At 34.6% G+C, this 57,671-nt stretch carries 47 protein-coding genes (1 of these 47 running past the window's edge); 14 read left to right on the top strand and 33 right to left on the bottom strand.

All coding sequences use genetic code 11. The features are described 5' to 3' along the window. From IPI31_00005 to IPI31_00155, 31 genes are all read right to left on the bottom strand, one after another. On the bottom strand, nucleotides 1–801 hold an 801-nt coding region (locus IPI31_00005; GenBank protein MBK7566185.1), incomplete at its 3' end, for a hypothetical protein. Between the two features lies 1 nt (nucleotide 802). After that, nucleotides 803–1,948: a hypothetical protein gene (locus IPI31_00010; protein ID MBK7566186.1), complete on the bottom strand. Its 1,146-nt coding sequence runs from the start codon at nucleotides 1,946–1,948 to the stop codon at nucleotides 803–805. Continuing rightward, nucleotides 1,949–3,667 carry an AAA family ATPase gene (locus IPI31_00015; GenBank protein MBK7566187.1) on the bottom strand — a complete coding sequence of 573 codons (1,719 nt, stop codon included), beginning with the start codon at nucleotides 3,665–3,667 and terminating at the stop codon, nucleotides 1,949–1,951. Further along, nucleotides 3,654–8,249 (bottom strand): hypothetical protein, encoded by a 4,596-nt coding sequence (locus tag IPI31_00020; protein MBK7566188.1) that lies wholly within the window; start codon nucleotides 8,247–8,249, stop codon nucleotides 3,654–3,656. The genes IPI31_00015 and IPI31_00020 overlap by 14 nt, the downstream gene beginning before the upstream one ends. Before the next feature lie 365 nt (nucleotides 8,250–8,614). Further along, complete coding sequence (locus tag IPI31_00025) at nucleotides 8,615–9,046, bottom strand: hypothetical protein (protein ID MBK7566189.1); 432 nt, start codon at nucleotides 9,044–9,046, stop codon at nucleotides 8,615–8,617. Nucleotides 9,047–9,248: 202 nt separating this feature from the next. Then, the gene (locus IPI31_00030; GenBank protein MBK7566190.1) at nucleotides 9,249–9,461 is read right to left on the bottom strand and encodes a DUF262 domain-containing protein; all 213 of its coding nucleotides are present in this window, start codon (nucleotides 9,459–9,461) and stop codon (nucleotides 9,249–9,251) included. Nucleotides 9,462–9,471: 10 nt separating this feature from the next. Then, entirely contained in the window at nucleotides 9,472–9,807 is a 336-nt protein-coding gene (locus IPI31_00035) for a hypothetical protein (GenBank protein MBK7566191.1), read from the bottom strand. After that, nucleotides 9,804–10,163 carry a hypothetical protein gene (locus tag IPI31_00040; protein ID MBK7566192.1) on the bottom strand — a complete coding sequence of 120 codons (360 nt, stop codon included), beginning with the start codon at nucleotides 10,161–10,163 and terminating at the stop codon, nucleotides 9,804–9,806. The genes IPI31_00035 and IPI31_00040 overlap by 4 nt, the downstream gene beginning before the upstream one ends. Before the next feature lie 62 nt (nucleotides 10,164–10,225). After that, the gene (gene brxL, locus IPI31_00045) at nucleotides 10,226–12,307 is read right to left on the bottom strand and encodes a BREX system Lon protease-like protein BrxL (protein MBK7566193.1); all 2,082 of its coding nucleotides are present in this window, start codon (nucleotides 12,305–12,307) and stop codon (nucleotides 10,226–10,228) included. Next, on the bottom strand, nucleotides 12,304–14,775 hold the full coding sequence (locus IPI31_00050) for a PglZ domain-containing protein (GenBank protein MBK7566194.1): 2,472 nt from the start codon (nucleotides 14,773–14,775) through the stop codon (nucleotides 12,304–12,306). The genes brxL and IPI31_00050 overlap by 4 nt, the downstream gene beginning before the upstream one ends. After that, nucleotides 14,775–18,710, bottom strand: a complete 3,936-nt coding sequence (pglX, locus tag IPI31_00055; protein ID MBK7566195.1) for a BREX-1 system adenine-specific DNA-methyltransferase PglX — start codon at nucleotides 18,708–18,710, stop codon at nucleotides 14,775–14,777. The genes IPI31_00050 and pglX overlap by 1 nt, the downstream gene beginning before the upstream one ends. 23 nt (nucleotides 18,711–18,733) lie before the next feature. Continuing rightward, nucleotides 18,734–22,315: a BREX system P-loop protein BrxC gene (gene brxC, locus IPI31_00060; protein ID MBK7566196.1), complete on the bottom strand. Its 3,582-nt coding sequence runs from the start codon at nucleotides 22,313–22,315 to the stop codon at nucleotides 18,734–18,736. 3 nt (nucleotides 22,316–22,318) lie between these two features. Further along, nucleotides 22,319–22,888 (bottom strand): DUF1788 domain-containing protein, encoded by a 570-nt coding sequence (locus tag IPI31_00065; protein ID MBK7566197.1) that lies wholly within the window; start codon nucleotides 22,886–22,888, stop codon nucleotides 22,319–22,321. Then, on the bottom strand, nucleotides 22,875–23,651 hold the full coding sequence (locus IPI31_00070) for a DUF1819 family protein (GenBank protein MBK7566198.1): 777 nt from the start codon (nucleotides 23,649–23,651) through the stop codon (nucleotides 22,875–22,877). The genes IPI31_00065 and IPI31_00070 overlap by 14 nt, the downstream gene beginning before the upstream one ends. Further along, nucleotides 23,651–24,130 (bottom strand): BrxE family protein, encoded by a 480-nt coding sequence (locus IPI31_00075; protein MBK7566199.1) that lies wholly within the window; start codon nucleotides 24,128–24,130, stop codon nucleotides 23,651–23,653. Before IPI31_00075 ends, IPI31_00070 begins: the two co-directional genes overlap by 1 nt. Nucleotides 24,131–24,139: 9 nt before the next feature. Beyond that, on the bottom strand, nucleotides 24,140–24,433 hold the full coding sequence (locus IPI31_00080) for a helix-turn-helix transcriptional regulator (GenBank protein ID MBK7566200.1): 294 nt from the start codon (nucleotides 24,431–24,433) through the stop codon (nucleotides 24,140–24,142). Between the two features lie 315 nt (nucleotides 24,434–24,748). Further along, entirely contained in the window at nucleotides 24,749–25,597 is an 849-nt protein-coding gene (locus IPI31_00085) for a hypothetical protein (GenBank protein MBK7566201.1), read from the bottom strand. Between the two features lie 12 nt (nucleotides 25,598–25,609). Next, nucleotides 25,610–26,656, bottom strand: a complete 1,047-nt coding sequence (locus tag IPI31_00090; protein ID MBK7566202.1) for a hypothetical protein — start codon at nucleotides 26,654–26,656, stop codon at nucleotides 25,610–25,612. 40 nt (nucleotides 26,657–26,696) lie between these two features. Continuing rightward, entirely contained in the window at nucleotides 26,697–27,671 is a 975-nt protein-coding gene (locus tag IPI31_00095; GenBank protein MBK7566203.1) for a hypothetical protein, read from the bottom strand. Between the two features lie 164 nt (nucleotides 27,672–27,835). Then, on the bottom strand, nucleotides 27,836–30,016 hold the full coding sequence (locus tag IPI31_00100; GenBank protein MBK7566204.1) for a response regulator: 2,181 nt from the start codon (nucleotides 30,014–30,016) through the stop codon (nucleotides 27,836–27,838). Beyond that, nucleotides 30,016–31,158 carry a response regulator gene (locus IPI31_00105; protein ID MBK7566205.1) on the bottom strand — a complete coding sequence of 381 codons (1,143 nt, stop codon included), beginning with the start codon at nucleotides 31,156–31,158 and terminating at the stop codon, nucleotides 30,016–30,018. The genes IPI31_00100 and IPI31_00105 overlap by 1 nt, the downstream gene beginning before the upstream one ends. Before the next feature lie 92 nt (nucleotides 31,159–31,250). Beyond that, nucleotides 31,251–31,646 (bottom strand): hypothetical protein, encoded by a 396-nt coding sequence (locus IPI31_00110; GenBank protein ID MBK7566206.1) that lies wholly within the window; start codon nucleotides 31,644–31,646, stop codon nucleotides 31,251–31,253. A gap of 6 nt (nucleotides 31,647–31,652) precedes the next feature. After that, nucleotides 31,653–32,204, bottom strand: a complete 552-nt coding sequence (locus IPI31_00115; protein MBK7566207.1) for a hypothetical protein — start codon at nucleotides 32,202–32,204, stop codon at nucleotides 31,653–31,655. A 1-nt stretch (nucleotide 32,205) separates the two neighbouring features. Continuing rightward, nucleotides 32,206–34,809 carry a hypothetical protein gene (locus tag IPI31_00120; GenBank protein ID MBK7566208.1) on the bottom strand — a complete coding sequence of 868 codons (2,604 nt, stop codon included), beginning with the start codon at nucleotides 34,807–34,809 and terminating at the stop codon, nucleotides 32,206–32,208. Between the two features lie 74 nt (nucleotides 34,810–34,883). Further along, on the bottom strand, nucleotides 34,884–35,813 hold the full coding sequence (locus IPI31_00125; GenBank protein ID MBK7566209.1) for a hypothetical protein: 930 nt from the start codon (nucleotides 35,811–35,813) through the stop codon (nucleotides 34,884–34,886). Then, entirely contained in the window at nucleotides 35,801–36,760 is a 960-nt protein-coding gene (locus IPI31_00130) for a ketoacyl-ACP synthase III (protein ID MBK7566210.1), read from the bottom strand. Before IPI31_00130 ends, IPI31_00125 begins: the two co-directional genes overlap by 13 nt. 2 nt (nucleotides 36,761–36,762) lie before the next feature. Then, the gene (locus tag IPI31_00135) at nucleotides 36,763–38,019 is read right to left on the bottom strand and encodes an MFS transporter (GenBank protein MBK7566211.1); all 1,257 of its coding nucleotides are present in this window, start codon (nucleotides 38,017–38,019) and stop codon (nucleotides 36,763–36,765) included. 153 nt (nucleotides 38,020–38,172) lie between these two features. Then, entirely contained in the window at nucleotides 38,173–38,556 is a 384-nt protein-coding gene (locus IPI31_00140; GenBank protein ID MBK7566212.1) for a branched-chain amino acid ABC transporter permease, read from the bottom strand. Nucleotides 38,557–38,638: 82 nt separating this feature from the next. After that, the gene (locus IPI31_00145) at nucleotides 38,639–39,670 is read right to left on the bottom strand and encodes a bifunctional oligoribonuclease/PAP phosphatase NrnA (GenBank protein MBK7566213.1); all 1,032 of its coding nucleotides are present in this window, start codon (nucleotides 39,668–39,670) and stop codon (nucleotides 38,639–38,641) included. Continuing rightward, nucleotides 39,667–40,533: a branched-chain amino acid ABC transporter permease gene (locus IPI31_00150; protein ID MBK7566214.1), complete on the bottom strand. Its 867-nt coding sequence runs from the start codon at nucleotides 40,531–40,533 to the stop codon at nucleotides 39,667–39,669. The genes IPI31_00145 and IPI31_00150 overlap by 4 nt, the downstream gene beginning before the upstream one ends. Nucleotides 40,534–41,309: 776 nt before the next feature. Further along, nucleotides 41,310–41,948 (bottom strand): hypothetical protein, encoded by a 639-nt coding sequence (locus IPI31_00155; GenBank protein MBK7566215.1) that lies wholly within the window; start codon nucleotides 41,946–41,948, stop codon nucleotides 41,310–41,312. Between the two features lie 1,128 nt (nucleotides 41,949–43,076). On the opposite strand from IPI31_00155, the gene IPI31_00160 reads away from it, so the two are divergent. The 8 genes from IPI31_00160 to IPI31_00195 all read left to right on the top strand — a co-directional run bounded on the left by IPI31_00160 (nucleotide 43,077) and on the right by IPI31_00195 (nucleotide 47,637). Next, nucleotides 43,077–43,256: a hypothetical protein gene (locus tag IPI31_00160; protein ID MBK7566216.1), complete on the top strand. Its 180-nt coding sequence runs from the start codon at nucleotides 43,077–43,079 to the stop codon at nucleotides 43,254–43,256. 12 nt (nucleotides 43,257–43,268) lie between these two features. Then, nucleotides 43,269–43,844, top strand: coding sequence for a hypothetical protein (locus tag IPI31_00165; GenBank protein ID MBK7566217.1), 576 nt, complete (start codon nucleotides 43,269–43,271; stop codon nucleotides 43,842–43,844). Between the two features lie 243 nt (nucleotides 43,845–44,087). Then, nucleotides 44,088–44,243, top strand: a complete 156-nt coding sequence (locus tag IPI31_00170) for a hypothetical protein (GenBank protein MBK7566218.1) — start codon at nucleotides 44,088–44,090, stop codon at nucleotides 44,241–44,243. After that, nucleotides 44,244–45,608: an IS1182 family transposase gene (locus IPI31_00175; GenBank protein MBK7566219.1), complete on the top strand. Its 1,365-nt coding sequence runs from the start codon at nucleotides 44,244–44,246 to the stop codon at nucleotides 45,606–45,608. A gap of 127 nt (nucleotides 45,609–45,735) precedes the next feature. Beyond that, nucleotides 45,736–46,092, top strand: a complete 357-nt coding sequence (locus IPI31_00180; protein MBK7566220.1) for a hypothetical protein — start codon at nucleotides 45,736–45,738, stop codon at nucleotides 46,090–46,092. Continuing rightward, on the top strand, nucleotides 46,089–46,508 hold the full coding sequence (locus IPI31_00185; GenBank protein ID MBK7566221.1) for a PIN domain-containing protein: 420 nt from the start codon (nucleotides 46,089–46,091) through the stop codon (nucleotides 46,506–46,508). The genes IPI31_00180 and IPI31_00185 overlap by 4 nt, the downstream gene beginning before the upstream one ends. A gap of 4 nt (nucleotides 46,509–46,512) precedes the next feature. Continuing rightward, complete coding sequence (locus IPI31_00190; protein MBK7566222.1) at nucleotides 46,513–46,725, top strand: hypothetical protein; 213 nt, start codon at nucleotides 46,513–46,515, stop codon at nucleotides 46,723–46,725. A gap of 57 nt (nucleotides 46,726–46,782) precedes the next feature. Next, entirely contained in the window at nucleotides 46,783–47,637 is an 855-nt protein-coding gene (locus tag IPI31_00195; protein ID MBK7566223.1) for a hypothetical protein, read from the top strand. 326 nt (nucleotides 47,638–47,963) lie between these two features. On the opposite strand, the gene IPI31_00200 is transcribed toward IPI31_00195, so the two are convergent. Both IPI31_00200 and IPI31_00205 read right to left on the bottom strand, forming a co-directional pair. Beyond that, entirely contained in the window at nucleotides 47,964–49,829 is a 1,866-nt protein-coding gene (locus tag IPI31_00200) for a DUF2075 domain-containing protein (protein ID MBK7566224.1), read from the bottom strand. Beyond that, nucleotides 49,826–50,155, bottom strand: a complete 330-nt coding sequence (locus IPI31_00205; protein ID MBK7566225.1) for a nucleotide pyrophosphohydrolase — start codon at nucleotides 50,153–50,155, stop codon at nucleotides 49,826–49,828. Before IPI31_00205 ends, IPI31_00200 begins: the two co-directional genes overlap by 4 nt. A 967-nt stretch (nucleotides 50,156–51,122) precedes the next feature. Between IPI31_00205 and IPI31_00210 the strand changes: the two genes are divergently transcribed. The 6 genes from IPI31_00210 to IPI31_00235 form a co-directional block, all read left to right on the top strand. Then, complete coding sequence (locus IPI31_00210) at nucleotides 51,123–52,178, top strand: glycosyltransferase (protein MBK7566226.1); 1,056 nt, start codon at nucleotides 51,123–51,125, stop codon at nucleotides 52,176–52,178. Beyond that, on the top strand, nucleotides 52,172–52,852 hold the full coding sequence (locus IPI31_00215; protein MBK7566227.1) for a polysaccharide deacetylase family protein: 681 nt from the start codon (nucleotides 52,172–52,174) through the stop codon (nucleotides 52,850–52,852). Before IPI31_00210 ends, IPI31_00215 begins: the two co-directional genes overlap by 7 nt. Next, nucleotides 52,849–54,333: a B12-binding domain-containing radical SAM protein gene (locus IPI31_00220; protein MBK7566228.1), complete on the top strand. Its 1,485-nt coding sequence runs from the start codon at nucleotides 52,849–52,851 to the stop codon at nucleotides 54,331–54,333. The genes IPI31_00215 and IPI31_00220 overlap by 4 nt, the downstream gene beginning before the upstream one ends. Then, on the top strand, nucleotides 54,326–55,135 hold the full coding sequence (locus IPI31_00225; protein MBK7566229.1) for a hypothetical protein: 810 nt from the start codon (nucleotides 54,326–54,328) through the stop codon (nucleotides 55,133–55,135). The genes IPI31_00220 and IPI31_00225 overlap by 8 nt, the downstream gene beginning before the upstream one ends. Nucleotides 55,136–55,274: 139 nt before the next feature. Then, entirely contained in the window at nucleotides 55,275–56,933 is a 1,659-nt protein-coding gene (locus tag IPI31_00230) for an NUDIX domain-containing protein (protein MBK7566230.1), read from the top strand. A 7-nt stretch (nucleotides 56,934–56,940) separates the two neighbouring features. Then, nucleotides 56,941–57,671, top strand: the 5' portion of a protein-coding gene (locus IPI31_00235; GenBank protein MBK7566231.1) for a glycosyltransferase family 2 protein. The gene runs 289 nt beyond the window's last position; the window shows 731 of its 1,020 coding nt (coding positions 1–731); it begins with the start codon at nucleotides 56,941–56,943; its stop codon lies off the right edge, out of view.

The raw sequence follows: 57,671 nt of genomic DNA on the forward strand, positions 1-57,671 counted from the left end.
CAGTAAAATCTCATTGGAACGAAGGGTTGGTATCAGGCATTTTATTCTCTTTACACCTTTGGATTGAAGCTGCTCAATTAATTTTGTATCGTTGCTGAAATAAGGGGAAATTATTTCAACCTCTGAGATATTATCACCTGAGAATATACTTTGCTGTTCCAAAAAATCGATGAAAGGAGAAGTAAGACTATTGTAATAAGCTAAATCAAAATCAACATACCTTAAAAACTCATGAATTATTTCTTCTGCTGGCAGAAGATTTTGTAAGCCTACTATTTTTCCAATTTCAGAAATATAATCCTGAAGGCCGTTTGTTGATGATCTATTCGGATGATTTTTAGTTGGTTTTAATTCTAATACAGAAAAACATTCAAAATTATCGCACCAACCTGTTGGAGTTAAATTACCGGAACCAGTAATAAAAAGAAGTGTTCGATTTCTGTTTTCATCTTCAACCAGAATGAAAATATGTTTAGGATGAAAATTGCAGATTGCACCGATAGCAGATGGAACTTTCAAGCAATAGATGTCGTACCCTAATGTGGGAGCCTGTGTATTGTCCTTGGCATAATAATCACAGAATACTGCCACCGGTGGAATCAGGTTTTCTTTAGCACAGTACCGCCATAAAATTTTGTTGTAAATAGCTTCATCCCTGAAATCTTTACCGGGGACAAATAAGGGCATCACGAAATTCTCAAAAAATAAAGGGTCGAAATTAAAAGTATGAAAAACAGCAGCAATTACTTTTCTATTCTTGATAGCTTCTTTGATATGATCCCTCAGAATTATTCTTTCCATCTTAATTGAGCTGTTTGTGTAAAGAGATAAAAGTGGAAAAGAAATAATTGAAATCGTTTTGTGTTTCAGGGTCGTATTCTTCTCTGAAAAAAGCACCCTCAAAATGGTTTACTTCCAAGCCTTTCTCTGTGAACTGCATCCAAGCAGCAGAATTACGCCTTGCGGCAACTTCCTCATTCCGCTTAACCAGACCTAATACCAATTCATAGTTACTGAGAGTTAAAAGTGTGGCAAGTGACCTTGTAGTTTCATCAAAACCTTTGGATTCAAATGTTGACCTCCAATTTTTGATATAAGGATCAGTTTCTATTTCTTCATTCTTCCAGTAGGATTTAGTTTGTAGGTATCTAAATATTCTGTTCAAGGGGCAGATAACTTTTTCTGTATTTGCAATGTAGCCCAGTATAGCTTTAAAGTTTGAGTTACTGCTTGCATCGGTTAATGCCTGAATGAGTTCGTAAAAACTAAGGTCTCTGAAATCAGGGTTATTATCAATCTGATTCAATAATTCTTTGCCGCAAGTATCATCCAAAAGTTTTTCTATAAATAGCTTCTTCTCGGTACCTGACGGCTTTTGCAAAAAATCTGACCATTCATCCATTTTATCAGATTCAATATATGCAGGTTGAGCATCTCTTTTTTTACTCAGTAAAGTGGCCTGGCGAAGAAATGCATCATTATTTAAAACTTTAGGAATATAGACATTTGAATATTCTGGCATTTCTGTAAGCCTCATTTCTGAAAATGGGCTGTTGTATTTACCCCATATACCGTATGCTTTTTGATTTGATAATAGCTGGTCAGCTATTGCTGATGAAATTCTCACAGATGCCGGGTTGCCGGACATCAACTTTCTTACTTTATCTACTCCGTTAAATCCTTCTTTTTGATAGCTTTTATAACGAGTGTACGCCATCATCTGCTCAAAACGCAAAAAGAAAGGTTCAAACTGTTTGTCTTCAATTTTTAATTCCTTTTTTAACGCATAGGCCAAACACAAAATTTGAAAATCTTTAATACTACCTGATACTGTTGAAAGATATGGTATGAGCTTTCTGCCAGCCGCTTGCCAAACCACCTGAAATCCCAATGGATCACGGGAACCTTTTATCGAATAGTTAGGGTCTTGTTCTGTGATGAAATACATTCAACTAATATTTAGGATAAGTTTAAAATAGTTTGACACCTCTTCCGAAATCGTTGTAAAGTGAAGTATGTCTTTGTCTGCGATAAGCAATGTGCAAAGCCTGGCTCTGGAAGTAGCTACGTTAAACCTGTTTATTTGTAATGCAAACGGTATGCTTTCAGTTGGTATGAAGAAAATACAGAAGTCTGTTGTTAAGCCTTGTATTCTGTCTATCGTTTCTACCAATACATCTTCTGTATTTGAGCATTTGGAAAAAATCTCTTTTTGTAGAAAACGAATTGTATCCCGGTTAAATGCCAATACAGCGATTTCAGCTTTAGCATTATATTGCTTTAACTCATTAACCAATTCAACAATAAATTTAGAGCACTCGCCTGAAGGTATTCGACCATCTGGTAATTCAAACATCTTTAATGAAGTACCCCCATTAGTTTGGAATGTATTTTTTAGCAATGGAAACTGACTGAAGTTCAATGGGAGCTGGGCATCTGATTTGCTCTTTAACATCCCAGAATAAAAAGAGTTAGTTGCATCAACACTGTTTTGTGTTAGCCGGTATGAATCGGTAAGTATGTATTGCTTTGTATTTGGCAAATAGTAACTTATCGCTTTTAGGCCGCAAACCATCCAGTGGTAATTGTTGATGTCCTCAGGTGCATATTCTTTATGAAAAATAGGTTCAAGCTGTTTTATGTCGCCTATGATTATACATTTCTTACCCAGCTTTCTCGCTAATGCAATCGTAGATAAAAACGCCTGACTTGCTTCTTCGATAATAATGTAATCAAAATGATCATCAACCATTGCCTTTGAAGCAATCTGAGACATGATGTAGTAGGTAGACAATAACATTTGAGGCTTCTGTTGACTAATGCTTTTAAAAGCCTTTATACCTCTTATTTTCTTGTTCTTTGATTCATCGGCAGTCAGAGCTGATTTAAATATTTTACCTTCTGCTAATCCTGTTTTCAGATGCTCTTTTTCTGCCAATTCAACTAAAGCCCTGTTGGTTAGAGCAGTTACTAATATCCTGTAATCTGTTTTTAAAAAGGCACTACAAAGTTGTGACATCAGATACGTTTTACCTGTGCCGGGTGGACCTTGTATGATGATTATTTCATTTTGAATTAAATCGGTTTGAATGTTTGTTACAATATCTTCATTGACAACTAATGGTATAGGTTTCCATTTTGCTTCATTAATATCTAAGGACAATATCTCATTTGAATTTGCAGGTGTTTCCTTTAAGAAATTTAGAAGATTCAATAGATAATTTAGTGGTGGGTCGGTGGGTGCTAAAAATACCAATGCATCCTTCTGATATTTTTCGACATCTTCAACCTTTACACCGGACAAGCCAACAATGGAGTGATCCTTTTCATAAGTGAAGAAAACCGTTTTTGATTCAAATTGTGCATTAACTTTTGTTCTTAAATCTTTGTAGGTTAAACCGCCCCAATTTCTCACCGCATCGTTCTGCATCTCGGAAACGAAACACTGAAAGTGCTCGTTTTTTCTTGGAGGTAAACATATCTTATGATCAAACTTAACAATCAGATTACCCCTCGCTTCATCAAAACCCTGGTAACGGCATAAATACAGTTGACCATCAACAAACATTTTAGCAGCTTGTTTCCTAAGTAGCTTTTCAAACTCATTTGTTTGATAGGTTAATTCATCCTGAATAAGATTTTGGTGTTTATTACTATTGATAATCATCTTCAGGGTTTAGTAGTTTAAATATGTCATTTGATTTCTTCCTGGAATTATCTCTATCAATCACCAGCAGGTGTTTATTTGCATCTCGATTATGTTCGCAGAAATCAAATAAATCTTCCATCGTTTTTTCATATTGATAAGCAAGCAAATGACTTGTGTTCAGACTCAATATTTCTTCAGCCGTTTGGTATATTTTTATTGGTGTCTTTGTGCCAAAATCCAATGCCATTTTAAACCCTTCATCTCGCATTCGTAAGATTTCATTCGTATGTATATACGCAAATGAACCTCTTGCACTATGTACAAAATACTTTTCGTTTTCGTTTATTAACTGGTTAAAGTCCTTGTCTGCTGTATCAAATTGAATTATTGTCGCCTTAGCTAACTTCAACTTCGCAATTAAATTGTATAATTTCTGCTTTTCCTTTGGGTGGCTTTTAGAAAGTTCCAAAATGTTTTTCAATTCCGGAATGTGTTCAGCCCATTCAGTATTCTCTAACTCGGAGCTAATAAAGTTTTCAACTTCTTTTATGAAATCATATTCAGTTTCATCCTTATCCTTTTTTTGGCCAGCATCCTGATTATTCTCTTTTGCCGAATTGTCTTCTTCCTCGGAGTCACCAAATTGAGCTGATGAATTAGCTTGGCTTGACTTGCTTGGGCGAATCGATTCTTTTAAAGAAATAACTTTTTCCTGAATTGCGGCGTAAATGGGTAAGGACTTAACCATTTCTAAACTGAGGCCGACCGATTCAAGATACTCGTTTACTTGATAATCAGAAAGCTCCAAGAGTAATTGGATTTCCTGTTCCAATCCATTACACTTTAAGAAAGATGTTAAATAATGTGATATATTAAATCGTTCAAGTGGATTTTGCCAGCTATTTGTAAAATAAAACCCTTCGTCTGATAAATAATATTTTACACTTGAACCTTTAATTTCAATATCTCCATAATTTAAAATCAAAAGAATCTCTTTACAAATGTAGAACTTGAAATTTTCAACACTTTTATATGCTTTGCTGAGATAATCTTCTTCGACCTTAATCTTCATTCTTGATCGAAGTATTAATGACAGTGCTGGTAGAAACTCTAATATTTTGATTGATAGTTTTACATCTTCTTTTTCCTCTTTTACTTTATAATCACATTTGTCAACTATCGGAACCCGAAATAATGAAAATAACTTTTCTACTTTATCATCTAAATTTACGTTTTTAGGAATTAATATGGATGGTATTTTATCATTATATTCATTAAAACCTTCAATTCTCAACCAAATTACTTCCGAGTTTTTTCTCGAAACAAAATCATTACATAAGAATTTACTTTTTTTCGCCCAATCTTTGATTTCCTTTTCTTCCTGAATTGTCAATTCATTTAGACCATTAATAATTTCGTTATACAACAAGCCTACTCTCCTAATATTGTCTCTTTTAAAAAATCCTTTCTCATTCGTGTCATTGTTAATTGAAGAGAGTATGTTTAGCATATCTGCTAATGTCAATTTTGATTTCAAACCAATTAATTGTATCCACTCTTTAGAAAGAACTTTAGGAACCTGGATAATCGGAATGTATTCACCACCCAATTCTATTATCTTATCCGAATTGGCAAAAACATCAGAAGCCAAAAGACAATTTTTCTTATTCGTAGGAATACATTGTTTTGACTTGAGATGCCAAAATATAAATGAAGGGATGCAAACTCTATTACTTTCAAAGTGCCCCCAACGCATTAAGTCAATTGATTTAAGAACTGTTGAATTTAATTTATAAACCCTTGCTTCACGCTTGGGTCCATGACTATTATACATTGTCAAATTGGGCTCAATTGAAAGGCTATATTTTGAAATCAATCTCTCCCAAAATATTGAGGAAAATTTAAATTGAGTTGTTTTGGTTAGGAAAGAGAAATAGGTAATATAAGCAGGATAGTTCTGAGGAAGGTTAGTATTTACCAAGTGTGGATATGTGTGCCCCTCTTTCCCATATTCAACGGCAGCAGTAAAAAACGGACCACCAAATTCATCATCCGTATTTTGTATTTTATAATTGGTTAGTATATTTATATCATCTGCGACATCAATTGCGACAAATAGGGTTTTCCACTCATAGGCATTATACCTACCAACATACTCTGCCGAAACAGTAGTAAGGCCATTGATATTTGATGAAAAATCAATAACCGGGTTATAGGCAGCAGGTAGAAAACAATCCTTTGCTTTAGACCAGCCATTATTTGATTTCAGTGGTAAATCTCTCAGCCCATTATAATGTACTACCTCGATTTCCTTTGCAGCATGTAATTTTAAAATAAACTCGGTAACATCCTGGTAGTTTTCGTCATTAATACAGGAATCAATTTTGCCTATAATTTCTTTTTCCAAGTAAGCTATTTCAGAAGGCTCCTTAACACCAAATAATTTTAACCAATCGATTATATCTGAATCATCTGAAATGGAATTATAAAGCTCTTGGTCTATTAGTGTATTTTCTGATCCAAACTCAGTTACAAATGCTGTTACAGGGAAACAAACCAAAGGTATTTTTTCAAGGGTATTTTCATTTGAAAAAATAAAAGTATTATTCCTGATAATGTAATTCCACTCACCACTAAAGTCGTTTGTATCGAGCTGCTTTAAATATTTTAGTAAACTATAATTACAATCAATTTGATGGTTGGAAAGAAAAGGTTCTGATTGAAGAAATATTTTTAAATCAGATTGAGAGAAAGTCTTTGCCCCAAAATGTTTCAACTTATCAGAACCGGTAAATACTTGCAAAATATTCTGTTCGGTAATTCTAAGCAAACCGGAATTAGAATTAATAAACTGGGTAATAAATTGTATTGGAATAATTTTCTCAGTTAATATTTCTACTTCGTCAATTATGATATCTGAAATCTTAACAAGCTGATTCTTGTTATTAAGAATGAAAGCCACTTTTTCAAACCCAATCTTCAAGCCTTCATTAAACCATTTTTTTAGTGGGTCTGTTTCCTGCAAATAGTCACTTAATAGAATTTTTAGGTAGTCCTTTTTGAAATCAACTGATGCTGCAAATTCCGCACAACATTTGATTAATTCCCAACCAATAACTTTAAAAAGCCATTTGTTCCATATTCGGTCTTTATGCAATTTTTCTCTACCCGCATCCACCAAGAAATTACTATTAACAAGAAACGGGAATCCAAATTCGCTTACAGATGTTGGAAGGTATGTGAAAATGCAGCTTTCGTTGCTGGGCAATAGAATAATGGACTTTAGATCGGTCTCTAATTTAAAAGCAAAGGATAATTCGGCACGAATCATTTCCTGCAACTTTTTTGGTGACTTAATATCCTCCTGTAATTCCTTCTTTATATCCGGAGGAATATTGTAACTACCTGTCCTTAAATACCAGTTGGAAATATTATTATCATTTTTATAAAGTGAAAGTATGCCAGGAATATCATCATCAGATTCCTTTTTGATGCATAATTTTTGAGAACCATAAACTAAAGTAACCTTGTATATTTTGCGTAGGAATAAGAGGAATCGTGCATCCGAAAAAAGTTCATTAATGTCACTAGCCAATTCGCTTTCATCTCGAATTTTAATTGCTGTTTTTACAGTAAATTCCTCAGAGTTCAATATCAGATCAACATCAGCGGTGTTTGTAGAATTTGACAATATTGGAATTAGCTGCCACGGGGATTTAAACTTTGTTTGATTAGCTTTTTCCCAGTTTTTCTGAATACCCCATATTGGGTTCCATCCATTTTGTAGTATGTAATTCCTATCAAATCTAAATAAAAGGTCATTTGTTTTTACATATACCAATCCATCCTGCTGGCCAAAAACTGATTTAAAACCAATACCTTTATATCCTGTTTTATCTTCGTCATCTCTCTTTGCTCCTCTTCCAATGCCACATAAACCCCTCAAATCTCTTTCATCAAATGGTTTACCATTGTGAGACAAAACAACGAAACCAGATTTTACTTCAATCATCAATTCTGATTGATCTACAACTGCCGCATCATCTGCATTTTGAATTAACTCATAGATAAATCTTTTATTTTCTGAGTAAATATCAATAGCCAAAGCCTCAACTGCCTCGGCAATGTCAATTACATTATACGGATTATTTTGCTTGAGCTTTTCACTATAAATATCATTAATGACAGAATCTAAACTCGAAATATCTTTTGATTCTGCACTACTATTTAAAGGTTGATGTTTTTCTAAACTATTTATACCATCAAGTCCAATAACGCAATCTCTTTGAGTTACTAACAAGAAAGGATTCAATTGTATTCTCTTGTCTAACGCTGCAAACTGAATTTTAAATTTGTATCTCCCTCCAGGTTTTAGCATTTTAAGAGGATTAGCCCATATCAAAATGCGTAAAGGAAATTTATCATCAGGATACTTCAACGGTTTACCATCAATTGTTGTGCAATTAGAAAAAAAACCTTGTGTCCCGTTTTTTGATTGAGAATATTTCCCTATTAATTCATCCTTATCTACATCAACTCCCCAGTAATCCTTTAGGATTGCTTTATACTCGTGATTTGGTTTCGGTAATTTTAATTGCATGTCGATGTAATTGAATTTTATTTTTCATTTAAAAACCAAAATTTATTTATCCTATTTGCTACAAAATTCATCCTGCCATTGTGAATCGATTGTGTAATCTGATTAAATTTATTTTTAAGTGCTTGTAATATATTTTTACTTTCAATTAATGCATTACTCGAAGGCTCCCTTTCCTCTCCCAAAACTGACTTTATGTCTGTTTATTCTTAACTTACCTAACATGGACAAATATAGGAAAATTAAGACAAGCTGTATAGTGTGAATATTTTGGTCATATTTATCCGTATCTACATGATATCTGCCGCGTATATAATGTCTTTAAATTTGCTTTCAAATCAGTCCGACTAATTTATTTCATTTTTTTATCAGTTTTTAAGGTGTCTTGATTTAATTCTTGATGAAGCAAAGTTGTCAGGCAAATTCATTAATTTGGCTAACTGTATTATTTTTATTTGGTAGTCATTATATATTTTTATCATTTCAGGAAGTGCCTCCTTAATTTTGGAATTCCCTACTGAATAATTTTTCATACTAACTATTGTGCGCCCTACGAAATCAATTTCCTCAAGGTATTGATTTAATAATTCTTGATTAGAGTTGAAGCTAAGTGGTATATCTGTTCTTTTTAATAGAAAATCATAAAAAGCATTCCAATCACCCCTAATCCTTTGCTTAGTCTGAACAAAATCTTCACCTTTGATTTGATATTCAGCTATAAATATTTTCATGGCTCTTCCGGAAATATCAAGTCCAAATTTTTCTCTGATAACTGCTTTTATATTATATTCGCTTGCCATAATTATTGTTGGGTTTATTCCTCAATATGAATTTTAGTTATTTTATCGTCATCATATATTAAAATAGTCAGGACGTCTAATAGATTTATGAAGTAATTGTTTGTGTGATTTTCAGCAGATACTGTCAATTAATCAATTCAGACCAAACACTTTTTCATAAATCTTTTGTTATTGGCAGTTATTCTTTTACATTTATACAATATTAAGTTGGGTTTGAGGTATTTATTCTAATGTGCAATAGGAGCATCCCAAATAAATGTCCATCATCCTCTTTTAGCATATCAATATCCTCAAATAATGCTGCTATTTGATTGTGTTCCCAAGCATATCTGCGTTGATAGCTCGGAATAAGAAATTGTTCAGACTGAATGCTCAACAGCTGAAAAAGATTAAGGTCCTTAGAGTTAATTTGCATTTTACTTATATTAAAATTTATGAAATTGTACAATTTTAATTTTAAAATCTTTCCCCATGTTAATTTTATAATTGTTTTCTTTCAAAAGAATATTTGCAGTATTTGAGGCTTTCAGAACTTGAACTAAATCTCTCGCTACAGCTGTCCCCTCAATATTGTTTATTACTCTACCATTTGCAAATTCCAGCTTGAATGCATATCCTGCCTTTATCCGTTCACCTATCGCTTCAAACTCATATTTAGAAAGTTGATATTCACATGGTGTATCTAAAGCTTTTCTCATCATTGTAAGAATTACCGGTTTGTATTTTTGCCAAAGAGGAATATAAATATTTTTTTCTTTCATTTTCCAGCATTTTTCTTTTCGATTTTTTCAGACATCCTATTTAATAAGATCCACCATTCTTTATCATTTCGGAAAGTGCGGATTGCCCCTGCTCTAACTAAAATTCTCCTCAACTCATCCGGATCATTATCCCATCCACCTAAATGTTTTTTCAATGTATCAAATGACCGATCCGTATACCCTTTGTGTTTTAAAAAATGTTTTGCCGTTCGTTCAGCCATTGTATCTCTTTTATAGACGGAAAGCTTATGACGTAGTGCTAAATATGATATTACACCTGTGATTGCTGCGGGAATCAACGCAATTAACAGAACCTGCAGAAAAGTTAAACTTTCTTGATAATCAAATTGACACATATTAAATAATTTTTAATTGTTCCTGAATTCTGTATTTTAATTAAGTTTACTAAATCAAATATTTATTTCACTCTATAAAAATCAAAACTCGTTTCCAAACATGGCCTCAAATCCAAATCATTTGTTCCAACTTGGAAAAAATTCCCGCCTAATGATTGAAAATAATCCAATCCTCTACCCATTTTAATATTCCAGCCATGATTCATTTTAAGTTCTCTGTCATGTAGCACATCGCTGAACTCAGTTCTAAACTCAATTTCGTAATCAAAAAGACTATTGGCAATTTGGTCAAATACTAAAATGTTTTCCTTTTTTTGTTCTTCATCATCGGCGCTGGTAATTAATGTGAGCTTCTTACAACTACCAATTTTAACAATGATTTCGCAAAGGCGAAGAAAATTATTAATTTGATGCTTTTGTCTGATATATGCATCCTCTAAAACTATTTCAGTTGCCCCAACTAAATAATCATAGAATAATGATTCATATCCGTAACCTGTATCACCATAAAGCACTTTTATTCTTTTCTCCTCTAATGATTTATTTTGATTCAACAATATACTTGTATTCACAATTTCATCTTGGGCATTCTCCTCACTAGTTGAAGACTTGGTTGCCTCTGTTTTACGTGGGTTTTGTGTTGCTTTAGCATTCTTACTTTCCGGACAATAGACAATCACTTCTGTACCGTCAGTTTTAAAATATGAAAGATCAATTAATGCAAATTCATCATCGGGTTTGGTTTTATTCATTTGCTCTTTTACTCTTCTTCTGCCTTCAATAGCAAATTCAACAAGTTGATTAAATTCTTCCTCTGATGGATCCCCTGCCGGGTGGATTAATTTGATATACGCAGTAACCGTTTTTCTAATTGCTGATTCATCTCTACCTTGCACATTAGGTCCCAACTTTAGCCTTCTCCCAACTATGTCAACATAGTCTTTATTGTGCTTAAACATATAATGAAAAGCCTCGGCCATATAATCGGTTATTAACCCGAAACTTTGAGTGAAAAATTTATTATCCATTTTGGGGATTTCCCAACCCGGCAAGTAAAAATAGAAACGATCCTGTATCGCCAAATCAAATGCTTTGGGTAGGGTAACAAACAAGTTGTGTTCATAGGAATTTACAAGTTGATCAATTGATTGGTCGATATTTCCAACAAAAGAAAAACTTGCATTGGCAATTACTTCTTTACCCCTCGAAAACCTTCCGTTAGCCATATAATCCTTCATGATTTGGATTGTATCGCTATCTTTTATTTTCATATTTCCCACTTCATCAAATGCTATGTTATCCCAAAAGCCTACAGCACCAACTTGTTCTTTTCTATTATTATACAACAAGGTTGCAGTGCTTGCTTGGCCTCCACTTAATAAAGTAGAATATGGTGAAAATTCGGAATAGAAATATGATTTCCCAGTACCCCTGGGACCAAGTTCAATAAAATTAAAATTGTTCTGAACGATTGGGATAAGTCTCGAAAGAAAATGCATTTTCAACCTAAAGCCAGATGGAAATTTAGCTTTGATTTCGGGTGGTGGATTATCCATTATTTCAGGATTTAAACCAACACTTTTGAGAATCACATCAATCCATTCATCCCTTGTAAATTGTTTTCTTCCTTCAAAATAGATAGTCTCGTTAAATCGAGCCAATTGAATTGGTCTTAAATCCTCCACATAAAAGGCGTAATCATCTTCTTCTATTTCATTATGTGCAAGTGTAATTTCCGCCCACATTCCACCTTCTAATAATTTCCCATTTTCCCTATAAAATTTCTCACTAATAGCAATTCTTTTTGAACCGAAATTCTCCATTTCAGCCCAGTGGCGTCGTTCCTTTTCATGGTATTTAACGTGAATTTTATCTATGAACTTATGGCGGCCCAACTGCTGTACTTTTGATTGTGCACTGTTTGATTCATCAGGTCGAACATAGTTGGATTCAATTACCTCCAACACTGCTTTCTTTCCTGATTCAATTTCATTTGGATCATCCGTTGCACAATATTTAGAAAGCAAAAACTCAAGCACAAATGACGGCACATTGGCTGCTTTCTTTATATGATGAACCAGATCTTTTCTGACAACTTTGCCAGCAAAGACTTCGTTTAATTTTTTATCTAAATTATCACTCATGATATATAGTCTGTTTGTAAAGTAATAGATGCGTATGTTTTATTGGTAACAGGATCAGAAAGCCTCACCTCGAAACTGCCTTCAAAATCGGTATTCATCTCCAATGGTATTTTGTAAGCTTGACCGGGGACAATCTCCAATAAATTGGAAACCTCATTTACATACTCACTGAAACCTGATTTGCCAACTATCTCGTCATTAGCAAGAGCTTCCATTCTAATAGCAATAGGTTCAAACCCTAACTCACCTTGAATAAAACAAGAGATTTCCATAAATGGTGTTCTGGTGGTTATATTACCCGTTGTTTTTCCTTTGTAGGAAACATTCACCTGTACCGTCTTGTCTTTTTTTGTTTTATGTGCCGTCAATACCATCACCGGAACTATACTCTCTTGCAAAGAAATACCTTCATGGAAATACGTGGTGTTTTTTTCAAAAACTGCATAATTCTTCAGAAACACAAAGTTTTTGGCATCTGATTTTACTCCGATTTCTGCAGGAATAAACCCAATTGCATAATCCGGAGTTGCTCCTGAACCTGCCAAAGACCTTGATTTTGACATCAACCAATCACCAGCGGGTTTACTTACATTATCACCAGACTGAAAGATTGGGTGAAGTACAAAACCATGATCGGTAGCTATGACTATCTTTTCATAACCCTTTTGCTTAAGCAAGTTTAAGCCTTTAATCAGGTTCTGCGATGCCTGTTGCATTGCTAATAAGGCATTACTGGCCATATTTTCACCGGCATTGTCAATCTCGTTGGTGGTGACAATCAGTAGGTCCGTATCTGGGATTGTTGAAGAAACTAATTTATCGAGTGTAATGATATCACAGAGATCGCCCAATTTTTCTTTTAAATAATCTCTTCTTTGTGTGAGGGACAACAAAGCCTTATCCCCTATAAAAGCTTCCAAGCTTCCCTTATGTTCTTTTAAGGTCAATTCTTTTTCTGCTTCTGGTAATAAAGCCGCCATCCCAAACTTGGTAACTGTGGGTAAGAAAGCACAGGATGTTGTCACCTGAACGATGAAATACTTTTCAATATTCTCTTCCAGTTCTTTCGCTAGTTCAAACCGCAAAGCATCTACAAACAGATAGGCCGTTTTGGTTTTTGATTTGAGTAATGGCTGAATATGTTTTGCAAATACTTGTATATTGCAAAGCAACCCTTCAACCGGCCAATGTTCTTTTTGCACCAGTTCCTGAAATTGTTTTTGGTTTTTTTCGGTGTATTTCGAGTATTCCTTTCTTACCGATTGTTTCAAATCTGTCAGCGCCGTATTGTCTTGCAATACTTCAATAGCTATTTTTTCAAATCGCCTTTGAAGTTGATCAATTTTATAACCATTTTGGGCGTATTGATCAATCGCTGTTTTTAACGAAGTGGAAGTTTTTGTCTTTTCTGATGCCAATTGTATCAATCCTAATCCCAACTCGGCCATCTTCCAGTACCTTCTTCTTTCTTCATCATGGTGTAACCAAATATTCTCTTTAATACGTGCAATGATCTCTTTGGCACCATCTATTTTACGTTTGATTAACAGATCTGTAAAATGATAGAAATAGGTATTGTCCTCAAAAGCAAAGGTGATAATCACTCCCAGTTCGTGTTCGTTCTTGAACATATCTGCCAGGCCCAATTGGTTGGCAGCATCTTCTGCTTTTTCAATATACAGGTCTTCGCAGTTTTTGTTGTTGCGTAAAGATTTGCAAATCGCCATTACCAATGGCCTGGCTGCAGATCTAGCCATTGGTATATTTTTTAGTGTAACTGGTAATTCAATCGGAAGATCAAAAACAAATTCACTGAAGAGTAAAAAACGCCATAATTCATTCTGCAAGGCTGCATAGTTTTTCTCTTTGATTTGCAACCCAATCAAACTGGCTATGTCTTTATATTCCTTGTACCAGGTTTTGTCTTTGGTTAAACCTTCCTGTTGTTTGACAGTTGGTGCCAGCAATGCAAGTATTATTTCTTTTTCTGATTTACCACCTGTAAGGGTTTGCAACTTGGCCCAGGTATTACCGCCACCCAGGGCATCCAATGTATCAAAGTCGGGGACTTCCTGTGCAAACAACTCCGTTATTTTTTGTTCTTTATCGGCAAAGCAGGCTTTACATAAATTTTCAAATTTATCGGCCGCATCATTGGGAAATACTGAACCCCCAAAGGAAAAAATATAGAACGGATCCATTAACTGCTCCTGCCGGGTAAGCGGTGCTGCAAAGGGAACATATACCAACATCCTTGATTTGTTATCCTCCGACAGCTCGGTTGTATAGTAAGAGATGGCCTCTTCCCGGATGGTTAATACATTATGGTTGATATCAAATACACGGGTATTTTCATCCGCCATATCTACCAATATCTCTCTATACCGTTGGTCGGGATCGTAAATGACCAATGCAGGCAGGTCCTTCAGTTTTTTCTTAAAATGTTCAATTATAAATTCCCGTATCATTAATCAATCAGTTTTCCTTGTGAAGCATTCTTTTTTGGTTTAGCTGCTTTTTTTGCTTGTTTCTCCTTGGGTTTTACCTCGCAGATATCTTCCAACCCATGAGCAATTGCCATACTCAGGTCTTTCTTACATTTTTTAGTAACCCTATCCGGCCAAATGCTGTAGGCCAAATGTGCCCAATCGTAATCGCCTTTTTGCAGGGTCTTCCAGCAATCTTCGGTAGATTTACGCCATTTGCTGTGACGGAAGAATTTATGGAGGGGGGCGGCCGTGATTAATACCCCATCATCATGGTTCGGTTTGTATGGTAATTCCGCAACTTCTGTCAACTCTTTCTCCATCACCTGTAATTCATGCAACAAGTCCTGAAGTTCAAGTAGTTGCTTTTTCCCAAAATTATCCAATTGTGAATTTAACTCGAGTTTTTTGACATCTTCTGATACTTCCTCTTTTTTAGGAATGATAAAATCACTGACTATTTTATACAGGGCTTGATCATTCAATTTGGGATAGTAGATCCAGATTGTATAACTACCGGAAGCGGTTGAAATGGGCCAATATATTGGAGCTTCCCTTTTACTATTTGTGTACTTAATATAATGATCAACAAAGAAACTTCTAGTAAAATATTGATCAACTTCTGTTACCATAAGGATATCACATAAATTAGTATAATTTTTATCGTCAAATAGTTTTACTATTAATGACTTTAGATTTTTTAATAACTTTTTTTCATCAAATAACATATCTCCACCATTATCTTCATGCGCCTCTCTAGCTGAATTGACCGATAATTGAAAATTTTCAAAAGGATCGCTTAATAAATAATTGTGGCTTTGTAATTTATCTAATTGATACCGGTTGAAACACAATCCTATAAAAAATGAAAAATAATCCTTTGCTATTTGAACCTCATCAGGCTTTGTTAAGAAATCCCTTAGAGGTTTTTCTAAAAAAGCTTCATCTCCTTTTTCTTCACTTTGCCAATATATTTCTAATAGAGTATTTGAATCTACGCCATAAGCGCTATCAACTATGCTATTTATTCTATCATTAGTTATGCTTATTAAACTATTTAGTTTTTCGTATTCTGAATAATACCACTCCCATGCTTTTTTTATTGGAAAAATTAGTGCGGGTTTTTGAAATTCAGTACTTGGCTCAAAGTAGCTATAATAGTTTCTTACCCTTAGTACTGCTTCTGCAACCAATAGACATATTTCATCAACTTGACTTTGAGTAAAATCTGCAAAAGGTAATTTGTCAATTATTCCTGTATCAAATTGATTAGCATTTGCTTGAAGGTTTATTAAAATGTTTAATAATCTAGAATTTAGTACCCCAATTAAGAATAGCGGAGATGTTTCCTCACTAGCACTTGTTATAGATGGGCCTTTAGCTGCAAATAAATATTCTTTTGGCAGAACTCTAACTCCAAAATCTTTTGATCTTTTGGAATATGTTCCACCTGGAATTAAATAAAATTTTGAAGACTGTCGGGCCTGCGCTGTTTGTCCATTCACTAATCGGTTAACCTCTTGAACTTCTTTCCCATCATTTTTATAATTGATCATTAGCGGCAATTCTCCGAAGTAAAGTGCATAGGACCCTCCTTTTGCATACGAATACCATCCATTATTTTCTTTTCGATTAATTTCAAAAAATAAACGTAAAAATCTAAAATCATCAAATGATGTAAGCCCCATTTTTGAATTTGCAACATCAGAGATCTTCTTTTTCGGGTTTGAAATAAGGTTTAAGAATGAAATAGGTAATTGATATAGTATTTTTTTATTTGGTGTAGAGTAATAAAAATATCTATGTGTTAAATAGGTATTTTCTAGCTGATTTGTAATAATTATTTCATTTTGCAAATTATTTTCTTTTTCGCTTACTCCTTTTTTGTCAATTACATAAATATCATCATTATCTAAATTTCTATTACTAATTATATATGCAGCAGATTGAACGGTAGCATTATCCATAACAGGCCATCCTAGATCAAGAATGAATAAAGTGCATGGAATAATTATATTTTCTCTTATTCTTTCTAATTTTGGAGTTATCAAAATATTTCTAGAAGTAATAGCTCCTAAATATCCCTTGCATAATTCATGGCCTCTATCAATAAATGTAGCTAACAAATCAACATAACTGTCAACATAATTTTGCTTAATATATGAAATGGAATTATTTGTTGGAAGACCGAATGGCGGGTTCATTACAATTACATCGTACTTCTTCCTACAGAGTTCGATAAATGAAAAACCTCTAGCTGTATCATCAGCAAACAACAATTTTTGGTAAGCATCGCCATTGGTGGCGGTCTCAGAGAGCTGCTGTAGTATTTTCAATACTTCAGTTTCTGCAGAGTCTAAAAAACTATCCCGGTATTTTTTTGTGGCATACAAAGCTGCTTTTTCTGCAGCTTGTAATTCTCCATCCTCTCCACCCAATGTTAATTGGGTATTTATGTTTTCACCTGCTAACTCTTCTGCTATCTCTTGTATTTTGTTATCTATCTCTTCTTCAATTCGTAATAATAATCCAAGTTCGCCAGCCAGTTTCATTTGCTCCCAAATGCTTAATACCAGTTTACGCATGGGGGCCTCCAGCGGCTGTACCAACTGGCTAAGGGTTTCTACACTTCCGGGCATAGGTTCAGCCAGTACCAGGTTGCTTCGGGTGATCTGTGGCCGTTGGTCAGCAGGCAGGTTTTGTTTGTCAAAACTTTTTTGTGCCCTTAACCAAAGGCTAAGGCCGGCTATTTGTAAGGCACGGGGGTCAATATCTACTCCATGTATATTAAAGCGGATAATGAACTCGGGTATCTGTTGCACAAATGCGTGGCGGGTCATGATATTCCGTAGGTCAGTCAATAAATCTGGATAATTATCCCATGCTTCCACATAGATATGCTCCATCAAATCAAATGCATACAATCCAAAATGCATAGAACCACAAGCCGGGTCGAGCATCAAAATTTCCCTTGGATCTTTTATAGCTCGGTAATCGATGTATTGGGTTTCTTCATCCGCTTTTTCCGGTTTGGTTTCTCCTTTCTTCAGAAATACTTCATTGGGCTGTATGATGAGGTAAGGGCAAACCGTTTTTAGTACGGTGTTTCCCTGTGTCATCTCATACCAGATACGTCCCAAAGAATTATCAGTAAGAAATTGTACTACATAACGGGGCGTAAAAAACTGGTTGCGTACTGCCAGTTCCTGGCTGTTTCGGGGGGCACCACTGGCTTCCCGCATGGCGGATATTTCTTCCCGGCTGTTGTAATACTGGTACACCCAACCGATAGTTTCATCTTCTTTCCAAAGGTTAACGGGTTGCAATCCCTCTTCCCGGTGTAGGGTCACTCCTTCGTTGTTGATGATGTTGAGTAATTTATTCATGGCCTGCTCCGAAGGAAAGATTAGGGCATAAGGCGAGTATCGGTCAAATACTGCAGGAAGGTCTAGAGCCAACTCGTCAAAAATGGCATAGAGGTACCATTTGTAACGTATGTACTGGGTGGCTGTTTGTCCTTGGCCGGTAATACTGTCGAATACCTGAAAACCTTCGCTGTTATATTCTTTGCGGATTGTTTCCTTAATAATCCTCCTTTCCTCGGCCATGCGTAAACTGGCAAAACGATTTAAAATAGTAAAAGCCTGTTCCCTCACCAATTGACGCACGGCTTCTACTTTCTGGTTTTTTTCATCGGCCAGATTGGCTTTCAAGTATTCCAATCGTTGGCGCAGTAAACGGGCCGTGTATATGATCTCCGATTCGGCCGTGGTCAGTTGTTCAATCATCAATACAGTGCCATCCGGACGGATGCCGTAATACTGCTGTAATTGCCCCTCCACCTCTTTTATCAATAGCCTCTTGGCATCCTGTACAAAGGATAAAATTTTTGACCGTGCCACTTTCGTTAATGCCATAATTGATTCTTAAACTATAATGTCTACCAATTCAGGTCGATGATCTCATCGTCCTTAAATTGGGATTTAATATTTGTAAATTCTGTAATGATGGTATCAATGTCTTCCTTTTTCTCAATTCGTTTTGGCAGGTGAGACAAAGAGTGTTTCTTAATTTTCTTTGAACCTGGAATCGGATCTTTTGGCTTAGCCGCTTCTTCAATTTCCCGTTCAATGGATTTTAGCCGGCTATTGATACTAAACACTTCATTGATAATCTGCCGAATACCATCCAATCCCGATTTATCATTGATGGTGATGAAATCTAAACGATTGGAGAATTCTTGTTTTTGTTCCGCATCCAGCTGGCCCCAATGATAGTTACTTTTAATGCGGTTAACTTCCTGTTGAATATTCTGATTTTCCTGTTCTCTAAACTTTTCATTCACATCAGCAATAGTACTTTCTATATCACTTGATTTATCTTTCAAGTCTGCTGCTTTTTCAAAGAAGTCATCACTCTGCAAAATATGTTTTACTTCTTCAAAATTGGGAGCTAACTGCGTTTTCAAATCACCGGTCAGGCCTTCATTGGGTAAACTATCTATTCCTGATTGCAAGTCATTTATTTTTTTAATAACTGTTTCAATGCCATTATCAAATGCTTGCTGTAATTTTTTGGCCCAAATGAGAGCTAGGTATAATTCTGCATCAGGTTTGCCCAATCTAAAAGTGGCATCTGATGCATCACCTTTTAAAATTTCAGAAATTCCTTCCTGAATAACTTTAGATTTATCAATACCCAGTAACCCTAGGTTTTTTAATTTTACATCGTGTGCAGCATATTTATTTAAGAAATCGGGGAAATGTTTCATTACTGCCTCAGCAATCTTTTGGGGCAATGGAGGTACCGTATTTAAAGTCAGCTCGGTAAGATTCTTTGCAGCACAGAGTTTTTGCTCCTGTGTTGGCTGGTCATCTTTGTGGAGAGTAATACCAATTTGATTAAAAGCAGCTCCGCTAGATAATTTTTCGATGGCTAACGGACCCTTTACTGTTACATAGTCTCCTGCAATACGGAGCTTAATTTCGGATGCCAGAAACATGATAGTAATCAAGTAACGGGTAGTATCCTTATGCCAGCCAAACTCCGCTTCATTAAAATGATCCAATAATTTTTTTCCGTCAACCTGTCCCTCTTTTTGCAGGTATTCATTAATTGCTTTTAATGGAGCTGCATTTACATCAATACTACCATCCGTTCTTATCAGACTAAAATGATTGAGTGCAGGGGAAACCGATTTTAGATTGTCAAATTGCAATATTTTTTGAGCCGCAATACTCTCTACAGCTTCAGGTGCTAATTCGTATTTATGGTACACTTTCTCAGCACAGGTTTTTAGCCAACTATTAGCAGCTTCTCTTAAACCAGAGGATGAAATGTTCTTGCAAGCTTTTGCTGTACCTCTGAAAATAAACTCTCCTTTTTCCAGGGCTCCAACTAAGGTTCTACGCAGACTAGCTTTCATGGCTTCTGCTTCCTGGTATTGGCTGTTTAAATAATCGATGATCTCTTTATCGGTATACTTATTTTTACGGGAGGATATTTCCACGCATCTTACAATTTCTTCTAGGGTAGCATCTAGATTTGCATCGAACTGACCCAGAAAATATATTTTACTTGAATTCCCCGCTTCAGTGCTTTTAATTTTTAACTCTTCCAGCATAATAGTATAACCGGATGCCTGCACAAAATGAAGCTCGGTTTGAATTTCATCACTTGGCTCCAATAGTTTGGAAAGTCTTCCATCCAATATAAATTGGATACCAGTTTTTACAGATTTAGTATTGATAACCCTTACTGATGGAACTGGGGTAAAAATATCTTCTATTTGTCCTTCATACACTTTTCTAATCTCACTGTTTCCAACATGAATTTTTTCTTTATCCTTTTCAAGGCCAATAATCGCATCGGTCATAAACCTTAACTGGCCATCAATTTCAGAAAGTGTTAAACCTGGTGTATTCTTTAATTCAACAATTATAGTTTTAACAGCATCTTTTTGTGAAGATGCTTCTACCATTGGGTGCATCATTGCTGCCAGGTTTTCTAAGGACAAATGGAAGTCATCCAAAATTTGAAGGGTGGCAATCGATTTTGCCACATTAGATTGAGGTGTGTTGTCCTTAAAAATATCGATGACCCGATCTACGGACGTTGTAACATGAGGATAGGATCTTCTGATATCAGATTTTAAAACATTATAGATGTGTGCAGTACTCGCTAATGTTCCCACGTTGGTTTCCGCTAATTTATCGCCTGTGCTTTCCGTTAATACATCTTGTATTACCCGGATAGCCGATCGCAAACCAATGCCCCCTGTTTTTTTTGCAAGCCTTTGCAACAACGACAATAACAAATTCAAATGATGTGGAAGGAAAGGATAGAGATCCACAAATGATTTTTCATCCAGATCTGACTTGTAAATTGTTTTTTCTACATGCTCAAGTCTTGAATTTAAACGAAGCATTTCGCCGCTGCTTGCATATATTCCTTTTAATTCATTTGAACCACTATTTGATTTTCCCAACAGACGTTGTGTAACAATCTCCTTAATATCAGAAGCTTCAATTTCTATCTTAATTGGAAATCGATCATTCAGCTTAAATAGCTTGGCAGAATTAAGTTGTGCATTCGGGTTGTCCTCTGTTAAAGTTTGTTGGGCTGTAGCTAACAGCCAGGCCTTCCCTTTACCGATGTCTTTCAGGTTTTCCATCAAACCCTGCATTTTGGTAATCAGGGAATCATCAGCAGCTACATATTGTCCCACTTCATCTATGATAAATAGCACATTATCCTTACCTGATTTTCTTTTAATCAGATCAAGCATTTGTGTGACCTTATCTTTGTCAGTTTCAATATCCTCGACCTTGGTAATGTTGAATGACTTTGCATCCTTCCAAATTTTAGGATAAAACCTGGGGGCTAGTTCCTGCGCAATTGTTTTTGCGGTTAGTTTATCCTCAAACTTGATTGTATCCCAGTCTTCCTCAAACTCTTTAGTAACAGCTTTTTTAAAATCCTCTAAAACGCCATCCATTTCCATTTTACGCTCCAACAAGGCAATCTTTTCTTCCGAAGCATAACCCGCCCATCGCATTACATCATGATAGATAATATTGCCAACAGGCGCCAGGGCATGAGAGCTGATTTGCTGAGTTGCCAAATCAATCAAGAAAACGACCGGGTCGTATTTTTTTACTAGTCCATTTAATAATTGGGTTACAGGATTGGAGTTAATTCTGTTGGTTAATCGTTCTCGGAAAGTAACGCCATCTAAAACTAGATCATTTTTCAACCCCAAACCAAAATACTTGGCAAATGAGCTTTTACCAGAACCATAGAATCCGGAAACCCAGATTCCGATCTCATGAGATTCCGACTCCATACCTGTAGTCATTAAATCCAGTACTTTATCGAAGCTGCTTTTTAGTTTATCCGTTACTACATATTCCGATATTTCCCGTTGCAGTGAACTGGGTTCCATACTTCCAAATGTGACTACTTTCTCAATACTCCGATAGATATCTTTTGAGGGGTCAAAAAGGTCTTTGATTTTGCTCATAAGTTAAAAATGTTTTGATCTGTAATTTCCATCCTGTGGGTAAAAGCCTAAAAACTCTAAACTGGAACCTGATATGGTTCCAGGATAAAGAATGATTAGGGGAATAGTTATGTCAGTATAAATGTTTTGTTCTACTGGTCCAAACCTAGTGAATGGGTGAATGGCTTCCAAATCTGTAATGATCAACAAGGGTTTTGTCTGCCCGGCTAATTTGGACTGTGCTTCTAAAACAGAATTTTCTATCACCTTATTTTCAACAATCATTGAACCCAGTTCACTTTTGAAAAATGTAGAAATAGATTCCATTCCATCATCCACTTCAGGAATAGGCCATTTCTCTCTTCTTGGATTATTTATAAAGTACTGATTAATTACAGATGCCATCGACAATGTATTAAAAGAATATCCAAAACCTTTAGTCAAACTGAGCCAACTAGGAAGTTTCCTTTTTACTTCCAAACACAGGCTGGTTTCAAAAGTCAAATAACAGATGAGCTTATCACCTGTATGATGATGAGAACCCGGGTCCGCCAAATATTCCAATATGGCTTTGAATTTATTATCTAATGGCATCGATTAATTCTTTCATGTTTTTGTAATGCCAGGTGATTCTTAAAAGATCCCCTGAATTTTGAAAAATAAAATGACCTTGAATCGCTAATCTTTCAAGATGCTTTATTGTATCATAACGGTCATATCCAAATAAAGACCACTCTTCAGCAGATGCTATGGCTTCATCAGCGTATCCCATAAAGTGTAATTCATGCGCCAGGTAATTTGCAATATTATCTGACAGGAATAAAGAGATAACGTTGTATTTTTTATCAATTAATCTAAAATCAATCAACGCTGCAATTATATAGGAGGCTACTCTTACCTGGGTACCTTCTGACCACTTCCTGTCAATTTTACCGTATTTTATGGCTTCTTTAATAAAGTCCTTTACGTCTTCGGATTTAATAGTTGGTTTTGTAACCTGATTTCCTTTTTTCCAATATACTTCCCTTATAAAATCAAATAGTATCCTGTTTGCCCTGGCTGTGTATAAAAGCAATAAATGAATTAATTGGTCAAGACTCATGTACCTCTCCTGCAGTTGTCGAAGATATAAAGGGACTTCAGGATTATTTTTTACATATCGTTTATAAAAAACAACTTTTACAATATCATTAATTCTTCTTTCTGAAGATTTAACCAAGGAATTGGACTCAATAACCTTCTTTGCAAAATCTTCCTTACTTACTCCAAACTCATACAACTCTAATAGCGAAAGAGTCTCCTGAATTAATCCGGTTCCTTTACCAAGTTCAATATTGTATGTGGACTGATTTTCCATTAATTCAAATAAGGATAAGACCTATAATCATTTTTAAATGCTTCATAATAATGTTTGGCGATAGACTGGAAAACTACCTTGTCATGTAACTCATCATGGGTTCCAACCATTAAGGGTCCTTTTGCCGGTGAAATTGATATACCAGATGAAATTTCCAACATTTCATTCATTAGTTCATTCTCCGTTAATATTTTCAAATTCCCTTTCTGGTTTTTTAGATCATTGAATATTTCCTCTTCCCATTTTTGGGGTAACCGGAAAATATGATATCTACCAGGACCGATATTATTATCATGTTCCCTCTTGCAAATTTCTGTTGCTAACTGAAGCACCGCAGATCTCTTTGTTTTTGGTAATACATAATCAAGAAATTCCTCGCCTTTTCCTGAAATAACTTTTGCGGGCCACCAATTGTGGTATTCGCCAAGGAGGGTAATTATATATCTGAGCCTAATCCAACTGCTTGTTTCTTTTTCCATCTTTTTCTTTCACTTTTTTAATCTGATATTTTTCCCTACCACCTCCATCGCTTCATTCGCCAACTCCTCATCTTTCACCACTGCATAAATTTGATCAGCCAACCACAACGTCATTAATTCATCACTATTGGCTTTGAGTATATTAGCAATGACGGGGATCTGTTCCCGTTTGATTTGTCGTAATCCCTTTTCAATCTTGCTCATTTGAGCCGTATCTATTTCTAGACTTGAGGCAACCTGCCGCAAATACAAATTTTGCTTCTCCCTAAGTGATCGTATTCTTTGTCCAAACTGACTTTCCATCATTTTTCTTTTGACTTGTCAAATAGTGGCAAATATAGGATATTGCAGCCAACATATTGACGGTCAATAAAAAGTGAAGCTTTTGGAGTTAAATTTACTTCCTAAAAGTAAGAAGACACTTGAGAGAAGGGACTTTTGGGAATGAGGGAAATGGGGTCAAAATCAATATAATACAAGTTGATTAGTGAAACCAATAATTAAAACTCGTCAGGTGATGTAAAGCTAGATATTGACGGCTATAAACAACGGTAGATCAATAATAAGAATGCCGAGCGTGATATGCTCGGCATTCTTACCCTTCTAAAGTTATTAATATTATTCATTTGTCAAGTAATTTTTCAATTCAATTTCTGTATCGTATCCATATCCTTTCAGTTCAGCGCCGGCTGAGTGAAAAAATAAATCCCAAAATAGTTCCACGTTCTCAATCTGTTTACCTGCAAATGGTCCTGCTGCTTCGGTACTTGTCGCGCCGTAAATCAAAACTTTTACTCCTGCCAAGTCAGGTATTTTATCAACGTCTTTAAGTTCAGTAACCTTTTTGTTAATATCTGCTCCTTTGAGTTTACCAAAGGTTGTAAAGTCATAAGTCTTTGCGCTATTCTCATTTACCATGTCGCTAAAAATAACAATACATGTTTCATATTCAAAGTTTTCGATGCCTTCTGCATCGTTTATAATTTTGTCTGTATTGTTGCTGTAACTTTTTTTAGTTTCCACCAGCTTCTTGGCTTCATTCAAAGCATTTACAATGTCGGTGTAGCCTCCACAATCCTTGCGTTCTTTGCGCTTTGCTAAAATTGTCTCAGCAATGTCGTTTTTCACGGTAACATTCACGTAGCGTTTCAACCTTGCTCGGCTGCTGTCTGCTTTATGGTTCACACCGTCTGCCTTGTTTTCAAAATTCATTTCTGCAAGGTCAAAACTGTAAATGCGTTCTGCCTTTTCTTGGCTGCAACCGTCAATAAACTGCACAATTAATTTATCCTTGTCGCCAATGTTTGGCAAAATGGTTTCCTGTATAGTCGCAATGTAGCGTTGCATAACTTGTTCAGGCACACTGGTTGAATTATCAATCAGCACTACAAAATTTTTGCGGTTGGTCGTGTCGCATCCGGTAATAGTAACCAGTATGCTTATTAATATAAGTGTTATCTGTTTCATGTGCATTTTATTTTAGTGGTTAATTATAGTTTGTGGCAATTCTTTGGTGTGTCCGTTCATCTGTTCTTTGGTAATAATCAAAGTGGGCTGCACTGGTGTATTATGCAGCACCTCTTTTTTGTAGCGTTCCATTGCTTCCTTTTCAAAACTGTTATAGGTTTCGCAAAAGTGTCCTGCAAGGCTTTCCTTTTCAATACTGTGCTTCTCGTTGTAGTTTTCCTTGTAAACTCTAAACTCGTCAAGCACAGTCCAAGTGTCATGCAACTCACTTTTAAAGTGGTCTTCCATCTGTTGTAAGTTGGTGGCAATGGTGCTTTCCTTTCTTGCAATTTCTCTTTCTGCTCCTGCAATTCGCAAAGTGTTATTGTAAGCATTCAAGTATCTGCTTCTTTTGTAAGTATAATATCCTACTGCAATTGGCAATAACATTCCAAGTATCATTACAACATATTTTGCTGCATCATCTCCACCTTCACCTTCTAAAACATTGCTTCTTCTCAAACACAACCAGTAAAAAAATACTTCAAAAGCTATGCACACTAATGTTACAAGTCCAAACTCCGCCCAACTTCTTTTTTTAGCTTCTACTTGTTTGTATGCAGGCTTGTTAATTGCCATTGCAAACCATTGTTCAAAAAAGTAAAAACTAACTCCTGTTGCTGCCAATGCAACAAAACATCTAAGCAAAATCCATCCTAACCCTTTTGCTTCCATTACACTTTCAATAGCAAAATAATTACAGGCGGTTTCGGCAACCATGCCAACAAAAACCCAAAACCATAATTTTCTAACTGTTCCTCTTATGCTGTCCCATTCATCAGCTTCAACTGTCGCGTGTTCATACCACTTTTGCAATTGCGTATTTCTTGTCTTAATGGCTTCAGCCATTTTCTTGTTTTGGTTTTTCAAACGTTTCGCCAAATTCATTGTGCGTTGCATCAGCCAGTTTAAAACCTGTGTTGCAAAACCTTTAATTCCTTCGGTGTTCTTAAACCATGCTTTAAACCAAAGCATAAACCACATGTATCGTGGCATCAGGTGTTTTGTAATTCTTTTCATTGTCTTTCTTTTTTTTAATTGTTTATAAATGATTATTGATTTACTGTTTGATGATTGTTACAGTAGCGCCATTTACAGTAATGGTGGTGCTTCCGATTCCTTTAATTTGGTAGGTAGTACCGTTAATAATTACAGTACTTGTGCTACTTGTTCCTGCCTTATTTACATTCCAGTTGTTGTCGTTATTGTTTGGCTTGGTGTTGCTTCCCCAGTCGTAGGGTGTGGGTTCAATTGTGTCGTCATTATATGCATTTATATCATTACGCTTATACACTTGCAGGTCTGCTACTTCTAAAATCGTTGCCCATTCATTCTTACTTTCGGGAGGAATTGTACCAATTTCCCAACCACTAGTTGTTGTTTCAATGAATGAATACTTATTTCCATTATGTAAGTAGTAACCTCCACAATTACCGCATGAAATGGCTGCTGCCAAGTGTCCGGGTAAACTCACAAGCACGGCGTCAAACCCGAATGTTTTAAGCAACGCAACTGTCAAGGCGGCTTTGTCCTCACAATCTCCGCCTTGCTCTACTAAAGTTTCAATAGGGTATTTGGGGTAATCCCATCCGTTGTTGTAAGGGTCGCTTTTGTAAGGCAATGCCTGTTGCACAAAGGCAACTAAGTATTCAGCCAAAGTAAAGCCTGTGTAGCCAAGGTCGTTTGCATCCTCGTCAAGTACTTTAGCTAACTGCAATAAATAAGGGTGTGTGCTATGTTCGGTAGCATAGTTCTCAATGGCATGCGTTTTGGACAAGCCACGGTAATAAATGTAGTCGTTGTAGTTAAATGTAAGTTGGTCGGTAAAAGTGTAGCCGCCATACCTCCATTGCACTGTGCGTTTGTAAACGCTGGTCTGTGCCTGTGCCGTAAACATCATTACGGTAAACATTAAAAGCATAAAGTGTTTCATCATGTTTGTTTTTGTTGTTATTAAAATTTTCACTCCGCAAATATTTTCACACAGGCAGTTATCCAAAGTTCCAATCGTGTTTATTGTCGGTGTGTTTTTCATTAGGTAAATATTTAGTTGAGGGTAGTTATCCAAAGTATTCTGCGTTCCATTTTGTTGTTTGATAAACACAAATGTTTGCACCAATAGGGTTATCCAAAGTTTAGGGAAATAAAAAAGCCGACTTCAAAACGAAGTCGGCTTAGTAGAATAGAGAAGGATGGATTTTAAATATCCATCAGTTTATATCTTAACAGAAGGCTTTGCAGTTCTTTATTGTCAATGTTATTGAAGTCAGACCAGTCAGTAATTTCTTTCAATAGATTGTTTGTATTGTCAATGGAAATAATGTCATTGAAAAGTGTGTCCAACCTTTTAAATTTAGGACATTGTCCCTTGTTCAAAATGTAGTTTATACGATTTAAACTATTGGGTTTTGGTAGAGTTCTGTTATCAAAAGCATTATTGATTTTTTCAACCAAAGCTGTCAAATGGTCTTGGTCATTACCTAAACTTTCAATGCTTGACATTTCTTCTTCAAGAAACTCACTGCTTAAAAAATCATATTCCTCTTTGAGGATTTTAGGTGATTTGTTTTTACCATTTGCAAATTCCTTAATTGTCTCAATCACGATTTTAAATTGTGTTGATAAAGCCAAATGAGTAGAGAACACTGCTTTTATTTTACCTGAAAAATAATCCTCGTAGGTTTTATCTCTGTCCTTTTTGTTTTTTGAAGTTTTGCTATCTAAAATTTCATCAGGGATTGTATAAAGCCTTTCAATAATTTCCTGTGGCGTTATATTTTCATCAATAAAAATCATTGCCAATACAAGCCTTCTGCCTAATAATTTTATGTATCTAAAAGTATTTACTTCTGCTTCTGTGATTTCACTGCTTCTTAGTTTTGAAGTCCACACAATTGCACCGGAAAATTTTAAATCTCCTAAACCTGAATTGTCTTCTTTAATATTGCTTTCAATGTAATCTAAAACATGCTTGTTGATTTTCATTTCAGCCTCTAAGTATTCTTGATGCTTTTCCTTATGGTGCTTGTAGTATGATTTGAGAGGATAGAAAAATGCCCTGCTCTTATCTGAAACTTTATTCCATGCTCCTTTGTCTGGTTGAAAAATATTATTGTCATTAAAATTCTCCTCTGCATATTCTTTTACTGCATCAAAAAAAATACTGAATGAACTGGAGTTGCTTATTACATCATCTTTGATAAACCAAGGAATATCATACTTGCTTTTTTTCTGAACTCTTTTGTTGATAGCTCCTTTCTTACTTGTAAGCACTGAATAAGCCAAAGGGTAATCACTTCTTAGTTTCACTTGTTCAATTACATCATAACCTTGTCTATCAAACCAATTTCCGTTTTCTTCTTCCAAACGAATGTCAGAAATGAAGAGTGAAATTCTTGGTGCATTCTCCTTTAGCTTTTCATAAACTTCTTTCTCGGTTGCTGCAAGATGGCAAACAACATTTTTTGCTTTGAAGTAGTCTGATACAATTTTGCGAATGCCTTCGGTGTCATCAAAAAACAATACCTCCCAATGTATATTTTCCTCTTGCTTGTTTTCTGCATCATCATTTGACTTGGGAGCTAAGTCAGCAATTTGATTGGAGAATTTGGAAACTTGATTTCCTGCGTTGCTGTATTTGAAAATAGTTTTATTCTCTTTTTCCTTCCAATTCTGTTCAATGTCTGCTTTTTTTTTGTCCTTCCAGTGCTGTTCAATGTCTGCTTTGGTTTCGCTTACCAAAGAGGCAAAATGTTTATTGAAGTCTGAAATTTTTTGAGAGTCAATTTCTCTTAGCAACTGTTTTTTGTAATCCTCAAATTTGTGGCTTACACTTTCAATTACTTTGGCAATGGTCTTTTCTGTGTAAACATTGTTCACAGTGTTTTTAAGTCTGTGAAGCAATTCGTGAATTATTCCTTTCGTATCAAAAACATTGTAGTGAATATCGTCTAACAAATCTTCACTGAGTTTAGGAACTTTTTTATCACCTTCCGAAAGCCAATTCTCAATTTCAGTTACATTAATTCCTTTCTTAGTAAACCGTCTTAACCTTGTGCCTGATGTAAATAAAATTTTTGCATCCTTTCTGTTCCTAAAATGCTCTTCTGCATAACTTGAATAAGCTACAATCAGCCCTTTATATCTTTTGTCTTTCCTAAGTGTTTTGATTATTTCTATTCCCTTAAAGTTTGTTCGGTGTTCTCCTTCAATGTTGGTTTCCAAAAGAACAACAATACAATCTTTAGTTTCTAAGAATATATTTTTCTCAAACTCCGAAATAGAAAACACAACATCATCAGGATATGAAATGCCTAAGTCAGCACTAAGTTTTTCAGCGTAACTTTTATTGTTGTCCCAAATAAGTAAAGCGTTTGCCATTAGCGATATTCTAATAAAAATTTTATCGTGTGTTCAATGTAATTCAAGGCATAAGGTAAATCAAAGGGTTTGATTTCATTTAAATCATCAATGCCGTGTTTGAAATAATTAAAGATTTGTCTGTAATCAAATTCTTTCATGTCAATCTGCTTTGCTTTCCAATCACCTTTTGAAAGTTCTTTTGTTGCTGGTATTCTCGATTCAATTGAATTACCTGTCATCATCCAAAGGTTTCTGAAATTTGGATTACCCTTTATTGCTTCCTCAATAAATTTCAACATCGGTTCAATACTGTCAAGTATCTGGCTGATTTGAAACATGGTTGTATCAATTGAAACTAACTTGTTCGTTTTGTCAAAAGCAAGACTTCTCAAGGTATGGCGGTGCTTTATTGCCAAAGTTTTATTGTAAAGGTTTTGTAAGTGCTTGTTATCTCTTTGCCCTGGCAAAGATTTCTTGATGCAGTTGAAAGCAAATTGCTTTAGCTCCGAAGCAGTAGAAATATTTTTTGACCACAACGCAACTGCACCAATTCTTAACGCTTCGTTGTTGGTAGCAATTTTATTACTGGCAGTAAACATTATCACTGGCACATACTTATTGATTTGAAGTATTTCTGTCAAAAGTTTAATGCCTGAAACTTCATTAGTCGGTTTGGTTTTATCTGCGTCCTTTTCAAGCCGAAAATCTAAAAGCACTAAGTCATAATCAAAGACGGTTGCAAGTCTTTCAAGAATGGTTTTAACCTTCTGCTTTTCTTCCTGAAAGTCGGAAAGGTTTTTTGCTCCAAAATGGCTAAAAGCAAATTTGCTTTGTGCTTCCTTATCAGCTTCCCTGTATTGATCAAGAAAAGAAACTTGCTCCTGTTCTTTTGCTTTTATGAAATTGCTGATTGCAGCATAATCACTTTTCGTTGTTAAAGTTGCTCCTTCAAACAATAGCTTCAAAACATTTTCCCATTTGTCGGCTTCATCATCAATGTATAAAATCTTCTTCCCTGTAATTGCTTTCTTAAATTCTTCATCAGTTAGTTTTAGTTCTTCTGAAAACAGGTTGGCTTCTTGTTGCAGGAAATGAATTTTCTTTTGCCAAAGTTCTAAATCAAAAGTGCTGTCGGTTTTGTTTTCAATTTCCCGTTTCAATTTTTCTGCACCTTTCTCATTCCTTATATCGTGTTCACTCTTGCCTTCATCAATTTCATTTTGTAAAACATACGGCTTTAAAATTTCCCTGTTTAGCTTTTCTGCGGACTTAAAAACGGACTGTGCTTTATCTCATGGATATTTTTAAGATGAAACAAGTGTGTGGCAGGGGAACACAAAAGCGTGTTTTCAGAATTGCGAAGAAACGTTTCCAAAGGGTAGGAGTAGCTCAATAGAATAGGGAGAAACTGAAAACCATTTAACTCGGTTGTAAGGCGAATGTGTTTGAATAATTCCAAACCTTGTAAGGTTTGGCGTTGTGTGTCTTGAAATTTTAGTTCAAGCGGAAAATAGATTTGTGTAACGCCTCCAAATTCCTGTAACTTCTTTAGCGTTTCAGTCAATGACAAATCGCTAACATCTAAAAACAAGTTTTCAGTCGGTAGATACTGGCGGATGCCTTCGTTATTTTCTATTATTAAAAGCATCTTCTGTTACTTGGCTTGTTTTAATTTCTCCTGTAAATATTTGTCTCTTGTGGTAACTTTATTTTCAATTGCAGTTTCACTTTCGTTAGAGTAAATTGATTTGAAAATTGCTTCGGTAAAATCTTCTTCCCTTTGGTCAAAGGTGAAAACCTTTTCAAAAATTCTTTTCACCTTATCGCCCTTTTCGTCTTTCAAAATATCAACTACATCAGGGTAATGCAAACCATTTTTGTCCCTCTTTTCCGTAACTCCTTTTACAACATTGGTAAACCCAGTTAGTTTGAATTTCGGTTCTCCATGTTTAAGAATATGGAAGTCAGATTTAGTTACAATTTTTATGAATGCATTAAAATCAGTTTCAGGAATTAAATCATAAACGAAATACAAACCTTCTTTTGAAAAATCGGTTGTAGGTTTGAAAATGATTTCATCTTCAAAAAACAGAATTGTTGTTTGCGATTTCCCATTTAACACTTTAATGTCTGCTCTGCTATCTGCAAAGTTGTCAAAGCCGGTATTAAGAGAAGCTGCTTTTGTGAATACAATTATTTTTTTCATTTTATTTTCTTGCTGTGTTTAGTAAATAGTTGATTGCATATTTGCTTCTTGCATGTGTAAAGGCATTTAGCACTGGTGAAAGGTTTACATAGCAAATATTATTAGAGGGTAATTCGGGTGGCTTGCCTCTCCCTGATGTTACTACCACACGAATGTGTTCTGACCATTCAATTAGTTTGCTTTCTATTTTTTCTTTTCTGTTGTCGTTACCTCCATACATTCTTTCCAGTATGCTGTAATGAATGATTAGGAATTTATTTTGGCAAAGTGAAATAGATGCTGAAATAAAGTTCTCTATTCTATCTGTTAGTTCATCAGTAAAATTTTCTTTTGCCAAATCAATATCATAAGGTATCTGAATATTAGTATAAGCAAATATTTCTTTGTTCAAAATTTTCATGTAGGTCTCTTTTGAATATCGCTGAATGCGTTCATCAATTACTACCACTGAATTTATAGCCGCTTCAAACAACTTTGCTTTAGGAACAAATTGATTTTTTATTTCATCAAGATAAGTTACAAAATCTTCTTGTGCATCAGGTAACTTGCTTTTTGCATTTGTAGAAAGAACATCAAACGATTGAATATTGCCACTGACAAAATCATTCTTGCAATCTACAAGGTTCTCTCCGTGATGTGAAAGGGCTATGTTGTAGCTGTTCGGTTGGGTGTGGCTTTCATTTGTATTTGAAAAGACCTTAAACACATTTACATTTTCAAAATTGCATCTAATAATATTAAACCATTCTTCCCAAATCCATTCTTCAACTTTTGAAAAACTAAAATTGGCTTTTAGCTTGTCAATAACTGGAGAGTTTAATTCAATCTCTAATACTCTTATTGGAAGATTGGTTTTGTATTCTTTGAGAATTTCATTGATAGTGTTACTTCCTTGGTGCAATACAAACTGGTGATTGAAAACAACATCCTTTTTCAATTCACATGTGAATTGCTTTTCAGTCATTACCCAAATTCCTTCCTTTGCAAGAGTTTCAGTTTCATTAATTCCAAATTCACCAACGAACAAAAATTCTGTTGGCTTGCTTATGAAAAAACGGTAAGCCAAACAACCATCTTTACTAAATGCTTTTAGAATATTCAGATTGTTGTTTGAATTAAATATTTTCTCGTCATGGTTTACTTCATATTCGTCTGCTTCAATTTGTATGATGTCAAGTTTACGCAAGTAAGCTGCCGAAGCTTCCATTTCCAGTAATCCTAAAGATGAATTACGGAGTTGGTTGTTGTCTTTCAATACACTTAGGTTTATCTTTTCGTTTTGGCAGTAAATTAACCAGTCAATATTTGAAATAGATTTACGCTTATTTGCTTCTACCTTTTTGCAGTAGATGGTTTTTTGTTCTTCATCTTCTTTGCTTACAAACCTCTTGTTGCCTTTGATTTCAATATCATCATAAACCTCAACCTCATAAAAAATTGACTTGGCCTCATTCAAATTTACATCAGCACTTGAAAGATTTATCTCCTTAAAGTTTATTGTAAATACTGTTGTCTTTCTCTTGCGTTGGTTATGTTTTGCTGTGTTGCGAATTATGTTTTCAAGAATGTTGTAAAACGCTTGGCACCCTAAAACATCGTTTGGCAATGCCAAAGTCAAATCATCATTAACCGTTAACGGCACAATTTCTCCTTTGCTGTTCTGCTTTGTAAACTTTATTTCATACTTAAATTCTGATAAGCCCGAAATGAATTCTAAGAGTAAACGCACACGGTCAAAATCTCTGTAAATCTCATTGAATGCTTTTTTGTGAGTGTGCATTAAAGGAGTTCCAAAGGTTATGTCGCTTAAATAATCCATTCGGCATTTTACATAGTTGTTATAGATGGCAATTTGCTGAAATGGTTTTAGGTCTTTGTACTCAATGGTTATGCTTGGTTGCGGTTGATAGGATTTGAACTTGCCGACTTTCAGTTTCATTAAATAATCTCCATCTGTCAAGCGGTTTAAAACATGACTGCCGATATTGTGGCTCATGTTTCTTGCCATGACTTGTGATATGGCTGCACGGGTGGCTTGTTGTTCGGTTTCCTTTCTGTGCTTTTCTAATATGCCTCGGTAATAAATATTTTGAGTTTCAATTCTACCTAAATTAAATGCAATACTTTGAAGTTGATACAACTGCTCGTTGTAGAAATTTGCTACATCTTTTTTCTTGTTGAGAGTTGACTTTCTTTTTGAATAGTAATTGCCGTAGCAATTACCATCATTGTCGCTGTCCTTTATAATTCCATAGAAGTAGCCAACATTCGGTATCTTACTTTTTATTTCATCATTCTCTTTGTTTGATTGAATTGGAAAAGCAATCAAACCTCTGCAAGTGGTTTCTAAGTATTTCTTGTCGTAACAGCCGATTACATAGCGTTGCAGGAAATGGGTGTAAACATTGAACCTTAAAATGTCTTCGGGCTTTTCGTTTTTTACTTCTTCGTTGGAGTTGTCGGTTGCGGAAAAAGTGTTTATTGTTTTGAGATAAGTTTTTAAAAGTTCAAAGTTGTTGTCAACTTTTTCTGTTTCGTATTTTGTCCAAAGTGCTTTAAAGTTGTTTTGTAATGACTGGTCATATTGAAATGAAATTTTTTTCATTTCAAATCTTTTGTTCTGAAAGAAGTATTGCATACTGGCAATAAGCCTTTCGGAATATGTTCTATCTGAATTAATCAACCAAAAATTTTTAACCAGTCAAAAACTTTTGCTTTGGTTTTTGTATTGCCTTCTACTGAATGGTTGTTCAAACTGCCTTTGTCTGAATTGGTATCACAAATCTTACGAATTATATTGAAGTATTTGGCTGCAATAATTTCTGTTTGTTCTTTAACAATTTTTTCTGTAAAGTCGTTAATGTGATTACTGATGGAATTAAGGTTTATATCAACTTCATTAGCAAAATTTATTTGGCTGTTCTCAAATAAATTTCTCATAAGCCATTGAAGAATTCCGTGGTCAATCTCACCGCTTGGAATGTAGAGAAGGTTATTTTCAATTTCATAATCTGATTTTTCCTTTCTTCCTTCTTGTGAAAAGAAATAAGGGTAATCGTCTTTGAAATATGGGAATATGCTTCTTGTAAAAGTGTTGAAATATTTATAAAGACTTAACCAGTCTTTATCAGTTTCAAGGTATTCGTTATTGCCTTTATGAGTAAACCATTTAAAATATAAGGAAGGCATTAAGTTTCGCTTGTTAGCTTGTAGCTTGTCTTTTGACATAGCTCCTAACAGATAATATGGCTCTACCTTAACATCATTTTTATGAACTTCATAAGGGTCATAAAAGCAAAACATTCCTGCTAACAACTGCAACTCTTTTTGGATGTCAAGAAAGGAAGTATCAGGTTTCCCCTTTTCCTTTATTGCACCTTGCAGGTAACATAAAATCCTGTAATATCTGTCATTTTTATTTTTTGATTTGCCTTTGGTGTTGAATTTCAGATAGGAATATTCGTTTGAGTTGCTGAAATCAAATAGCTGAATTGCACTTGTATCAATATCAAGTTGCTTGCCATCTATATCTAAATAGCGTTTGATTTGCTTGAATACATTTTGTATTCCATTTTGAATTCTATATTTTTCAGGGTCTATATGCTCCATATCAAGTCAATAATTGAAAGAGTATATCCAGCACCAAAACTACAAAGTAGCAAGCGGTCTCCTTTTTTAATTTTTCCTGACAAATAGTTTTCAGCTAAACAAATTGGAATTGATGCCGATGCAGTATTTCCAAAGTGGTCAAGGTTTACTAAGAGTTTTCCAAGTCCGACATCAAGTCCAGAGGCAATTTCATTCAACATTCTTATATTGCTTTGATGTGGAACAATATACTTAAAATCATCAAGCGTTAGTTCCTTCTCTTTCAAAAATTCATTTATTAAATCAATGGTGTAGGTTACACCATGCTTGTAAACTCTTGTGCCGTTCAACTGTAATATTTCTTTCTCCCAGTCATTTGTACCAAATGGAGTTTTATATGTAACATCATCTAAATTGTCAGTTATAACTTTTGATTGTGTGCTTATGATGTATTCGTTTTGGTTTGTTGCAGTTAGTAAAACTGCACCTGCACCATCACCGAATAAAATCCCTGTTTTGTAATCGTAATTATTTAATGCTTTGCTCATAACTTCTGCTCCACATACAATTACATTTTTGCACTTGCCTGTTTCAATATACATTTTGCCTAACTCCAAAGCGTAACAGAAACCTGAACAAGCTGCTGATAAATCCATTCCGAAAGCATTGCTCAAATTCAGTTTCTTAATTGCAATGGTCGCTGTTGATGGGGCAAAACTTTCAGGTGTAATTGTTCCCAAAAGCAAACAATCAATTTCAGATTTCTGAACTGTTGTTTTTGAAAACAGATTATTGATTGCTTCTACTGCAAGGTCGGAAGTGCTTTGAGTGGTTACATATCTTCTTGTGCTTATTCCGCTTCTTGAATAAACGGATTTCAATTCAATTTGATAGCGTTTAGCTATAAAAATATTGTCAATAATTTGCTCTGGCACATAGTAGCCAATGGCTGCGATTTTTGCTTTCATAATTATTTGTCAATAAAGTTTAAATCTCTGCCCCAAGTTTCTTTCAAGAAATAGTTTCCTAAAAAGGCAAATGAAACAGCAATAACTCCAATAGCAAATACAGATGTTGAAGTTCCGAATGACGGCTGCAAAGCCATCAATAAAAGTTGTATTGGAATAAACAAAGACCTGATAATGTTTGGAACTGATGTTGCAAAAGTTGAACGAATATTTGTTCCTACTTGCTCGGTTGTGTAGGTAATGAGCAAAGCCCAATATCCCGAAGCAAAACCCATGATAGGAGCAAACACATAAAAATATTGTTCGGGTGTTGTTGGTGGCATCAAGTATAAAAGCAAAACAGGAATTATGCAAAAGGAGAGATACATGTAAATTACTTTCTTGCGACTTTGTAATACTTGACTTAGATAATTTGCAAGTATGTCGCCAACCGATAAGGCAATGTAAAACATGATGATTGGAATTGTTCCTTTGATTGTCAGCCCAATTTCCTTTCCATAGTCAGCTGCAAACTTTACTGGAATACTTACAAAGAAGTAGATTGGAAAACCTAATAGTATTGAGTTAACGAAAATCTTTACAAGTCGCTTGTTACTGAATACAAGCCCTAAACTTCCTCTTTCGCTTCGTTGGTTTTCTTTGTCTAAGAAGTGTGAAGTTTCATTTACAGTGTATCTCAAAAATAAAAGAAGTAAACCTGCAACACCACCAATTAAAAATAAGGACTGCCAAGAAACTTTCATAAACTCAAAGAGAAATGCTGCGAACACACAACCTAAAATACCGAATGAAACAACAATCATAGAACCGTAACCTCTATATTTGGCTTTCATGGTTTCGGAAATCATCACAATACCTACACTCAACTCGGCAGCTAAAGCGAAGCCGCAAATGAAACGCAAAGCACAGTAAACAGTAGAAACATGCGGAACTGATGCTGAAAGCATCCCGTTCAAAATGTTTGCTATTGAATAAATAATTATTGAGGCATACAGAACTTTCCTTCTGCCAATTTTGTCGCCTAAAATTCCAAACATTACACCACCTAAAAGAATACCGAAACTCTGCACATACTCAAATAACTGTTCATAGCTTTTATGTTCTGGTGTTCCAAGTTGGGCTAAACCTAAGTCCACAATTGCACTGCTCCTTGCTACACTGGCTACAATCAAGTCGTAAGCATCAACAAAGTAGCCCAATGCCGCTACAATTATTAAGAGTATGGCACTTCGGTCAATTATTTTTTCGTTGTCTTTCATTGTTTTGTTGTTTGATTAATAAAGCACAAATGTGAACTGTCCGAAGTTATCCAAAGTTATCCGTGCTCAATATGTAAGCAGCCCCAAAAATTGGACAGTTTAAAAGTAGATAATTTCTAACTTTAAATTCTCAAACGACGAAAAAAAACAAATTTACCGAGAGCCAGATTTACTCAATGCTGAAGCAGCAAACGAGTGGCCTAAAGACAGCAGAGCTCTGTCGTCAAAACGGGATAAGCCCAGCAACCTTTTACAAATTTCAGGATTTGAAATTCCAGAAATGCGGTAAGAGCCATTGGTTACTGGAATCCAATTGTAAACAACTGAAAAGAAAATGATTTGCAAAGCAATCGTTGCCAAACTGAAATACAGTTCTCTTACTTGCCCTGCAATGAAACTAAAAAGCAAAGCCATGAATACACAAATGAACATTGCCGCCGGCAAAGCCAACCAATAAGAGAAGCCAAACTTTGTGATTGTGATTGCAGTTGCATAAGCACCAATGCCGTAAAAAACTGCTTGTGCTAAACTCAACAAACCCGACAAACCAACTTTTGATTGGCACTCAACGCAAGCAGAATGTAGATTTCAAGCATTACCGATATGTGGAGTAGGTAGTTCATGCGGTTTGAATCTCTTTAAGTATTTGTTTGAATTCAGAAACTGTTTCTAAAATGTTTTTGGAAGAAATACCGCCAGCAGCATTTAGATGCCCTCCACCATTGAAATATTTAAAAGCAATTTCTTTTACAGATAAATTCCCTTTAGAACGAAATGATGCTCTTACTTTTCCTTCGTTTTCATAAAAGAAAGCGGAAAGTCTTACTCCTTCTATTTTCAAACCAAAGTTTACTACATCGTCGATTTCTGTTTTTCCAACTTTGAATCTCTGTTGTTCTTGGTCTGTCAAATAAATAATGACTGCTTTGGCCGCTTCAATGTGCTCTAACTTTTCAGCCATTACATAACCGTTAAGTTTCATTGTGTTGATTGAATTTGAATCATAAATTAACTCATATACTCTACTCTGATTTGCACCTTTTCTTAGAAGAGTTGCAGCAATTTCATGCAACTCTGGCGTAACTGAATTGAATCTAAAATTGCCTGAATCAGTGATGATTCCGCAATAGAGGCAATCTGCAATTGAGCTATCAATCAAAGGCGTTAAGCCTAACTTTTCAATGAAGTAAAATATTAACTCTGCTGTTGCACAAGCATCGGAAAATGAGAATGCAAATTGACAAAATCCTTGTGGCTCTATGTGATGGTCAATTAAGACTTTTATTGCTACCTTATTTGCTAATAGATACTCCGATACTCCTTCAATTCTTGAAAGGTTATTGAAGTCTAAACAAAAAATAATTTCTGCATTTTCCATTGCTGAAATTCCCAAATCTATTTTGTCTGCAAATGAAATTACCTTATCAGCACCATTCATCCATTTTAGAAATCCCATCATTTGATTGGGTGTTACAACTGATACTTCGTGTTTTGTTTTTGAAAGAATATTAGCAAGAGCTAAAGAAGAGCCAATTGCATCACCATCTGGATTTACATGGGTAAGTATGCAAATCTTCTTTGGAGAAGAAAGCAATTGTGAAATGCTTTCTATCGCTGAATCATCAAACTGATATTTAGATTTTACATTCATGGTCTGTCCTTTCTTAGGTTGTAACTGATGATGCCTTCAGTTCTAAATAATATCACCAGCAACAAAATCAGGAATGTAATTCCATCTTTCCCTTGTGCATCTAAAAACCATTCGACTGAATTTTGTAAAAGTGTCAATGCAATTGCGAAAGCAATTATCATAATCACATTCAATCTTGAAACAAGAATTGCTACAACTGCTGCTGTGAGTGTGATGCTCATTCCCGCTTGTGGGTCAATGCCAACTTCCATTGTTTTCAATATTGCTGCAATGCAAGCCAACATACTTCCTGCAATGAAAACTTTTGTTCTTTCTTTTTCTGTATTAATGCCAAAAATTTTGCTGATAGTTTCATTGTCTGAAACGGATTGCAAAGCCAAATTTGATTTGGTGAGTTTCAAATAAATTAGGAATGTGGCGGTAGCCACAATTCCTATTACTGTTTGAATCATTTGAACTTTTGTGAAAATGATATTGCCAAATTCAAACGAACCTGAAATTGAATTTTCAATTGTCATATTTTCGTTTCCGAAAAGCAAAGCCAAAACATTTACGATTACCACATACAAACCCATTGAAGCAATCAATGAAATACTTTGGTTGTATTGCTTTTTATTGAGTGGTAAGTAAACGGTCTTTTCAATCACCCAAATCAGAATTGCCACAACTGCAATTGCGAAAGCAATTGCAGCAAACCAGTTGTTTGTCTTGGTCAGCATCCACCAACAAGCGAATGCACCTGCTACATAAACGCCTCCATGCGCAAGGTGAAATACCTTCGTGACCCGAAAGATATAGGTGAAGCCAATCGCAACCAAACTGAGTAGCAGTCCTGAAACGATGCTATTAATGAGTATTTGCATTGCAGTTTCCAAATCAAGTGTAAAGGTCTGGCTTGTTTCATTATCCCAAATTATCCAGCTTCAAATTTAAATAGAGAATGGACTACCTTTAACAGCTAAGGTACATAAAAAAAATTAGGATGGCATTATTGCAATTAATGAAGTGTGTTGAAATGGCATACGAGTAGTTACATTCTGACTCATAAAGTAACAATATAAGCAGGAGTAGGACTTTACTCAACCGGGGTGCAAATGGGAGACAAAATTGAACGAATGCTCATTTGGCTGGCTCCAAATTTAGAAAAAGCCCCAATCAATGAAACTTTTCAATATATGCCCAAATTGAGGATCATGACCATATTCGGGAAGCCGTTTTTATTTTGGCTTTTGGTAAATAAAATGAAGTCAGGCCGAAAAGATACTCGTAATTGTCAACGATAACTTGTTCCAATTCCGCTTCACTGTCAAACGGGGACCTAATAAATTTTGTGTCTTTAAATATTATCATATTTTGAGCTATTCACAATAGTTGAGCTATTGCAAAGCATCATCTATATTATAATCCAACATATACATTAATTTTTTCTGACGGGGGGGGGCTAAATAATAACCCGTTAACCTTTAATCCGCTTCCGGTTCATCCGAATCAAATAAAGTTGCATCAAATAACCCTCCTTATAATTTTGTAAAAATGCATGTTTTCCGCTATTTTTTGGCTTAAAGTGTAATTAAGTTTTCCCAAAGCATTTTGAAAATGCGATAATTTTTAAATTATTGACTAAATATTCTCAGTTTTTTCAATTCCGGTATAATTTGTTTAATATGCTATCAAGTTCAAAGGAATGCTTATAATATAAATCCATAATGCCAATTTTTTCTTGAAACAACGCCTTGTCTATACTCAATTCTCTATATTTATTTAATGAAGCTCCATCTAAAGTAAGATTAATAGATATTTTATTTTTATCTACTTCATATTCAACCTGTTTAACCCAGAATGTTGAAGTTACAAGTTTCGCCTTTAAAAACGGAATGGAAATTGTCTCATATTCTCGCGGTAAAACCGGTAAAAAAAGATAAAAAAAGCATAAATTATCAAAATGTTGAATAATCATACAAACTTTAATTTGGTTTTCTTGAAACAACTCAGGTTTCTCAGAATTTAATTCTATTATTTGTTTATAGATCTGTTTAATCCATTTTGTAACTTTAGTTGAATTAGTTTGATACTCTGTTGCGATTTTCTGGATAGTAATTTTTTTGCTTTTTCGGCCATTATAAAAATCTTTTTCAATTAACCATTTTAAAAAGTTTGTATAGGGTTGTTCATCCTCATTAATCAACAATATTTTTGAATAAATAGGCATAGCGGACAAGCAAATGAATATTTCGTAGGTAGTAGGTATATGGATTATTTTGTTTCTCTGCTTTTTCATAGTAATTATTTTTTTGTTAATAATACATCACTGGTACATGAGCATTGCATTTATTAGAAGATAGATGATAATTTTTGGTTTACAAGTTTTTTCGCGGTTTTTACTGTCGGAATATATTGCTCAGGCTCATCTCCGTTCTTTTTCTCATACTTAGCTACTGTCTTCTGGAGGGCTGTATTAATAACCTCTTTAATAAAAATTCTATCCCAGTAGGCTATAGCTTTAAGTTTCTCCAGTAGCTCCTCATTTATTATAAACGTGGCTCTGGTCTCATTCTCTTTATTTCCCTCCTGAGAGCTTTTAGTAATCTCTTTAGTCTGGGTTACTGGTCTCCCCTCTTAGGTTTATTTTGCTGGTCTCGCAGTAGAGAGTTTAAGCCTCCTGTAAAATTCTTTTTACTCATAGTTGTAAATTTAGTGTTTATTTTGTTTACCTACCCCACAGTTTTGCCACACATTTATTGGAATCAGGAACGGATATCCGTTTCATTTAGGATTTGTTGGGGCACACCAGCATACAAACTACAGAGCGTTACACGCATGTTTCAAGAAAAAGCCTCAGCAATGTAGAAAGCCCATTAGACAAATTGATGCGAAATAGTCTGTAAACACTGGAATAGCTTTGCGAAACAAATTTTTCTCAGAAAAACTTAAAATGCGAAAATCGGCAGCTTGATTATCAAGTACTTACAATAAAATTGGTTTTGTGATGGAAGTTTGTATATTCGTATATAAATATGTTAGCGGGCAGCCTAAAAGACGACAAAGTAAATAAATGACCGACTTCAAAACATATTACAATTCTAAATTTCGAGACGACATAAATCGGTTCTTCTCGACAATTCCTGATGCGAGTAGGTTTCACGAAGACACAGAGAACAAACAGACTTTTTCAATTCAATACGAAAGACTAACACCTGCATTTAACCATTTAGATTTTTTGGACAAGGACGGGAAAGAATATTTTGCAATAGCTCTATTTCTGATAGTTTTGACAGATATGGTTTGCTTCTTTCACTTCAAGACACATTACAGCAAATTCAGAAACCTAACACGATATCCCAAATTTATTGGTAACTGTCCAGGTGGTTGTAACTACCATTACCATCCAAGCGACATTTTTTTTGCAATGAATAAGGGACGTTCGGCAACTGAACAACATTTGGTTTTTTACGACAAGTTTTTAGGAGCCATCGAAACTATGAAGGAAGAAACTTTTAATTTTTTTAAAGAACATTTACCCGTAGTGAACGGAGATGCTTTTTGGGAAAAGTGCCAAAGAGAATTTCCATACAGGTTAGAACAATAAAAATGATTGACAATGATTAACAGAATAAACAATTTTTTCAACGTAATTCAGCAGACACCAATAGAGCTTTACAGCGAATTCGGCTTACAACACGAGTTAGCGATATTTTTAAGGAGTAATTATCCTGATCTTACAGTTAGACTTGAATACCCAACACCAAGAATATTCAACCCTCTTCCACAATTCGTTAAAAAGGAAATTGATATTTATGTAACTACCTTAACTGGTCAAAAATTCGTAATAGAACTCAAAATGCCAAAAGACGATTGCGGAACACCTAATGAAATGTATAGAGCAATTCAAGATGTAAAATTTCTGGAACAATTAAGGCAAAATAATATTGATGGGTGTTATGACATCCTATTTTCAGAAAGACAAGCTTTTTGGCAAGCACCACAAGCAAATGCCGGAATATATCAATTTTTTAATGGTCAGCAGGTTAACATTCAATCGGTTGATGTAGGCCACTTGCCAAACTTCTTGCACAAAAAAGGCCCGATAGGACTTAACAATGTTTATCAAGGAAACTGGAATGATTACATCGACATTAATAATACAAATTGGAAATACTATGTACTTGACATTTGACAGACAACTAGAAGGCCGACCCGCTAACACACGTTTGGCGTCATGCGGGGTGACGTGCTTACATTCAAGTTCAGTTTTCCAATTGGGCTTTAGTGCTGGTTTGACAGTTTTGTGCTCCGAAATCCCGCACGAACGCAAAGCGCCAAAACGTCAGACTGTGCAAAAACTACTGTATAACTTCCATATTTAATATTTTAATTTATTTATAAGTCTTACTAATTTTATTGGCATAAATGATCTTATATGTCATATATAAAAGGTGATATCAGAAATCAAACATCTGCTTTTCCACTCTCGTTAGAGGAATTAATTACAGAAGATAATCCTGTTCGCGTGATCGATTTATTTATTGATGGGTTGGATATGATTAAATTGGGATTTATTTCTACAGGTAAGTGAATTGAAGGGAGACCTGGTTATGAACCGAAAAGTTTACTCAAATTATATCTTTATGGTTATCTCAATCGCATCAGAACCTCGCGGCTGCTGGAAAGAGAATGTGCACGTAATATAGAAGTAATGTGGCTTTTGGGCAATCTTCAACCGTGTTTCAGAACTATTGCCGGGTTTAGGAGTGAAAATAATGAGGCATTACAAAATTTATTCAAACACTTTGTGCAGATGCTGCGTTCCTGGAATTTGATGGGAGGGAAAACTGTTGCTATCGATTCTTCTAAATTCAGAGCTGTGAATTCCAAGAAAAATAATTTTAATCCCGCGAAAATTGCTACACAGCTGGAATACATTGACAATCGAATTGAAACGTATTTAAAAAAAATGGAGCAGGCTGATGCACAAGAGGATAAAGAAAGAGCAGATACCATTAATAATATCATTAAACAATTGAACCGAAAATTTAAATACAAACAATTAAAAGAAGAATTAGATCAAACCGGTGCTGATCAGATCTCCACTACCGATGCAGAGGCCAGGTCAATGATATTGCATGGCAGCGTTATTGAGGTTGCATTTAATATTCAGACATCTGTGGATGATAAGCATAATTTGATCGCGCATTATAAATCTACAAATACAAACGATAGAAAAGCACTCGCTCCTATCGCCATAGAAACTAAAGAAGTATTACAAGCCGATGCACTAAATGCACTTGCTGACAAAGGATATCACAATGGTGAACAATTACAAACCTGCAGCGATAATGATATTACTACCTATGTTGCCGTTCCGGAAATTCCGCTCAAGTCAGAGGTTCCCACTCCGGAATATTACGGAGATAAATTTATTTATAATGAAGTGGATGATACTTCTACTTGCCCTCAAGGAAAAACACTCACCACAAACGGAAAGTGGTATGACAAAAAACATGAACGCTACTCCAACAAAGTAAAACATTACAAAACATCAGCATGTAAAACTTGTCCCGTTAAAGACCAATGTACAAAAAATGAAAATGGCCGCATGATCGAAAGAAGTGAATTTGCTAAAGCGGTAGAAGAAAATGGCGAAAGACTTAAAAAAGAATATCATATTTATATCAAGCGGCAGCAAATTATAGAACATGTTTTTGGCACTATAAAACGACAATGGGGATATGATCATATACTGCTAAAAGGGTTGGAAAAAAATAACGGTGAATTTGGGTTAATTTACTTTACCTACAATTTTAGACGGATTTTGAATATTTTAGGGATAAAAGTGGTGAAAAAACGGCTCAAAAGGCTGTTTTTATGGGGTTTTGATTCTATTAACTTGATTAATGTAAAATACGATCAGAAATTATTTTTATCCCATTGCAAACTATAGATCGTATCCAAACTGAAAAATAAATATTACCTTAGTTTTTGCACGAACTGACGTTAGCCGCAACCGTTGGGGACACTGCTAACTTTGAACTGACTGCATAAAACAAACAGACAAAAACAAAAATATCATGACAAGAAAAGCAATTTGGATTTCATACGACTTCGGTTTAAAAGGCGACTTCACAGGGCTTTTTACTTGGCTTGACAATCATGACGCAGTTGAGTGTGGTAATGGACTTGCCTTTTTTCGTTACGACATTTCTGACACCAATGGCAAAACAGATACGGAGAGTTTGATTAAAAAAATAACGGCTGACATTAAAGATACTGTAAAGCTATCTAAGTCGGACAGGGTTTACATTGTTGTCAAAGATTCTCACACGAACAAAGTCAAGGGTGAGTTTATAAATGGTAATAGAAAGCAATCACCTTGGGAAGGTTATGGCAAGTTGAAAGGCGACAACATAATAGATTCTGAAGAATGAATTTAAAAGTATTAGTTGACACGGGTTTTTGGATTGCATTGTATGACACAAAGCAACCTGAAAATATTTTAGAGGCGGAAAGAATTGCCAACGAAATTGAAGACGAGGAAATCATAATTCCTTTTCCAACTTTATACGAGTTTGTAAACTCACGACTTTCCAGACGAGATGCGAAAATGCAATTTGAAAAACTTCTGACAAGACCTAATGTTATTAAGTTAAGCGACACAAAATATAAAGCGAAAGCTCTTGAAAACTTTTTCATCAAAAGCAATCAAGAGTATTCAGACATTAGTTTGGTTGACGAGGTTCTAAAATTAATTATCGCAGACGGGACAATAAAAATTGATTACATCGCTACATTTGACAGCGGACTTTTAAATGACGCATTATCTCAAGGAATAAAAAAAGTATAGAGCAATGACAAACTTAAACAGCACAGCAATGAATGTAAATCGCTTCGTAGAAACAGTGTGCGAACTGCGAACAGTTGTGCTTCTGGGGAACAGCACGGCAGCGGCTAACATAAGATTAAAAGAAATTTTAAAAAGAAGGGCTTTGTTCGGTAATCAAACAGTTGTGCTTCTAACAGGCAGTGGTGCTTCCAATCCCTTCTTTTTAAAACTTCTTTAATCCCTTCTTCGTTATCGGCAAGCGTAAAAACGACCACGAACAAATAAAAAAGGCAATATGACAGCACAAGCAGGAGAAAGACTATTTTACAAAGGTGAGGAAACTTTGATGGCAGCAGAACCATTAAACCAATATTTGCAAAATAGAAACGATATAAAATTTATTTCACCATCTACGGCTTGTTGGCGTGGATACTTTGGTCAATGGGAAATAAAGGACAATAAGCTGCACTTAATCGGACTTAAAGCCTATCTTGAAGGATACAGGGAAGTAGATTTAAGCTATCTCTTTCCAAGACAAAAACAAGTTATCGCTGATTGGTTTAGCGGAAAAATAAGAGTGCCACAGGGAGAAATGTTGGATTACGTACATATGGGATATGCTTCTTTATATGAAAGGGATTTAATTCTAGAAATTAAAAATGGAGAGTTAATAAATGAATATGTTGTTGAAAATGAAGATGAGTTTCAAGAAAGATTGAAAGATAAGGAACGAAAAGAAATAGAGCGACTTGAAAAGCCGGCTAAAGATAAAAAAAAGGAAAAAGTCATTACCGTTGTTGCAGTAATTCTTATTGCACTGGTATTGACGGGAACGGTAATCGGCATAAACAAACTAATTTCATTAGGCACAACATTAGGCTTTTTAACATCGGTCACAATTGTAATTCCATTGTTGTTAATGCTTGGTGGAGTGATATACTCCATTTATAAAAAGGAAAACAATAAAGAGCAAGACAGGGCGATTTCTTTTATAGGAATAAATTTCCTTGTGTTTGTATTTATTGGTATTTGTATAGGTGTATTCTTTCTAATTAATTGGGGAACGCTATTAGGATATTTAACATCGTCTTTAATTGTAGGCGGTTTACTTTTTTTGGGTTCCTTAGCTATAAAAAATAGAAAGAAATAATAAATTTAAGGATTGAATGAAGAAATACACTGCAAATTATACATATACAAATCCAAACTTTGTAATTCAGAACCTTGTAACAAATCAGACAAACGCTGACTTGTTACCAATTTTGTATGTGACGAAAAACATTTTGCAACGTGGTTTCCCGACAACTCTTCTTAAATACTTGCAATCTCAATTAGGCGAAATCCCCAAACTGTTATGCGTCACCCAATAACGACCGACAGTGCTTACAATAAACAGACATAAAATGAATGATATTGACTTGACCAAAATAAAATATCCTCCAACAGAATACAAGATTAGCACTTCAAAAATCACAATCATTTTGATTTTTCCAATCGCGATCTAATCCATTCTTCTGTTTCCTTATCGACACAATAAATATAACATCCTTTCATGCCTCTTGTCATCAGAGTACGATAAGTATTTTTGACTATCGCGTTTAATGTTTCCATCCCTCCAACCTTATCTCCTTTTATAATATTTTTCCATCCCTTTATCGACATGTCTGTTTTTGCTCGCTTTGATGGATCGATTGTGATTTCACCATTTCTTACAACCATATCGGCCCCAATAATAACCCCAATATACTCCACTTCAAGTCCTTGACAGGTATGTATGCAACCAATTTGGTTCACCGAATTTGGTGAATTAATATATAAACCACCATCTGCAGATAAATTCCATTGTTTTGAAAATTTAAATTGTGGGAATTCAATGTCCATTAATTCCGGATTCTTTTTACTTATCCAATTCCAACAATATCCAGCAACCAATCTGGCACTATTCCTTTTTTTATTTTTTTCGTAAATTGCCTTAAATAAGGAATTAGGGTTATCAAAGATCTTAAATTCATATTCACTTTGATTTAAAATAAAATTGGCAGTTTCTCTAACCTGAAGAGTATTATCCAACCAAGATAAGTAGGCATTTGATCCTCCGCATCTGAATTGTGACTTTAATTCTAATACCTCAACCTCTGCATTATAGAATTTCGCCCATTTTTTGATCTCATCTTCAGTTCCAATATCCTTTAATGTAACTTTTTGATCTTCATCAAGAAAGAATACAGAGCTTTCAGCAGAGTTGATCAATTCTTTTACTTGATTTTCACCCAAATTTTCATATAAACCACTAAATTCATTGAGTCTGTGCGCTTCATCAACTATCAGTGTTTTATAAACATTAGATTTTAATTCATAATAACCACCTGAACCCTTAAACAAACCTCCTACATAGTTTTTCTTATAATTTCCGAGTAGGCTATCTGAAAAAACAGCTCTTGGAGCAGCATTTTTAGTGACGTATTGAGCCATTTGCCTTTCACTGATCATTTTTACAAGGAGATTTATTGCTACAACAGATTTACCTGTTCCAGGACCACCATGCACTATTAATACCTTTTTTTTCTTTTTTGTTGATTGATTTATTAAATCAAGTGCTTTCTCATATACGATTTTTTGATCATCAATTAAAATAAATTCTTTATTTCCTTTTAATAGACTGTCTAATGTTTCAGCCAATATTTTTGAAGGTTTTAATTCACTATTTTCAATTTCATAAAGAACATTTTTTTTATCTCCGGTTTTAATTTTCTGTTTAATGAAGCTTTTTAATTCCTCTCCCTGACCCTTGCAATATAAAGGAGCTTTTTTAATATATTCACCATAAACCGAATTATTTATTTCTCCGTCCAACTTATAATTGTGCATATAAACGCATGGATATATCCCTACTTTATTAGTATAAATGTATGTATTATATCCTTCCAAAAACGAGGCGTAAGACCAAGCTTGGTAACTTGGATGTACATGTTCGGAATACCCATGCTGAAACCAAGTTCCTATCATACCATCCATTTGCAGGACTTTAATTTTATCCCATTGTTTGAGTTCTACTACAATTAAACTGCCATTATTATCGATATCATAACCAGAGATCAGCATATCGATACGATTGCTTGTGCGGGGAATATTATATTCTACTGCAATTCCCGAATCATTCGGTATTGATTCATCATTTAGAACATGATACATACGTTGCAGAGAATTTTCCCAACTATTATATTCTGACTTACCAGTTTTCCTTAACATTAAATTTTCCAAAGCTTCAGCAATAATGTCAGCTATCAAGCCGCTTTCCACATCTTTTAGAAACTGGATTTTAGTTTTATGGTATACTATCATAATTCCGTATATTTAGTAGCATTACCCTTTGCTTTATCAACCGGATATTTTTGAGCATTTTGTTGTATCTTCTCCATTACAATTTCCTTAACATCCAAATTAAGTTTGTGAGCAAGTAAAAAGCTGAATGAAAGCACGTCAGCCAACTCGCCCTTCAGTTTTTCAACCGATACATCTGCTGCATCCTTCCAAAGAAAAAGTTCCAAAAGTTCACCTGCCTCAATACTAACGGCTAAAGCTAAGTCCTTCGGATTGTGAAATTGAGCCCAGTCTCGCTCGTCTCTGAATGAGATTAGCGCATTGGTGAGGGAGAGGATGTCATTCATAGCCTGAAAATTTAGTCATGCAAGTATAAAGCTAAATTATAGAGGTTTATTAAGAATATGGGATTTGCTTTAAATTCACAGGTAGATTTGTCGCAAACCCGCCATTAGTATGGTTGAGTTAAGTTACTTCCGCTACCCTAAAGTAACAATGTTTGTCGGGCTTGATTTTCACTAAGCACGGGTACAAATGGGATACAATACGTTGTAGTTTATAATGATTCCGGAAGATTAAACCCCTTATATGTCAACGGGCGAAGATAAATTATCATTTGGAAGTTGCTTAATTTGGATCCTATTTTTGCCGGCTGAGCTTTATACATAAATTGAGTTTAGATTGGCCACTTTGCATTACCTACCCCACAGTTTTGCCACACATTTATTGGAATCAGGAACGGATATCCGTTTCATTTAGGATTTGTTGGGGCACACCAGCATACAAACTACAGAGCGTTACACGCATGTTTCAAGAAAAGGCCTCAGCAATGTAGAAAGCCCATTAGACAAATTGATGCGAAATAGTCTGTAAACACCGGAATAGCTTTGCGAAACAAATTTTTCTCAGAAAAACTTAAAATACGAAAATCGGCAGCTTGATTATCAAGTACTTACAATAAAATTGGTTTTGTGATGGAAGTTTGTATATTCGTTTATAAATATGTTACCGGAAACCCTATGAAGACAGTGCAAACATTAAACTGACAGACAAAAAATGAACCGACAGCCGACAATAAACATATCTGAACGACACCGCTTTGAACGGACAGGCAACGCTTCGTTTTTAATTTTTTTCCACATCACAAATTTTTTAATTCAATTTTTTGCCACCACCCAAAACACACTTTCATTTTTTTTACCACCCACGAAAACCCCAACGCAAAAAAAATGAAAGAGTGTTTTCTCCACCCCTCATTACGATATTTCAAGTGTAACTTACTATCTTTAAAACCGCAAAAATTATCTACTACTTATGAAATTTAAAGTTGGGTTAGTTACAAATACAACTGGCAGTGGCGGAATGAAAACTCATTTTGAAGGGCTGCTTATTGCTTTACAAAAGAACTTTATGGTTGTAGTATTTAATGAAAATCCCTACGACAAAATAGACAAACAAGAATTAGAATCTTGTGACTATGTGATTCGTTATGGATGGCGACAAGATGAACCACACGACTTTAGTAATGCCATTTTTAATTTCAACATCAAGTCAGACAAGGCAAAAAATATTTTAGTAGTATGCTTTGATGCAACTATGCTTAACGAAAATCTTATCAATGAAATAAACAGAAACTTTGGAGCAATTTTTTACGATTCATTTTTCTCAAAAAGCCGTGGAGAGTTGGCAGGAATTTCATCATCAAAAACACTTGTTATTCAACCTCAAATATTATGGAAAGAGTTTCAAAAGCAAGAAAGAAATTCAGATGAATACAAATTTCTCACCGTAACAAACGAACTTTTCATAATAAAAGGAATTGATATTCTCCTTGATTCATTTTTAGAAGCATTCAATTCAAGTGAATCTGTATCAATAACAATCAAGACAAATGAAAAAGACCAAGAGCAAAAACTAATACAGTCCTTTTTAAGAAAGTTTAAAGAGGAAAAGAGAAGTCATCAAATGAAAGTTGTGAGCCACAACATTCCACATCATTTAATGCCCAATTTATACCAGCAATATGACTGCTATGTTTTAGCAAGTAGAACAGAAACATTTGGATTGCCAGCAATTGAAGCAGCGTTTTGTGGCTTAGACATCATAATGCACACATGGGGAGGCATGAATGATTACTCTGAAATAATAAAATACAAATCAATAGAAGGAACAATTGAACAAATGCCTGAAAACACATGGCGAATGAATAGCCAATCAAATTGGTTCATTCCCAATAAGCGAAATCTAATTGAACACATGAGAACAGCATTTAAAAAAAACGACACTGGTAATGTTGAACAATCAAGAATCATTCAAGAGTTTGGACTAACTTCAGTGCTACACAAAAACTTACACGAAATACTTTGTTGACAATATTAGCATATCATCACATCCTTCCAACCGAATTGACAAGTTTGCCAAAGTCAAATCGTTTTGTATCTATTAAAGAGTTTGAAAAACAAATTGAGTTTCTTTCAAACAATTTCGCTGTTATCCAATTGAACACTTTATCTGAAATACAACTTGACAAGAACGAACAAAAGATTGCAATTACAATTGATGATGGATATAAAAATTTCATTGAAAACGGATTTCCAATTATTGAAAAATATAATCTCCCCGTAACGATATTTATTCCGACCGAAAAAATTGGAAAGAAATTTTTTGAAGCAGATTATGATTACGACATTGAATACTTGTCCGAAAACGATATTTCAAAAATTTCACAGAGCAAGTTAGTATCAATTCAAGCACACGGACACAAACATATAAGATTAGCAGAGCTAACTAAAGAAAAGCAAGAGCAAGAGATTAAAGTTTCAAAACAAATTCTTGAAGAAATTACAAAGAATGAAATTACTGGCTTTTGTTTTCCATATGGCTCATACAACAACATTTCAAAAAGCATATTAAAGTCACAAAATTTTCAGTTTGCTTGCACAACAAATACTGGTTTTAATATTGAACCATTTGAGTTATTGGAATTAAAACGAGTTGCTGTTAATTCAAAATATTCAATTAGTGATTTCACCAATATTTTATGAAAAAGGTATTTCTAATAAATGCAGGACCATACAAATCTTATTCAGTTAAGAGCCGTGTTTATTTCCCTACTTTACTCTTATACATTGGGACAATTATTAAGAATAAATATGAAGTTGAAATACTTGATAGAATGGTTGAAGATTTTGAAATCGCAACCTTAGGCGATAAAATAAAATCAGAGAGTTCCCCTCTTGCTTGTATTATTCATTTTGGCACAAAAGAAATTAACGATGCAGCTGGCATTGCTGATTGTTTTAAAAGAGTTCACCCTAATGCCAAAGTAATTGCACTTGGTTTACACGGAGCAATGTTTCCAGACCAAGTTCTAAGTGATTCTTCATTTGACTTTGTTATTTCATTAGATGCAGAGAATGTAATTTATGCTCTCTTAAAATCAATTGAAGACGGAAATGTATCTGCAATGCCAAATGTTTGGAGCAAGATGTCAAATAATGTTTTGCCACCATCAAGAGTAGAAAACATTGATATGAGTTCACTTCCATTGTTGGACTATGAACTTGTTTCAATGGACAAGTATCTTTATAGAAGTGTAGGATTCTTAACTGGTGATAATTCCTTAAAAAAAGTAATCCGATTTTCTACTTCAAGGGGATGTCTTTATAAGTGCAATTTTTGCACAGACCCATTTAAAGGATATTCAAGAATGAGTAATGAAAAAATTGTTGAAAATCTAAAGTTCATTGTAAATAAATTTGACCCTGACATTCTCTATTTTGACGACCCCGAATTTTTTATGAACAGAAAAGAATCAATTGAATTGCTGAAATACATCAATTCAAATTTCAGGTTTCAGTGTATCGGAACTTCACGGGCTCATTACTACAACGAAAAGTATATTAGTTTATCAGTTATGGAGGAGCTAAAAAATTGTTGGTTAGTTTGGGATGTCGGTGCTGAAACAGGAAATTCAGAAACATTGAAAGCACTGAAAAAAGGTATTCAAGTTGAGCAATTACATAATGTGGCATCGTATGCAGGACAAGTTGGAGTTCGTTCTGGTTTTTCATTTATGGTAGGACTTCCAAATGAAACAGAAGAAGACATGATAAACACACTCATTCTGATTGAAGAATTAAAAACAAAAAGCAAAAACAATATTATTATAACCTATCAGTATTATCAGCCAATAGGGAAAACCGAATTGGCATTAAATGTTTCCCAATATGGTTTTATTCAACCGATTCTTCTTCGGGATTGGGTAAACTTATTTGATAAGAAAACTGGAAGTATTGACATTCATTATAACAAATGGATTGAAAGACCAGAGTTTATAGATTACCTAATGTTGGTTGTAAAATTTCATATCAATGAAGAATACCAAGATTCACAGAGTTCTTTTGCAAAAACAATCAGAAATTCTTGGGAGGAAAGAAAAAGCAAAAACTATTGGGATGATTTGTGGGAAGTTGAATTAGCAAAACAAAACAATCTTTCATTTTTCAGTTATCAAAATGCTTGACTATAAAATCTATAAATCGTTTGATGAAATAAATTCACTCCAAGAATTATTTACCGATGATGTTCCAACAAGTCAGTTAAATAGATTCTTCGGAGATTTTTTTTGGATAACCACATATTCAAAAGTATTTGTGAAGGATGAACTTTTTATAGTTGCATCCTACAAGGACAATTCGCTTGCTGCAATTATTCCCTTTCAAAAGAAAGGCACAACACTAACTTCCTTATGCGACCACAAAACCGATTACAATACAATCTTCATTGGTAAATATTTTGAGCTAACATCTTTACTTGATTTTTTACACAATCAAGGTATAAATGAAATATACTTGAAAAGCATCGTTAAGGAACACGAAGTATACATACCAACAGATATTCAAAAGCAGATTGTATTTTGCCCTATTGTTCCCATAAAAGCAAAGATGAAAGAAGATGAAAAATTTAAAACGAAACTAATTGCAAAAAAAGTAATGGTTGAGAAAATCGGAGAGTTAGAACATGAAATAGTTTCTACAAATTCAGATTCTACGAATCAGTTTCTCTTATTACACAGTAATTGGTGGAAATCAAAAGCACAAACAGGGCTTTACTCTTCAAATTCTGATATAGATTTTTTAAATCAAATACTGGTAAACTTCGGTTTGAAGCAACAAGCGTTTTATTCTGTTTTCTATGTCAATAAAGAAATTGCTTCAATGATGCTATTATTCAAGTTGAACGAAAACAGGATAGGATATTATTTTGGTGGACACAATTTGAAATTCAAAAATTTCAAATTGGCTTTCTACACATTGAAAGTTTAATAAAACACCTTACTCATAACTCACAGTATCTTTACTTTGATTTTTTAAGAGGAGACCAACCTCACAAATATCAGTTCAGCATCACGAGACAATTATGTTTTTAATTGTCGTTTTTCTACTAACACAAAAAATTTATTCAATGCTTAACTTGAATACAACAGAAAAATCAAAATTGGACGAATTACTTTTTCCCTTGACTTGTGATTTTTTATTTAGTGAGTTCGGGGGCAAAATCTTGGGACTTGAAATACTACAAAATATTTCAGCAAAGTTGGATTTTCTAATTACGCCATCCTTTACATATTTCAAATACGATAAACAACCCGAAATATTTTTTCTTAATTTTTTAAAGTGCATTGAAAGTTATAAAGGCATAAATAAAAAGGTTGCTTGTAAAATATCAACCGTTGCAGATGATTTTTCAGAGCAATCATTAAGGGGCTTGAACAGTTCAATAAACAATCCTAAAGTAATTCTGAACAAAGAATCTTTTACAGTGATTCAAAGTTTAGTTGAATCTTTTATTTCACAACAGAACAACCAAATCAATGCAATTGCTTTGCAAAATTTCATTGAAATAGAAAGCAATGTTGGATTTATCTGTCATGTTTATTCAGATGAAGGATTCTTAGAAATTTCTTTTGACAACAACAAATACATAATTACTTTCAATTCAGAAGGGACAATAACTCATTCCGAATCCACGAATAAAGATAGAAGCATAGACAAAATATCACGAGTAATTGACATACACCAAATATGTCTAACTCTTAGAAGTATTCGGGAGGATGTAAACTTTGATTGTAACTTAGAAGGGTTTATAGATTATCAAACCTTAATTGCATTACAACTTAGAAAAATCCCAACAGACACAATATTTAATAAAGCTACTTATAATCAGATTCTGAATTTTGACACAACCAAGTATTCAAATATCACTCTAACTAAATTGGTTTACGGAGAATTTGATATTGAAAGCGAAGCAATTTCCATTGGGGATTTAAACAGTAATAATTTAAGTGAGAATCTCATTGTACTAAATGACGAAGTAGATTCCAAAATTTGGGAATATCCAACTATTAAAGAACGAATACAAGGCAATAGTGGCAGCACTCTAATTGTTAGTTTCAAAAACGGCTTTCATCTTTCTCATGCAGCGGAAGATTTGCCACCTATTGGAACTATGAGGAATAATTTCAAACACATTTGTTTGTCATGGTTAAATAACAATGTTCTCTTGAATAAAAAATTGCGGTTCATTTCAGACGGTGAAAGTGCATTGTTTTGTTACGCTGAAACAAATAGCAACGATAGAAAGAGAACAATAGTAGTAAAAGGTAAGGATGTGAATTTTATCCAACTTGACCCTGACTTTATTCCACCATTTGACAAGGTTACAAGTGTCGCAGTTGTTCCTTTTACAACTGAAGGTGAAATGGTAGCAGCTTTACTCAACAGAGGAATTGATTTACCTGGCGGACATGTTTTAAAATCAGAATTTACTATTGAAGAAGTTGCAAGGCGTGAAGCAAAAGAAGAAACAGGAATTACTCTAAAAGAGATTCACATCGCTAAAATAATTCAATCAGATTATTATGGCAACACCCCCGACAAACTGACCTACATGATTGTAACAACTGGTTTTGTTGATGAGTTTTTAGAGTTCATTCCAACCGAAGAATGCACGGCAAGAGAAGTATTATCTACAACCTCATTTGTTGACCGATATTCAGCGGGAAATAAACTTGACATGAAAGATTTAATTATTAGCTCTCAAAAAATACTTGGAGTAAAGTAAACATGAAATGAAAAGCGTTGACATCTTAGTATCAATTGTAAACTGGAACTCAAGCAACGGGTTAAAGGAATGTGTCAATAGTTTTTACAATATGTTGAGTGCAAGTAATTATTCTTTTGTAATAAAAATTTATGATAACAATTCAACTGACGAATCGCTATCATTTCAAATTGTGGACGAAGAACGCATTCAAGTTATCAGAGGCAAAAAGAACGAAGGATTAAAATCTCATCAATACAATCTTCTGAATACAGAATACAAATTTCTAATCGTTTCAAATTCTGACATACTTTATAAAGAAGGCAGCTTCCCAAAATTGATAGAATTTATTGATTCAAATACTAACACTTCTGTTATTGGTTTTAGCATTTTCAAAAGTGACGGAATAAAACTCAATCGTGTATTTCACAAGAAGGGATTTCCCTCATTCACTGAATGGCTAATTCAAAAAAGTTTGTTCCGATTTATTTTTGAAATCATTTTAAAGATGTTTCATTCAAAAACGCCAAGCAGAATTAAATCTGCTTTACACCGACAAGAATTAAGTTCGTTTGAAAATCCATCTGTAGTTGAAAGAGTTTCAGGTTGTGTTTTTATGACAACGAGAAAAGCGGTTCAACAAGTTGGATTATTTGATTCTAATTTTTTCATGTATGCAGAAACAATTGACTTCCTAAAGCAAATTAAAACAAGTGGAGGAGTTGCTGTTTATTATCCGTTGGTAAGTTTTATTCACTA

The organism is Bacteroidota bacterium, from assembly GCA_016706865.1.
GTDB lineage: Bacteria > Bacteroidota > Bacteroidia > Chitinophagales > BACL12 > UBA7236.

What these genes read in the sequence shown, in the direction of transcription:
- IPI31_00200 (MBK7566224.1), bottom strand. Translation starts at nt 49,829, where the DNA reads ATGATAGTATACCATAAAACTAAAATCCAGTTTCTAAAAGATGTGGAA.
- IPI31_00040 (MBK7566192.1), bottom strand. Translation starts at nt 10,163, where the DNA reads ATGTGTCAATTTGATTATCAAGAAAGTTTAACTTTTCTGCAGGTTCTG.
- IPI31_00035 (MBK7566191.1), bottom strand. Translation starts at nt 9,807, where the DNA reads ATGAAAGAAAAAAATATTTATATTCCTCTTTGGCAAAAATACAAACCG.
- pglX (MBK7566195.1), bottom strand. Translation starts at nt 18,710, where the DNA reads ATGGCATTAACGAAAGTGGCACGGTCAAAAATTTTATCCTTTGTACAG.
- IPI31_00170 (MBK7566218.1), top strand. Translation starts at nt 44,088, where the DNA reads ATGTCATATATAAAAGGTGATATCAGAAATCAAACATCTGCTTTTCCA.
- IPI31_00210 (MBK7566226.1), top strand. Translation starts at nt 51,123, where the DNA reads ATGAAATTTAAAGTTGGGTTAGTTACAAATACAACTGGCAGTGGCGGA.
- IPI31_00180 (MBK7566220.1), top strand. Translation starts at nt 45,736, where the DNA reads ATGACAAGAAAAGCAATTTGGATTTCATACGACTTCGGTTTAAAAGGC.
- IPI31_00090 (MBK7566202.1), bottom strand. Translation starts at nt 26,656, where the DNA reads ATGAAAAGAATTACAAAACACCTGATGCCACGATACATGTGGTTTATG.
- IPI31_00050 (MBK7566194.1), bottom strand. Translation starts at nt 14,775, where the DNA reads ATGATACGGGAATTTATAATTGAACATTTTAAGAAAAAACTGAAGGAC.
- IPI31_00130 (MBK7566210.1), bottom strand. Translation starts at nt 36,760, where the DNA reads ATGAAAGCAAAAATCGCAGCCATTGGCTACTATGTGCCAGAGCAAATT.
- IPI31_00150 (MBK7566214.1), bottom strand. Translation starts at nt 40,533, where the DNA reads ATGCAAATACTCATTAATAGCATCGTTTCAGGACTGCTACTCAGTTTG.
- IPI31_00020 (MBK7566188.1), bottom strand. Translation starts at nt 8,249, where the DNA reads ATGCAATTAAAATTACCGAAACCAAATCACGAGTATAAAGCAATCCTA.
- IPI31_00220 (MBK7566228.1), top strand. Translation starts at nt 52,849, where the DNA reads ATGAAAAAGGTATTTCTAATAAATGCAGGACCATACAAATCTTATTCA.
- IPI31_00095 (MBK7566203.1), bottom strand. Translation starts at nt 27,671, where the DNA reads ATGAAAAACACACCGACAATAAACACGATTGGAACTTTGGATAACTGC.
- brxL (MBK7566193.1), bottom strand. Translation starts at nt 12,307, where the DNA reads ATGAGTGATAATTTAGATAAAAAATTAAACGAAGTCTTTGCTGGCAAA.
- IPI31_00025 (MBK7566189.1), bottom strand. Translation starts at nt 9,046, where the DNA reads ATGGCAAGCGAATATAATATAAAAGCAGTTATCAGAGAAAAATTTGGA.
- IPI31_00030 (MBK7566190.1), bottom strand. Translation starts at nt 9,461, where the DNA reads ATGCAAATTAACTCTAAGGACCTTAATCTTTTTCAGCTGTTGAGCATT.
- IPI31_00225 (MBK7566229.1), top strand. Translation starts at nt 54,326, where the DNA reads ATGCTTGACTATAAAATCTATAAATCGTTTGATGAAATAAATTCACTC.
- IPI31_00085 (MBK7566201.1), bottom strand. Translation starts at nt 25,597, where the DNA reads ATGAAACAGATAACACTTATATTAATAAGCATACTGGTTACTATTACC.
- IPI31_00195 (MBK7566223.1), top strand. Translation starts at nt 46,783, where the DNA reads ATGACAGCACAAGCAGGAGAAAGACTATTTTACAAAGGTGAGGAAACT.
- IPI31_00070 (MBK7566198.1), bottom strand. Translation starts at nt 23,651, where the DNA reads ATGGAAAATCAGTCCACATACAATATTGAACTTGGTAAAGGAACCGGA.
- IPI31_00110 (MBK7566206.1), bottom strand. Translation starts at nt 31,646, where the DNA reads ATGCTTTTAATAATAGAAAATAACGAAGGCATCCGCCAGTATCTACCG.
- IPI31_00080 (MBK7566200.1), bottom strand. Translation starts at nt 24,433, where the DNA reads ATGGAAAGTCAGTTTGGACAAAGAATACGATCACTTAGGGAGAAGCAA.
- IPI31_00190 (MBK7566222.1), top strand. Translation starts at nt 46,513, where the DNA reads ATGACAAACTTAAACAGCACAGCAATGAATGTAAATCGCTTCGTAGAA.
- IPI31_00010 (MBK7566186.1), bottom strand. Translation starts at nt 1,948, where the DNA reads ATGTATTTCATCACAGAACAAGACCCTAACTATTCGATAAAAGGTTCC.
- IPI31_00120 (MBK7566208.1), bottom strand. Translation starts at nt 34,809, where the DNA reads ATGAAAAAAATTTCATTTCAATATGACCAGTCATTACAAAACAACTTT.
- IPI31_00230 (MBK7566230.1), top strand. Translation starts at nt 55,275, where the DNA reads ATGCTTAACTTGAATACAACAGAAAAATCAAAATTGGACGAATTACTT.
- IPI31_00100 (MBK7566204.1), bottom strand. Translation starts at nt 30,016, where the DNA reads ATGGCAAACGCTTTACTTATTTGGGACAACAATAAAAGTTACGCTGAA.
- IPI31_00185 (MBK7566221.1), top strand. Translation starts at nt 46,089, where the DNA reads ATGAATTTAAAAGTATTAGTTGACACGGGTTTTTGGATTGCATTGTAT.
- IPI31_00165 (MBK7566217.1), top strand. Translation starts at nt 43,269, where the DNA reads ATGATTAACAGAATAAACAATTTTTTCAACGTAATTCAGCAGACACCA.
- brxC (MBK7566196.1), bottom strand. Translation starts at nt 22,315, where the DNA reads ATGAGCAAAATCAAAGACCTTTTTGACCCCTCAAAAGATATCTATCGG.
- IPI31_00160 (MBK7566216.1), top strand. Translation starts at nt 43,077, where the DNA reads ATGAATAAGGGACGTTCGGCAACTGAACAACATTTGGTTTTTTACGAC.
- IPI31_00145 (MBK7566213.1), bottom strand. Translation starts at nt 39,670, where the DNA reads ATGAATGTAAAATCTAAATATCAGTTTGATGATTCAGCGATAGAAAGC.
- IPI31_00075 (MBK7566199.1), bottom strand. Translation starts at nt 24,130, where the DNA reads ATGGAAAAAGAAACAAGCAGTTGGATTAGGCTCAGATATATAATTACC.
- IPI31_00015 (MBK7566187.1), bottom strand. Translation starts at nt 3,667, where the DNA reads ATGATTATCAATAGTAATAAACACCAAAATCTTATTCAGGATGAATTA.
- IPI31_00065 (MBK7566197.1), bottom strand. Translation starts at nt 22,888, where the DNA reads ATGCCATTAGATAATAAATTCAAAGCCATATTGGAATATTTGGCGGAC.
- IPI31_00205 (MBK7566225.1), bottom strand. Translation starts at nt 50,155, where the DNA reads ATGAATGACATCCTCTCCCTCACCAATGCGCTAATCTCATTCAGAGAC.
- IPI31_00155 (MBK7566215.1), bottom strand. Translation starts at nt 41,948, where the DNA reads ATGAAAAAGCAGAGAAACAAAATAATCCATATACCTACTACCTACGAA.
- IPI31_00135 (MBK7566211.1), bottom strand. Translation starts at nt 38,019, where the DNA reads ATGAAAGACAACGAAAAAATAATTGACCGAAGTGCCATACTCTTAATA.
- IPI31_00115 (MBK7566207.1), bottom strand. Translation starts at nt 32,204, where the DNA reads ATGAAAAAAATAATTGTATTCACAAAAGCAGCTTCTCTTAATACCGGC.
- IPI31_00125 (MBK7566209.1), bottom strand. Translation starts at nt 35,813, where the DNA reads ATGGAGCATATAGACCCTGAAAAATATAGAATTCAAAATGGAATACAA.